Source organism: Mycobacterium sp. 852013-50091_SCH5140682, assembly GCF_001665685.1.
Taxonomy (GTDB): domain Bacteria; phylum Actinomycetota; class Actinomycetes; order Mycobacteriales; family Mycobacteriaceae; genus Mycobacterium.
Window position 1 is genome coordinate 1 of the sequence record NZ_LZTB01000046.1, and the last position, 57,243, is coordinate 57,243.

Below are 57,243 nucleotides of genomic sequence, written 5' to 3' on the forward strand. Positions count from 1 at the left end.
CTACCGGAGAGCCGTATCCGCATGACGACGACTTCCCCCACCCGCCCGGCCGGACCTGTCTCCGTGGTCGCGCCCGATCCCACCGTGCGCTGGCTCGCCGTCGTCGCGCTGGCGCTCGGCGGCTTCGGCATCGGTACCACCGAGTTCGTGGCCATGGGTCTGCTGCCCGACATCGCGTCGAGCTTCGGGATCAGCGAACCCACCGCAGGCCACGTCATCTCCGCCTACGCACTGGGCGTCGTCGTCGGCGCACCGGTCATCGCGGCCGTCACCGCACGGCTGCCGCGCAAGGCGCTGCTACTGGGCCTGATCGCCGTGTTCACCCTGGGCAACCTGGCCAGCATGGTGGCGCCCTCGTATCCGACCCTGGTCGCGGCCCGCTTCGTCGCAGGCCTGCCGCACGGCGCGTTCTTCGGGATCGCCGCGCTGGCCGCCGCACACCTGATGGGTCCGCAGAACCGGGCCAAGGCTGTCGCGCACGTGCTCTCCGGCCTGACCATCGCGACGGTGCTCGGCGTGCCGATCGCGTCGTGGCTCGGGCAGGCGCTGGGTTGGCGCAGCGCGTTCGGCCTGGTGGTCGTCATCGGCGTGATCACGTTGACCGCGCTGTGGTTCTGGCTGCCCGACCACCTGCGCAACATGCACGCCACCAGCCCGCTCACGGAACTCGGCGCGCTGCGCCGTCCCCAGGTCTGGCTGGCCGTGCTGGTCGGCATGATCGGCTTCGGCGGCATGTTCGCCGTCTACACCTACATCAGCACCACGATGACCGACGTCGCCGGCCTGTCCCGCGCACTGGTTCCGGTGGCGCTCATGGTGTTCGGCCTCGGCATGGTTCTCGGCAACCTGGTCGGCGGCCGGCTGGCCGACACGTCGGTGATCCGGGCGCTCTACCTGTCCCTCGGCGCACTCGGAGTGCTGCTCGCGGTGTTCGTCGCGGCCGCCCACAATCCGTGGACCGCGCTGCTGGTGCTGTTCGGCGTCGGTGCCGCCGGTTCCGCGGTGGGTCCCGCGCTGCAGACACGGCTGATGGACGTCGCGCGCGACGCGCAGACCCTGGCCGCCGCGCTCAACCACTCGGCACTCAACATCGGCAACGCGACGGGCGCCTGGGTGGGCGGCCTCGTCATCGCGGCAGGTTACGGCTACACGGCTCCCGCAGCTGCGGGTGCGCTTCTGGCGGTCGGCGGCTTGCTGGTGCTCACAGTGTCGGTGGCGTCAGAACGACGGGCCACCGTCCGGCGATGACTCGGGGATGATGTGGACCGCAGCCTCTTCAGCGGAGGCCGCGCCCCCATCGATGCCGACCTCATATCCGAGCATCTCGTCCTCGTCGTCTTCGCCGAATCCCGCATTGGGGGCGACCAGGCGCCCCGAACGCCGGTCTCCGACCTCGTCGTCGCCGGCCTGCTCATCGGGATAGTCGGGATCGTCGAGCTGCATCGCCGGGTCGGGTTCCTCCTCGGCCAGCAATTCGTCGAGAGTCTCGTGGTCGCGCGGTTCCCGCCAGCGATCCGGAGGCGTGTAGCCCTCGTCGAGCAGATCGTCGACGCCCCGGTCGATGAGGGCGTCCTCCTGAGTCAACTGGTCGTCGTCATCGACGCTGTACTCGTCAGCGGCGTTGTCACGGTTGCTCATGTTCAAACGATGTCACAATTCGCGCGCGCCTGCGGTCCGGCGCAGCACTACCGGAGCTGGTCCTCACAGTTTGAGCTCAGACCCGAGAAGTGCACGGCGGGCATGCCGTCGACGGTGACGAAGTCCGTGCCAGGTGACCACTCCGAGCCCGGATTGATCCACGGCGGCGTAGTCTGCGGGTAGGCGATCGTCATGTCGGAGTAGAAACGAAGCCCAGGCGGACACGTCGCGCTCTGCGACGCCACCGGGTTCCACAGGTGCACCACAACGGGATTCACCAATCGCGTGCCCTGCGCACAGTTGGGTTGGCACTCCACCGAGCTGTCGAGGCCCTGCCCCTTGGCTCCGGCTGCACCCCAGCTCGACCAGCTCATGTCCTGCAGCACACCGGTGTTGTCGCAGTTGTAGTCGATGATCGCCGGCCGCTGCGGTGGGGGCTGCGACGGGTCGAAGCAACCGCCGATCGTGAAGATTTCGGTGGTGGCGCCGTCGGGGGCCGCCGGGTCAGCGGTAGCGGCGCCGGCCGAGACGGACAGCGCGACGAGTATTGCCGCAGGTAGCGCGCAGTGGCGGATCACCCGCGGATGCTAACAACCTCACAGCAAGCCTGCAGCCGTTACAGCGCTCGGCTGATGATCTCCTTCATGATCTCGCTGGTGCCGCCGTAGATCTTGTTGACGCGCGCGGCCGCGTAGGCCCGGGCGATGGGGTACTCCATCATGTAGCCGTACCCGCCGAAGAACTGCACGCACCGATCGACGATGGCGACGCCCCTGTCGGCGGCCACGAGCTTGGCCATCGACGCCAGCGCGGGGTCGATGGTGCCGTCGATGAGTTGCTGTACGCAGTAGTCGACAGTGGTCTTGATGGACAGCACCTCGGCTTTCAGCTCGGCGAGCTCGAACCGGGTGTGCTGGAACTTGATCAGCTCGCGGCCGAAGGCTTCGCGCTGCTTGGTGTACTTGATCGCCTCCAGGACAGCAGCTTCAGCCATGCCCGCGCAGATCGACGCGATCACCAGCCGCTCGCGCGCGAGCTGCTCCATCAATTGATAGAACCCCAGCCCTTCCTGGGCGCCGAGCAGGTTGGCAGCGGGAACACGCATGTCGGTGAAGAACAGCTCACGGGTGTCCTGACCGTGCTGTCCGACTTTCTCCAGCACTCGCCCGCGTTCGAAACCCTGTAGTGCATCGGTGGTTTCGGCGACGATCAGCGACACGCCCGCCGCTCCCGCGCTCGGGTCGGTCTTGGCCACGATCACCAGAAGATCGCAGTGAGACCCGTTGGAGATGAACGTCTTCGACCCGTTGATCACGTAGTCGTCACCGTCGCGAACGGCGGTTGTACGCACCGCCTGCAGGTCGGACCCGGTGCCAGGCTCCGTCATGGCGATTGCGAGCACCAGCTCGCCGCTGATGACCTTGGGCAGCCAACGCCGCTTCTGCTCGTCGTTGCCGTAGGTGTTGAGGTAGTGCGCGACGATCGGCGAGTGCACCGACCAACCCGATGCCGAATCATGAGCCAGCGCAAGCTCTTCGGCCACGATCGCCGAGAACCCGAAGTCGCCGCCGGTGCCCCCGTATTCCTCGGGCAGGTCCAGGCCGAGCAACCCGGCGTCGCCGAGCTTGGTCCAGAACTCCCGGTCGACCTGATGGTTGCGGGCCCAGCGGTCCTGATTGGGCGTGGCCTCCTTGCGCAGAAACTCCGCGGCGTGCCTGCGCAGCTCACGGTGTTGGTCACTTTCCCAGGTGGCGCGGTAGCCAGGAAACAGTTCGGACATGCCGCAGACGATACACTTGTATCGTTTACTGGTCGAATGTATTGGGTGTGAGCAGATGAACGACGAGGACCTGACCGCCAAGGCCCGAATTCGCAACACCGCACTCGAGCTGTACGCACGGCACGGTGAAGACCGAATATCGTTGCGCGCCATCGCTGCCGAGGCCGGTGTCACCCTGGGCCTGGTGCAGCACCATTTCAAGACCAAGGCCGGATTGCGCGATGCCGTCGACCAGCTGGTGGCCGACCACTTCGCATCGACGCTGGCTCAGGTGCCGGCCAACGCGACCGTGGCGGTCCGCGACGAGGCCGTCCGCCACATGCTGCGTGACAACCCTCCGGTGGTGAACTACGTGCGCCGCGCCCTCCTCGATCCGTCGGCCGAACGGCTGCACCTGCTCGACGTGCTGGTCGAACTCACTCAGCGGGAGGTCGGCAAGCTGCGTACCTCCGGGCGGGCATCGGTCAAACGCCGAGAATCCGCCCAGGTGGTCACCGTGCTGGTACGGCAGATGGGCGAGCTGCTGCTGCAGCCGATGGTCGACGCGATCTGGGAGCGCGTCGAAGCACCGGGCAACGAGCCCAAACCGCGGCTGCGGGTGAGCGTCGACGACGCCTGAGCCGGCCACGCACGCGCGGGCCGCCGACGGGCCACCACATCCGCAACACCAGCCCCACAGCATGACGGCCGTTCCAAATGGGACCACTCCCGCATTTTTTCCGCCGTAGTGGGTACCCCGTCGCCGTGGCATTCGACCTCACCCCGACCGTGGCCCAGCATGACCTGGCGCGCCGGACGCACGAGTTCGCCGAGCGGGTCGTGCGCCCCGTCGCCGCCGAATACGACCAGCGGCAGGAGTTTCCCTGGCCGGTTCTGGAAGAAGCAGCGACGCAAGGCTTCTACAGCCCACTGTTCTACCGTGACCTGATCGGCGATCCGACCGGGTTGTCGCTGCCGATGTTCATGGAGGAGTTGTTCTGGGGTTGTGCGGGCATCGGCCTCGCCGTCGTCATGCCTGCACTGGCGTTATCAGCGATCGGTCAGGCCGCCTCGCCCGAACAGATGCTGACATGGGCACCCGAATGTTTCGGTAGCCCGGGCGATCTGAAGCTCGCGGCGCTGGCCATCTCCGAACCCGAAGGCGGCAGCGATGTGCGCAATCTACGCACCCATGCCGCCCGTAGCGGCCCAGGACCTGACGCCGACTGGATCATCAACGGTCACAAGATGTGGATCGGCAACGGTGGCATCGCCAACGTGCACGTGGTCAACGCCGTCGTCGACGAGGAACTCGGCCACAAGGGTCAGGCGCTGTTCATCGTGGAAGGCGGCACACCGGGACTGGAAATGGTCCGCAAACTCGACAAGCTCGGCTGCCGCGCCTCACACACCGCCGAACTGAAGTTCAACGACGTCCGGGTCCCGGCCGAGAATCTGCTCGGCGGCCAGGAGAAACTCGAGTACAAGCTGGCCCGAGCTCGCGAAGCCGTCGAGGGCGCCAGGCATTCAGGCTCGGCAACGCTGGGCACCTTCGAACAGACCCGGCCGATGGTGGCCGCACAGGCGCTCGGAATCGCCAGGGCCGCATTGGAATACGCCACGGAGTACGCGAACCGCCGGGAAGCGTTCGGCGCACCCATCATCGACAACCAGGGCATCGCGTTCCCGCTCGCCGACCTGGCCACGCAGATCGACGCCGCGAGGTTGCTCACCTGGCGTGCGTCCTGGATGGCGGCTACCGGGGTACCGTTCGATCGCGGTGAGGGTTCGATGTCGAAACTGGCCGCCAGCGAGGTGGCGGTGCGCACCACGGAGCGGGCCATCCAAACCATGGGCGGCTGGGGTTACATCAGTGATCATCCGGTCGAGAAGTGGTACCGGGATGCCAAGCTGTACACCATCTTTGAAGGCACCAGCGAAATCCAGCGCGTCGTCATCTCCCACGCCCTCGGCGCCGCCGACGGCAAACCGCCCCTGCATGTCGATCTGGAACCATCAGGCGGTCCGTTGAACCGGTGGTTCGGCCGCGGCACGCCGCTGCGGACCCGCGCGGCCAACGCCGCACTCTCGTCCAAAGACCGGGTGCCGGAACCGGTCATGCGTTTGGCGATGAAAGTCCTGCAGCCGCCGCGCAAGTGATCGGCGGCGCCGGGACATAAGCTGGGCCGGCCATGAGCATCACCGTCGACGAATTGCAGATCGCCGATCCCGCGGACGCGTGGGCGCGCGCAGGGTTCATTGTCGATCCCGACTCCGTCTGTCGCATCGGCAGTGTCCGTATCCGACTCGTAGGGCGCGACCGAGGCAAGGGCATCGTCGGGTGGTCGTTGCGCGGCCTGCCCCTGGCATTTCCCGATGATCTCGACGGGATCCCGACGAGGCCCTCGACCGCTGCCACCGCTGCCACCGCTGGGTCTGCCACGCACCCGAACGGAGTCACCGGCATCGACCACGTCGTGGTGCTCTCCCCTGACCTGGACCGCACGGTGGCCTCGCTCGCCGGCATAGGCGTGCACCCGCGCCGAGAACGCGACGGCGAACTCGGCGGACGAGCTATGCGGCAGATCTTCTTCCGGTTCGGAGAGGTGATCATCGAGGTGGTCGGATCGCCCGAGACGGCATCTGATGGGCCATCGACACTGTGGGGCATCACGTACGTCGTCGCAGACATCGATGCGACGGCCGCGTTTCTCGGCGACCTCACGGGTCCGGTGAAAGCCGCGGTCCAGCCCGGCCGCCGCATCACCACGCTGCGGCATCGAGATCTCGGGATATCGGTTCGGACGGCGGTGATCTCGGCGCGTCCATGATGCGGTTGTCGTCGGAATGCCTATCCTCAGGCCATGACCGCCGTACCTGCCGACCGTGGACCCGTCTTCGACGGCATCCGGATCGGCAGGCCCGCGACGGGCGCACTCATCGATGCCGGTTACCGCGGACTTTCCGATCTGCCCGCAGATCTCGACGGGTTGCTTGGTCTGCACGGCGTCGGTCCGAGAGCCGTGCGGCTGCTGCGCGAGGCCATGGAGAACCGATGAGCGACAACGTCGTGGTCATCCATACCGACGGCGGGTGCCGACCGAATCCAGGCCCCGGCGGCTGGGGTGCGGTGCTGCGTCACCGAGAACACGTCCGCGAAATGTTCGGTGGGGAGCCGGGAGTCACCAGCAACAATCGGATGGAACTGACGGCGCCGATCATGGCGCTCGAGGCACTCACCAGGCCAGTGGTGGTGCACCTCTACACGGACAGCACCTATGTTCGCAACGGCATCACCAAGTGGGTGCTCGGTTGGGAACGCAACGGCTGGCTGACCGCCGCGAAGCAACCCGTCAAGAACGTCGACCTCTGGCAGCGGCTGCAGGCCGCCTGTGCGCGCCATCAGGTCGAGTGGTTCTGGGTGAAAGGGCATGCGGGTATCGCCGACAACGAGTTGGCCGACGTGCTGGCGACCCGGGGTTTGGAGGAAGCTGTCGGCGCTGCCGTCAGCTGACGCAGGCCACCACGCCGAGACTCACACCAGGGACAAAATCGCCGCTTGGTTTGTCCCTGGTGTGAATGTCGGTGACTCGACACCGAGATAGGCATCTGACATCCCAAGAGGGCACAGTAGGCTTGCGCGCATGGCGATTACGGTGTTGTTGGAACTCAAGTTCAAGCCCGAATCGGTGGCCGCGGCGCGCGAGTTGTTCGGTAGGGCGCTCCAGGACACCCGCAACTTCGAAGGCAACCTGGTCACCGACGTGATCATCGACGAGGCCGACGAAGCACACTGGATCATCTACGAGCGCTGGGATTCAGTCGAGCACGACGAGGCGTACCGCGCCTTCCGCGCCGCCGAGGGAAAGCTCGTCGAGTTGCCCGGCCTGTTGCGCGAACCCGCCGTCAAGACCCGCTACCTCGACAGCGACGTCTGATCTCGGCGCCTGCCGCGGAGTACGCGGCGGTTACTCCCACACCACGTCGTCGGGCGTCTTGTCGGGCCGCAACCCGCGCCAGCTCGGCTGGCGCAGCCGGTTGTCGGACGTGCGTTCGCTGTAGCGCACCTCACCGACCAACTCTGGCCGCACGAATGTCACCCCCCGCGCGTCGAGCGTGGGAAGCGGTGCGTTGAACGGTGATTCGTCGGTGTGCAGCGGAGCCAGCAGCTTCTTGAGCTTGCCCAGCTCCTTCTCGGTGAAGCCCGTGCCGACCCGGCCGGCGAAGTGCAGCCCGCCCTCGGCCGGGATTCCCAGCATCAGCGCACCGATGCCGCTGCTGCGCCCGCCCTCACCCTGACGCCAGCCGCCGATCACCACTTCCTGGGTGTTCCAGAACTTGTCCTTGATCCACGACGCCGACCGCCGACCGGGTTGATAGGTGGCATCGCGCTTCTTGGCGACCACGCCTTCGAACCGCTGTTCGCGGGCATGGTTCACGGCCTCGGGCCCGTCACCGGGCAACGGCGGCGGCACGATCAGCCCACCACCGGCGGCCAGCGCCTCGAGCAGCCGACGGCGGTCGGCGTACTTCACCCGCAACAGCGACCGGCCGTCGAGCAGCAGAATGTCGAATGCCCAGAACTCGACCCGGGTGGATTTCGCGCGGTTCTGCATCTCACCGAAACTCGGTACGCCGGCCTCGTCGAGCGCGACGACTTCGCCGTCGAGAATCACGTGGTGGTCGGCGAGATCGGCGGCAAGCGCCTGCAGTTGCGGGTACTCGCCGGTGACATCACGCCCGCTGCGCGAGCGCAGCTGCAGCTTTCCGTGATCGGCGTCGACCAGCAGCCGGTAACCATCCCACTTGCCTTCGAACGCCCATTGGGATTCCTTGAGTTTGGCGACGGACCCTTCAGTGGCCAGCATCGGTGCGAAGTCCTGCAGTTCCACCTGCGGCTGATCCTTCATCCGGTGTGCGAGCCAGTTCTTGCCTTCGGTCTGGATGAGGGCGTACCGGCCGTCAATGCGGTTGCCGCGCAGGGTGAAGATGACTTCGCCGTTCTTGGCCTCGGGAGCTTCAGAGTCGACGGGCACGCGGAACTTCTCGGCCTCATACGTTCCGGTGTCCCAGATGATCATGTTGCCCGCGCCGTACTCCCCTTTCGGGATGGTGCCGTGGAAGTTCAGATACTCGATGGGATGGTCCTCGGTGTGCACCGCAAGGTGATTGACGGAGGTGGTCTCGGGCAGGTTCTTGGGGACGGCCCAGCTCACCAGCACGCCGTCGCGTTCCAGCCGTAGATCGTAGTGCAGGCGGCGGGCGTGGTGCTCCTGGATCACGAACCGATCGTTGTTACCCGTCGGGACAACGCTTTTGGGTACCGGCTCCGGCGTCTTCGTCGCATCGCGCATGCTGCGGTAGGTGGTGAGCTTGTCGGCCACCGGCGCGTCGTCGTCCAGCCCGGCGAGCAGGTCACCGTTCCGTGAAACCCGTTGCAGCACTTCATCGAACCGCAGATGCCGCAAATCCGGGTCGCCGATCTCGTCCCAGGTACGCGGCGCGGCTACCGTCGGAAACTCCCGGCCCCGCAACGAATACGGGGCGATGGTGGTCTTGGCCGCGTTGTTCTGGCTCCAATCCAGGAACACCTTGCCTGCCCGCAGGCTCTTGGTCATGGTGGCCGTCACCAGTTGCGGCATGGCGCGCTCCAGCTGCTGGGCCACCCGACGCGCGAGCACCGACGCCCCCTGTGAGCTGACCGGATCGGCAAGCGGCACATACAGATGCAGACCCTTGCTGCCGCTGCTCAACGGGTACGTCGTCAAGCCGATGTCACTCATCAGCTCACGCACCGCCTGGGCTACCTCGCACAGCTGCGGCATGGTGACACCCTCGCCGGGATCGAGGTCGAAGACGATCCGCGTCGCGGGCCCGACGTCACCGTTCTCGAATCGCCATTGCGGGACATGCACTTCCAGCGCGGCCTGCTGGGCGATCCAGGCGAGCCCCTCACGCGTGTCGATGACCGGGTAGGTCGTCGTTCCCGACTTGTGCACGATGGTGCCGCGCGCCAACCAGTCCGGGGCCGACGATGCGAGTTGCTTCTCGAAGAACGACGCCTCGTCGACCCCGTTGGGCCAGCGTTTGCGGGTCACCGGCCGGCCCGCCATATGCGGCAGCATGACCTCGGCGATGCTGAGGTAGTAGTCGAACACCTCGGCTTTGGTGGTTCCGGTGGCGGGATAGAGCACCTTGTCGGGGTTCGTCAGCCGAACCCGCTCGTAGCGCTCCATCACCCCAGGCTAGATGCGCGCGCCTGTCTCGGGGTGGAACAGGTGCACGACACCTTCGGGGTGCTTGCGCAGCCGCACCGTCTGGGCCAGCTTCGGCGCGGTGCGCGGGTTGCACCGGGCGACCAGCTCCACACCGGAGCCCGAGCCCGCGTGCGTGTAGAGGTAGGCCTCGCTGCCGAGATCCTCGACCAGGTCGACCACCACCTCGATGCCGCCCGAGTCCACGATCTCCAGCTGCTCAGGCCGGATGCCGATGGTGACCTCGGACAGGCCGTTCAACCGGGTCAGCTGTTCGCGCTCGAGCTCCAGCGTCGAGTTCTCGCCCACCTGCACACCGTCGGCGACGACGGGCAGCTTGACCAGGTTCATCGCAGGCGATCCGATGAATCCGGCGACGAACTCGTTGACCGGCTTGTCGTAGAGCTCCGACGGTGAGGCGAACTGCTGCAGTTTGCCGTTGCGCAGCACCGCAACCCGGTCCCCCATCGTCATCGCCTCCACCTGATCGTGGGTGACGTAGACGGTGGTGGTACCCAACCGGCGCTGTAGCGCGGCGATCTGGGTGCGGGTCTGTACCCGCAACTTGGCATCCAGGTTCGAGAGCGGCTCGTCCATGCAGAACACCTGCGGCTCACGCACGATGGCGCGCCCCATGGCGACGCGCTGACGCTGACCACCGGAGAGCTTGGCGGGCTTGCGATCCAGGAACGGCTCCAGGTCAAGGAGTTTGGCGGCTTCCTCGACCTTGCGGCGCCGCTCGTCGGCGGGTACGCCACGCAGTTTGAGGGCGAAGCCCATGTTCTCGGCGACGGTCTTGGTCGGGTACAGCGCGTAGTTCTGGAACACCATCGCGATGTCGCGGTCCTTGGACGGCACCCCGGTCATGTCCTTGCCGCCGATCTCGATGGCGCCCTCGTCGATGTCCTCCAGCCCGGCCAGCATCCGCAGCGCGGTGCTCTTCCCGGATCCGGACGGGCCGACCAGCACCACGAATTCACCATCGGCGATATCGAGGTTGAGCGAGTCGACCGCGAGCTTGTCCGAGCCCTCGTAGATGCACGAGGCGTTGCGGTAAGTGATTGCAGCCATTTGATTTACTCCCTACTTGATGGCGCCGAAGGACAGACCACGAACCAGCTTGTTCTGCGCGATCCAGCCCGCGAGAACCACCGGAAGCGCGGCCATCGTCGCCGCCGCGCACAGCTTGGCCCAGTACAGGCCTTCACCCGCGATGAAGCCGACCAGGAACACGGGCATGGTCTGGGCTTGCACCGCAGTGAGATTCACCGCGAAGAAGAATTCGTTCCAGGCGAAGATCACGCAGATCAGCGCCGTGGCCGCGATCCCTGGTGACACGAGCGGCAGGATCACCTCGCGCACCGAGCGCCAGGTGCTGGCGCCGTCGAGGCTCGCTGCCTCCAAGAGCTCACCGGGTACCTCGAGGAAGAACGACCGCATCATCCACACCGCGATCGGCAGGTTCATCGACGTGTACAGGATGATCAGCGCCCAGATGTTGTCCAGCAGGCCGATGTTCGACACGATCACGTACAGCGGGATGATCGCCGCGACGATCGGCAGCATCTTGGTGCTCATGAAGAAGAACAGCGCGTCCTGTGTCTTGCGCACCGGCTTCAGCGAGAGCGCGAAGGCGGCCGGGATACCCAGGGCCAGCACCAGAACCGTGGACACCGTGGTGGCGTAGAGCGAGTTCAGCAGGCTGGTCCCGACGCCGTTGGCGAACACCGCCTTGAACTCGTCGAGAGTCGGCACGAAGAAGATCTTGGGCGTCGTGGTGTAGGCGTCGACCTCCTGTTTGAAGGCGGTCAGCACCATCCAGAACACCGGGAAGAAAAACCCGAGGCCGACGATCCAGGCCACCACGCCCCACGGATCGAACTTGCGCCGCTTGACTTTTCCGTTGTCAGCCGCTGTTTCCGGCGTCGCGCTCGTCGTGACGGTACTCATCAGGCCGCCTCCTCCTTGCCCGTGAACGATTTGAAGATCAACCGCAGTGCGAAGCTCGCGATGATCATCGTGAAGATCACGACGATCACACCCATCGCGGCGGCCTGGCCGATGTCGAAGCCGAGGAAGGCGCGCTGGTAGATGTAGAACGGCAGGTTCGCGCTCGCGGTACCCGGCCCGCCCTGGGTCATCATGTAGATGGCGTCGAAGGTGTTGACCAGGTAGATCGCCCCGAGCACGGTGCCCAGCTCGATGAACCGCCGAAGGTGCGGCAAGGTGAGCTCACGGAACAACTGGAACGCACCGGCTCCGTCGACCCGGCCGGCTTCCAGGATGTCTCGCGGCATGGACTGCAGGCCCGCGAGGATCAGCAGCATCATGAACGGGGTCCACTGCCACACCAGGGCGATGATGATCGAGGTCAGCGGGAACTGGCTGACCCAGTCGACGTGCTTGAGCCCCAGCGGCGACAGCAGCCAGTTGATGATGCCGAACACCGGGTCGAGCATCGCGGTCTTCCACATCAGCGCTCCCGCAACGGGTGTCACGAGGAACGGGGTGATGAGCAGCGTGCGGACGATACCGCGGCCCAGGAACACCCGATCGAGCAGCAGTGCCAGGGCCAGCCCGATGATCACCGACAGCAGCACGGTCGCGACGATGATGACCACCGTGTTGATCGCGACCTGCCAGAAGGTTCCGTCCTTGATGACGTCGAGGTAGTTCTGCAGCCCGACGAAGTGCCGGGACCCGGGCCGCACCAGGTTCCACGACAGGGTCGAGTAGTACAGCGTGAACAGGAACGGGATCTGGGTGACGATGATCATGAAGATCAGCGCAGGCAGCAGAGGCCCGCGGCGGCGCCAGCCTTCGGCCCGCGACACACCGGGATCCTGCTTCTGTTTGATCCGTGCGACGTGCTCGGCCTCGGTCAGCGCATCGGCTTCGGCCGGTAACTGACTGGTTGTCATGGCTTCTCCTGGTAGGTCTTGCCGACGACTTCTGCGTACTTCTGCGACTGCTCCAGCGCGTCGCCGACGGACTTCTGCCCCGCGATCGCCGCGCTGATCTGCTGGCTTACCCGGGTTCCGAGGTCCTGGAATTCCGGGATGGCCAGGAACTGCACGCCCGTGTAGGGCACGGGTTGCACGGTCGGCTTGGCGGGGGTGGCACCCTCGATCGAGTCGAGCGTCACCTGACCGAACGCCTTTGCCGCTTCTTGATATTGGGGAATCTGGTAGGTCGACAGCCGACTGCCCGGTGGTACCCGCGCCCACCCCAGCTGCTCACCGACCAGCTTGATGTAGTTCTGGTCGGTCATCCAGGAGATGAACTTCCATGCGGCATCGGGCTTGTCGCTACTCTTGGGGATTCCCAACGCCCAGGTGTAGAGCCATCCGGAGTTGGGCTTCTCGACCGTCGGCGCCATCGCGTAACCGACCTTGCCGACCACCTTCGACGACGCCGGATCCTCCAGCACCGACACCGCCGATGTCGCGTCGTACCACATGGCGGCCCGGCCCTGCGCGAACTGTGTTGCGCATTCACCGAAACCGCTTGTCGCGGCGCCGGGTTCGCCGTGGTTACGGACCAGGTTGACGTAGAAGTTGACGGCCTTCTCCACCTCAGGGCTGGTGAGCTGGGCGTTCCATTTCTCGTCGTACCAGCGCCCGCCGAAGGTGTTGATCACGGTGTCCAGCGGGGCCAGCACCTCGCCCCAGCCGGGCTTGCCGCGCAGGCAGATGCCGACCATGTCCTGGCTGTCGAGTTTGGCCGCGGCGTCGGCGACCTGCTGCCAGGTCGGGTTGTGCGGCATCTCGATGCCGGCCTGCTCGAACAGGTCCTTGCGGTACATCAGGAACGAGGACTCGCCGTAGAACGGCACCGCGTACATGTTTCCCTTGTAGGACAGTGATTCCCGCAGTGACGGGATGAAGTCGTTCTCGTCATAGCCGGGCGTGTTGCGTGCGTAGTCGGAAAGGTTGACCAGCCAGCCGTTCTCGGCCCATTGCGGGGCCTCGTAATTGCTGATCATCACGACGTCGAATTCGCCGCCACCCATCGCCGTCGACGCGGTGATCTTGGCCCGGGCCTGGTTCTCCGACAGCGTGACGAACCTGAGTTTGATGTCGGGGTTGGCGGCCTCGAACCGGTTCGCCAGCGAGCGGGCGTCGGTCATCTGCGAGTTCGACACCATCGCGATCGTCACGGTCTGATCGGTGGCGCCGAGCGAGCCTGCCCCGGCACAGCCTGCCGTCAGGGCCAGGCCGGCCGCCGCGACGACCGCGGCCAACTTCCTTGCGAATCTCATGGCAACCTCATTTCTGCGCCAACAACCAACGGGCGCAATCGATATCGCATACCAATAGCCGGGCCAGCTTGCCGCGCAGGGCACCGAGGATGGCCTGGTACTTACCGGCGCCGCCGGAGACCAGGATGGTTTTCTCGCACGTGCGGATGTCTTCGAGCGGCACCGACATCGCCCGCTGCTGCAGTTCATGGTGAACGGGTTCACCATGGGCGTTGAAGAAGCGGCCGCCGATCTCGCCGACGGCGCCCTGGGAGACGAGTTCGTCGAGCATCCGGATATCGAGGAAGCTGCCCTCGAACAGCGTTGTGGACGTCGATACCGCGCCCACGCCGAACAGCATGGTGTCGGCGCGCCGTCCGGCGTCCAATGTGCGCGAGATGACCGAATCTCCGCGCATCGAAACCACGGTCGCCGGGTCGGCGTAGAGCGGGGCGGGCAGCCGGAAGGTCTCGGCACGCAGAGTGTCGGCGCACCGCGTGAGGATCTGCTCGGTGCCGGTCTGATACGCGGCGGTGGACATGGCGCCGTCGAGTTGGACCACCGCACGGCAACTCGCCACACCGGGCACCAGTGCGGTCGCGACACTGACCTGTTCTGGACCCCAGGTGAAACCGAGTACATCGTCGGCGGCGATCCGCCGCATCAGCAGTGCGGCGCCCGCTCGCCCGGCATTGGCGGCCACGACCGCCTCGGTGAGGCCGAAGCGCCGTTCGAGTTCGCGTTCCTCGTCGGCATGGAGGTCTTCGCTCATGCCGGGAGGTACCACGACCTCCACGCGCACAAGGCCGTTGGCCTTGGCCTTGGCGACCAGGCGCCCTGCGGTAGGCCGGGAGACCCCGAGCCGCGCCGCGATCTCGGCCTGGGTGAGGCCGTCGAGGTAATACAGCGAGGCCGCACGCAGAGCGAGTCGCAGATCCTCTGGTGTCGGTGCGGACACTGGACCTCACTTCCCGTTACAGTGAGCAGATGCTCATGGGTGCGAGTAGATGCTCATCACGCTAACATGACAGATGTGACGCACACAACATCCGCTACGCAAAAGCCCACCGCGGCGCGCCCGAATTACGACCGCGACCAGGTCCAGGTCGGCATCGTGCACTTCGGCGTCGGCGGGTTCCATCGCGCGCATCAGGCGATGTACATCGACCGGCTCCTGCAGAAGGGCCTGGCCACCGAATGGGGCATCTGCGGTGTCGGGGTGCTGCCGTCGGACCGGAAGATGGCCAACGTCATGGCCGCTCAGGACGGGCTGTACACCCTCATGCTGGTGCACCCCGACGGCACCCGCGAGGCGCGCGTGATCGGGTCCATCGTCGACTACCGGTATGCCCCCGACGATCCCGAGGGCGTCGTCGAACTCCTGGCCAGCCCCTCCACCCGGATCATCTCGTTGACCATCACCGAGGGTGGCTACAATCTCGACTCCGTGTCCCCCGATGAGGTCAACGTGTTCGGACTGGTGACCGACGCGTTGGCGCTGCGGCGCGACCGGGGCATCGCGGCACCGACCATCGTGTCCTGCGACAACATCGAGGGCAACGGCGACATGGCGCGACACACGTTCACCACCTACGCCGATCGGGCGCATCCGGGCCTCGGCGAATGGATCAGCACCCATACGCGATTCCCCAATTCGATGGTGGACCGCATCACGCCGGTCACCACGCCGGAGGTGATCGAGACCGTGCATTCGGAGTTCGGCATCACCGACCAGTGGCCGGTGGTGGCAGAACCGTTCACGTCCTGGGTCCTGGAGGATTCGTTCTCCGACGGCCGGCCTCCGCTGGAAGAGGCCGGTGTGCTGATGGTCGACGACGTGACGCCCTACGAGCTGATGAAGCTGCGGCTGCTCAATGCCGGCCATCAAGCGCTGTGCTACTTCGGCTACCTCGCCGGCTACCGCTTGGTGCACGACGCCGCAGCCGACCCGTTGTTCGCCGAATTCCTGCTGGATTACATGGATTCCGAAGGCACCCCGACACTTGAGCCCGTGCCGGGCATCGATCTCGACGACTACAAGCGCACGTTGATCGAGCGGTTCGCCAACCCGGGTGTACGCGACACCATCGTGCGGCTGTGCTTCGGCTCCTCGGACCGCATCCCGAAGTGGCTGCTGCCGGTCATCCGGCAGAACCTCAGGACCGGTGCGCCGATTCGCCTCTCGGCGGCCGTGGTGGCCAGCTGGGCCCGCTACGCCGAGGGCGTCGACGAGCAAGGCGAACCGATCAAGGTCGAGGACGCCCTGGCGGAGACGCTCGTACCGCTGGCCCAGTCGCAGCACGAGAACCCGACGGCTTTCATCGAGTACACCCCCCTGTTCGGAGACCTCGCGACCGAACCCCGTTTCGTCGAGGCCTATCTGTGGGCGCTGGATTCCCTGCATCGCGTCGGCGCCCGAGCCACTCTGGAGGCACTGAGATCATGAACCGAGCGCTGGTCATCGGTGAGGCACTGGTGGACATCGTCAAGCGAGGCGGCGCCATCACCAGCGAGCATGTGGGCGGCAGCCCACTCAACGTGGCCCTCGGGCTGGCCCGGCTGGGCCGCGACGTCGACTTCCTCACCCACATCGCCGACGACCCGCACGGCCGGCGCATCGTCGAGTACGCCAAAGCTGTTGGTGTTGACCTTGTTTCGGGCAGTATGACCGCCAAACGCACGCCCACCGCGCAGGTCACCCTCAAGAACGGCTCGCCGAGCTATACCTTCGATCTGGAGTGGCAGCTCTCCGGCACACCCGAGGTAGGCCCTCCGCTGGTGGCGCATACCGGCTCCATCGCCACAGTGCTGGAGCCCGGGTGCCGGGCGGTGGCCGCCCTGCTCGACGCGTACCACCTGTCGGCCACCATCACGTTCGACCCGAACGTGCGTCCCGTCTTGATCACCGACGACGACGCGGCCCGCCGCCGTATCGAACGCCTCGTGGAACACTCCGACATCGTCAAGGCCAGCGATGAGGATCTGCGGTGGATCGACAAGCGGAGCACCCCGGAGAAGATCGCGCGCACCTGGCTGGCAATGGGACCCTCGATCGTCGCAGTGACTGTCGGCTCGGAAGGCGCGTTCGCGTTGTGCGCTGCAGGAATGGTGCGGGTGCCCGCCCGACCGGTCGACGTGGTGGACACCGTGGGAGCCGGCGACGCGTTCATGGCCGGGTTGATCGACGCCCTGTGGGACCAGGGTCTGCTGGGGGCCGACAAACGCCGCAACCTGCGCGCCATCAGCTGCGATGCACTGGAAGATGCCGTCGTCCGGGCCTCGCGGGCGTCGGCCTGGACGGTCGCCCGAGCAGGGGCCGACCTGCCCGATCGCGACGCGTTGAGCCATCCCGGCTAGCAGTGTGGGCCATACTGGGCAAATGCGATCCATCTGGAAGGGTTCGATCGCCTTCGGCCTGGTGAACGTACCGGTCAAGGTCTACAGCGCGACCGAGGACCACGACATCAAGTTTCATCAGGTGCACGCCAAGGACAACGGGCGCATCCGATACAAACGGGTATGCGAGGTGTGCGGCGAGGTCGTCGAATTCCGGGACATCAACAAGGCCTATGAATCCGACGACGGGCAAATGGTGGTGATCACCGACGAGGACATCGCCACCCTGCCCGAGGAACGTAGCCGCGAGATCGAAGTGGTCGAGTTCATCCCGGCCGACCAGCTCGATCCCCTGATGTACGACAAGAGCTATTTCCTGGAGCCCGATTCCAAGTCGTCCAAGTCGTACGTGCTGCTGGCCAAGACCCTCGCCGAGACCGAGCGCGTGGCCATCGTGCACTTCTCGCTGCGTAACAAGACCCGGCTCGCGGCGTTGCGGGTCAAGGATTTCTCCAAGCGCAACGTGATGGTGATCCACACCCTGCTGTGGCCCGACGAGATCCGTGACCCCGATTTCCCGGTGCTGGACAAAGAAGTCGAGATCAAGCCTGCCGAACTGAAGATGGCAGGCCAGGTGGTGGAGTCGATGACCGACGACTTCCACCCCGATCAATTCCGCGACGACTACCAGGCCCAGCTCTACGAGCTGGTGCAGGCGAAACTCGAAGGCGGCGAAGCATTCTCGGTCGAGGAGCAACCCGCCGACCTCGACGAGACCGAGGACGTCTCCGACCTGCTCGCCAAGCTCGAAGCCTCGGTGAAGGCCCGCAAGGGAGGCGGCTCGACCAAGTCGGACAAGGATTCCGACTCCGACTCCGACTCTGACGACGGTGAGGCCAAACCCGCCAAGAAAGCACCGGCGAAAAAGGCCGCAGCCAAAAAGGCTCCAGCTAAAAAGGCGGCCGCGAAGAAGTAAGAAGAAGTAAGTAGAGTAGCCGCCTACCCTAGGCCCGCCCTTCGGCACGGCCCCACAATGCGAGCCATGGCAAACCTCGGCGAGCACGCATTGGTCCTCGGCGGCAGCATCGGCGGCCTGCTGGCCGCCAGGGTGCTGGCGGACTTCTACGACACGGTCACCGTCGTCGAACGCGATGAACTGCCGGAGACACCGACCAACCGTCGCGGTGTTCCGCAGGGCCGGCATGTCCACGCCCTGCTGGCCCGCGGGGCACAGACGGTCGGCGAGTTCTTTCCCGGCATCCTCGACGAACTCGCGGCCGCCGGCGCGCCGGTATGGGACGACGGCGATCTGTCGCGGTTCTACATTTCCTACGGCGGGCACCTCATGCGACGCACCGGCCAGGCCCCGGGCACACCGGCCGACTACAAGGCACTGGCGCTGTATCAACCGAGCAGGCCGCTGCTGGAATGCCATGTCCGTCGTCGGCTGCAGGCCTTGGGCAACGTGACGATCCGCGACGGCTACGACGTCTGCGAGCTGACCGCGACCACGGACCGCTCTCGCATCACCGGCGCTCGCATCGTCGCCCACGACGGTGGAGACGAACAGCAGCTGACCGCCGATCTCGTCATCGACGCCCGAGGCCGCGGCGCACACACCCCGGCCTGTCTCGAACGGCTCGGCTACGGGCGTCCTCCCGAGGACCGCATCGTCATGCACACCACCTACGTCAGCCAGGCGCTGCGGATCCCGCCGGACGCCTACGACGTGATGCTGACCATCATCGGGCCCGTCCCCGACCGGCCGAACGGGATGTTCCTGTTCGGCTACGAGGAGGACCTGTGGATCTTCACGGTCTTCGGAATGGTGGGCCACGAGCCGCCGCGGGACCTTGCCGGCATGCTGTCGCTCGCCGAGAAGTTCGCCCCGCCGCCGGTATTGGCGGCCATACGTGCCGGTGAACCCGTCGCTCCGGTTGTGCAGCACCGGCTGCCGTCCAGCCAGTGGCGGCGCTACGACAAGATGCAGCGATTCCCCGCGGGCCTGCTCGTGTGCGGCGACGCGATGTGTAGCTTCAACCCGATCTACGGACAGGGCATGTCAGTTGCCGCAATGGACGCGGTGGCACTAAGGGAGGCGTTGCGTGGCGGCACCGCCGACTTACCGCGGCGTTACTTCCGGGCGGCAGCCAAATCGGTCGGCGTGGCGTGGGACCTGGCCGTAGGTTCCGACCTGGCCTTCCCGGGGGTGGAAGGGCATCGCACCCCGATGATGCGCTTCACCAGCCGGTTCGTGGAACGGGTGCTGACTGCCTGCGAGACGGACGCCGACGTGCACGCGCAATTCTTCAAGGTCACCGGTTTGGTGGACCCGCCCACACGCTTCTTCCACCCGGCCTTCCTCTACCGGGTCGCCAGAGCCAACCTGCGCGGCCACCAACACAATTCGCGGCCGAAGCCGGCCGACCTGGCGCGCGTGGGCGAGTAAACCCTTTTAGGCGACGCGCACGTCCACGCGCAGGGTCTCGAACTCGTCGAGGATCCGGCGCAACGCGGCATCCATCGGATGGGCGGCCTCGAGATCGTGGCTGCACCGCCGATCCACTGCCACGATTTCACCGGACTGCAGCGGGGTCTCCTCGACCCGATCGATGAACGCGTCGAACAACCCCGCCGGGGTGGCCAGGTAGTGCAACCGATGCGTCGCGTCGTCGAAATTGGCGGCGTACATCAGGCCACGCTGGGTGATCACGAAGCACTCCGAGGTCATGCCGGCGCCTGCCGACTCAGCCCGACCCCACACCAACGCGGCGTGGCGCGCCTCGCCGACCCGGTCCTGAACGTCGTCACTCGAGGCCAGTAACTGGTGCACGAGCCGTCTCCCCACGTGCGGATACACGTCGACCGCGCGGGCGAAGTACCGCCGGAAGACATCGCCGAAAAGGTCATAGGGCTGATCGTTCATAGCGCCTCCCGTATCGGACGGACGCCTCAATTGTGCGCCCGAATCGTCAGCCGGGCGGCGGTTTGGCCCGCTCGGCGAGATGCGCTTCATTGCGCGCGCGTTCGGCCCGGATCTGGCGGGCCCATTGGGCGGCTCGCGTGCGTTTTCGGCGGGGCATCATGACCCCGCGATCGGTGGTGGCCGATGCGCCGGCGGCCGGCGGCAACGCCGCAGTCGTGGTATTCCAGTGCGGGAAGAACAACCGACTGCCCGGCCGCGTCACATAGGTCAGACCACTCGGTGTCGTCCACACGACGCTGCCGTCGGGCTGCTGACGGTCAGACCAGCCGATCCAGAAAGTTTTCAAGAGGTGATGAATTCTGCACAGACACTTGGTGTTTGACGCGTGGGTTGATCCGCTGGGATAAGGCTCGGTGTGGTCGATATCGCAGAACTCGGCAGGACGCCCACACCCCGGGAACATGCACGTCATATCCCTCATACGCACGAACGCCGCCAGCTTCACCGACGGCCGATACCGCGGCTCAGGCTCGTCACGCGGTGGAATGAGTTCGCGAACTTTCGCCCCGTTGGCGATCAGTTCTGCCAGCAATGGCGTTGGCACCACGCCACCGTCGAGTAGGACCGCTGTCGGTTTCTTCTTGGGCTTCTCGTCCTCCACCTGTTGTGGCGGGCTCGGCTCAATAGCGTCATGCTCGGATGCATCGAGAGAAGGCTCGGGCTCCACGGTCACCTGCTCGCGCGGGATCGGAATGGTGTCGTGATCCCCGGACAGGTAGGGATCAGGCTCAGTCTCTAACGCTGCCTTGTCGGCCAACACATAGACGACAGTGTTGGCGCCACGGGCGTCAGGTGCACTGGCCGGACAGTCCGTATTGCCGCACTGACAGCGCAGCCTGTCCCCGAGGACAGCGATCACGCCCATCGCGTCGGACCGGAGTTGGCCGGCGGTCCGCGGATCGTCCGCGCACACGCCACTGAGCACATACGCGATGCGCTTCTTCAGTGCCGCGCCGTCGGCGGCCAACAACCGACCCCACAGCGACACGGTGCCGCTGACATCATCAGGCTTGCCCAGGCACACATCGCGGGCACGGACGGCTTCGCGCAGTCGCCGGAGTGCGCCCGGGTCGTACCGTTCGATCAGGGTGTCGATGGCTTGTTCAAGTTTGTCGACCGACATCGGACCCCACTCGGTGACACGCTGCACCAACTCCTCGTCGATCAGCCGCAGGGCCTCATCGTCCAGTACCAACAGCGTGCGCCAGGTGATGGTCGCGATCAGCCGGGAGCTGACCCGGCCCTCGTCGAACAGGGCGGCCATCCGGGGAAACCGGTCGCCGAGCGCAACCGCTATGCGCATCTCCTTCGACGCGACGCGGTGGGCCACGCCCATCGCTGCTGCGATCTCGGCGGCCGCGGCATCCCAGTAGTCGCACGCCCAGTGCAACAGTTCGTCGTCCTGCTCGGCGACTCGGCGATTGACCAACTCGGCAATCAACCGCAGCCGGCGAGAATCCGACGCGGCCGCTGCCCGGGTTTCCCGCTCGATCTCCGCGACAAGTCCCGCGTCGCCGAGTTCCTCGAACATACGTTCGATTGTACACCCTGCTACCGACTCGAGCTCTCGGCAGATCGACGCTACCCGTCTGTCCGAATGCCGCTTCCCACAATCGATTCGGTGCCCTCGTCCCACCGCCAAGCCACGTCGCGGCCGGACAAATGCACACCGCCGATCCACCGGTCGACGCCGTTGAGGGCGACATGGTCGTCCTGGCCGGCCAGCACACGGCGCCCGGCATCGGTGATGTGCACTGCCGTATCACTTTTGACGGGAACGGAATGCGCGTCCAGCAGCGGCACCGGCGCGGTGGCCAGCCGCTGGATCGCAGCGTAAGCCCAGCAGTCGCCGAGGAACCTGCGCGCCTCCCGGGCATTCGCCCGCACAAACGCGGTTGCCGCGTCGGATGCACCCTCGGCGATCGCGGCCAGCAGGCGACGTTCGGTGAGCGACAGCCCGTCGCGTGTCGACGGGTACTCGCGGCTCAGCCTCTCGAACGCCTCGCCGAGGAAACGCAGTTCCCCCGAACGGGCTTCCCTGATCTCGCCGAGCCCGACGGGCGTCGGCGCACGAAACGCCGCCCATGCCCGAGTGGCGAGCTGCAGAGCCGAATTGGTCAACCGCGCACAGGCATTGGTGCCCGGCAGCGCGCGCAACTGCTCGGCGCCCAGCTCCCCGAGCCCGCCGAACCGCGCGATCCCGGCGTGTTCACCGATGCAGATCAGGGTGATCCGCTCGGCGTCCACCTGCAGTTCCGTCAACCGGTCCAAGATCTGGATGATCTGGAGCTGATCGACAAGATCGGCTTCGAACCACAGCACGTACTGTCCCGCGTGGTTGGCCGCCAGCATGTTGTCGCGATCGACGAATGTCGAACCTATGGCAGCGCGGTCTTCGTCGAGGGCGCCGGCCAGGAACCCGGTTCGGAGCCGGCTCAGCTCTTCCGCGTCGGCAGCCGGAACCGGTCCCTCGTGTAGGACATCGCGCCAGTAGAGGATGCGGCGGGCGATCCCGGTACCCGCCAGATCGGTGGCGTCCCCGTTGCTCACATGCAACGCGTCGGACATCCCCGCTGCGGTCGGTGGCGCTGCCGTGTCATCGGATGTCTTGGTGAGCAACGCATTACGTGCGGTTACGTAGGACTCGCCGGTCTTGCTCATCCGGGCGCGCACGCGTCGTTTGAAGTCAGCTTGCTTGGTCATGGCATCTCCCGCGGCCGCCGGTCGGGCCCCCAGCGACCGATGCGACGGCCGGACGGTAGATGTCGGTTGTCCCAGTCGAGAGGTGGGCCTCCCTTTGCCTCCTGAGGTAACCCTGCTGGGGCGGGTTGCCGGAGGTTGGGCGCGACCGGGCGCCGGCGTCAGCGTACAACAGCGCCGGCGCGGTACGTCAGCCGTTGCAGTCGCGCAGGTCGACCGTCGAGCCCGGTCCAGCCCCGTCCAGCGCTGCCGCGTCGGCGCCGTCCTGGAATAGGGCAACGCCGCCGGCGAATGTCTTCCCGTCGCCGCTCACCGCAATCGCGAGACAGCCCAGTCCCGATGTGAGTACCTGGCAGTCGTTGGTTTTGCCCAACACGTCACACCACAAGACGGCGGCGTCTTCCGCTTCTTGGCGGGTCTTGTAGTTGAGTCGCATCACTTCCTGTCCGGTCGACGACGACGCAGCGGCCGCACCCCAGCAACCGGGCTTGCATTCGAAGTCGAAGTCGGCCCGTGCCACCGGAGGTCCGACGGCCATGGCACCGAGCAACACCGCCGCGGCGGCCAGAGCCCACATGATCGGGCTCGCGGTGTGAATGGTCTTCATGTCGCTATCCCTGGTTCGCTACACCTATTGCGCCACAGTGGCGCGCCTGCAGGTAGTGAACAACAGTCGGATTGCTACCGATCCCAACAATCGTCGGCTCACCGAGCGGATGCGCGCGGGCCCGGTCGCGCCACTCAAGGACCAATTAGAACGTGTTACAGAAAGCCGCCCTTCGGGTCATTCGACACTGCTACGGTGACGCCGTAGACGAACAGGAGCGCAGCGTGATTCTGGACAGATTTCGACTCGACGACAAGGTTGCGATCGTCACGGGAGCGGGCCGCGGCCTGGGTGCGGCCATCGCCGTCGCCTTCGCCGAAGCCGGTGCCGACGTGGTCATCGCGTCCCGCACGCAGTCCCAACTCGACGACGTGGCCGAGCAGATTCGGAGCGTCGGCCGCAGGGCCCATGTGGTGGCCGCCGACCTCTCCCACCCGGAGGCCACCGCCGAACTCGCGGCCGCCGCGGAAAGTGCGTTCGGGAAACTAGACATCGTCGTCAACAACGTCGGCGGCACCATGCCGGCGCCGCTGATCAACACCTCCACCGAGGCCCTGCGCGACGCGTTCACATTCAACGTCTCGACCGCGCATGCGCTCACCGCGGCCGCGGTGCCGCTGATGCTCGAACACTCGGGCGGCGGCAGCATCATCAACATCACCTCGACCATGGGACGGCTGGCCGGCCGCGGGTTCGTCGCGTACGGCACCGCCAAGGCGGCACTGGCGCACTACACCCGACTGGCGGCGCTCGACCTGTGCCCGCGCATCCGGGTCAACGCCATCGCGCCCGGTTCGATCCTCACCTCGGCCCTGGACATCGTCGCGAGCAACGATGCGCTGCGCGAGCCGATGGAGAAGGTGACACCCATGCGCAGGCTCGGCGATCCCGAGGACATCGCCGCCGCCGCACTGTATTTGGCGTCGCCCGCGGGCAGCTACCTGACCGGCAAGGTCCTCGAGGTCGACGGCGGCATCACCTATCCGAACCTCGATCTGCCCATCCCCGACCTGTAAGGAGCATCCGTGAGCATTCGCGTCGCAGCAATCGGCACCGGCAACGTCGGCCGTCACGCCCTGACCCAGTTGATCACCAATCCGGCTTACGAACTCACCGCGGTCTGGGTGTCCTCGCCGAGCAAGGCCGGCAAAGACGCCGGAGAGCTTGCCGGGCTGGATGTTTCGACAGGCGTCGTCGCCACGACCGATCTCGACGAGGTACTGGCCACCAAGCCTGAATGTGCCGTGTACACCGCGATGGCCGACAACCGTCTGCCCGAGGCACTCGAGGATTACCGGCGCATCCTGGCTGCCGGGGTCAATGTCGTCGGGAGCTCGGCGGTGTTCCTGCAATACCCGTGGCAGGTGCTGCCCGCCGAGCTCGTCGAGCCCATCGAGCAAGCCGCCCAAGAGGGTCGTTCATCCCTCTTCATCAATGGCATCGACCCGGGCTTCGCCAATGATCTTCTGCCACTTGCCCTTGCCGGGACCTGCCAACGCATCGAGCAGATCCGCTGCATGGAAATCGTCGACTACGCCACGTACGACAGCGCGACCGTGATGTTCGACGTGATGGGCTTCGGCAAACCGCTGGACGAGACACCGATGCTGCTGCAGCCCGGTGTGCTCAGCCTCGCGTGGGGCTCGGTGGTGCGCCAGCTGGCCGCCGGGCTGGGAATCGAACTCGACGAGGTGACCGAGACCCATGTCCGCGAACCCGCACCCGAGGATTTCGACATCGCCTCGGGCCACATCCCGAAAGGCACGACGGCCGCGATGCGCTTCGAGGTGCGCGGCATGGTCGACGGCCGCGCCGCCGTGGTGCTCGAACACGTCACGCGGCTACGCGACGATCTGTGCCCGAGCTGGCCACAACCCGCCCAAGAGGGCGGGTCGTACCGCATCGAGCTGACCGGTGAGCCGTCGTACGCCCTCGACCTGTGTCTGAGTAGCCCCAACGGCGACCACAACCATGCCGGTCTGGTGGCCACGGCCGCCCGCGTCGTGAATGCGATCCCGGCGGTGGTCGCGGCGGCGCCGGGCATCCGCACGACGCTGGATCTGCCGCTGGTGACGGGCAGAGGGCTCTACGCCGTCGGGTGAACCGCCGCCGGGCATGTTTCCCTGGCACGACGTGTTTCACTTTCTGTGAGTCTCCCGAGGGGTCCCTCGGCGTACGCTTGACTCACCGATCGGAGCAGGTCATGAGTGGGTGTGCGCGGTATCTCGGAGCACTTCTGACAGCCGCAGGCGTTGGCGTGGCGATACTGACTGCGGCGCCGGCCGGAGCCGTTCCCAAATGCATCAACACCACTCCGACCACCACGCAGTGCCAGACCAACGGCAGCACCCAGATCGTCACGACGCCGCCTGCGACGAACTTCTCGCCGGGGTGGGGCTGGGGCCTCGGCCTGGGCGGCTTCTCCATCGTCTGGTGACGTGACAACAACCACAGCGATCCACTGGTTTAAACGCGAAAGTTTCGGTTAACCTAACTTTCCTATTCGAGATACCGGATTGGAAGCTGGGGTCAGTTGCTGCAGGACATCACGGCACGTAAGCGGTCGAGTTGGTTGCTGCTTGGACCTGCGTTCGTCGCTGCGATCGCCTACGTCGACCCGGGGAATGTCGCTGCCAACATCAGCGCGGGCTCGCAGTTCGGCTACCTGCTGGTGTGGGTGATCGTTCTGGCAAATGTCATGGCAGGCCTGGTGCAGTACCTGTCGGCCAAGCTCGGGCTGGTCACGGGCCGCTCGCTGCCCGAGACCGTCGCCGACCACACGCAGAACCGCGGGCGCATCGCGTACTGGCTCCAAGCCGAACTCGTCGCCGTCGCAACCGATATCGCCGAGGTGGTGGGTGGCGCGATCGCCCTGCAACTGTTGTTCAAGTTGCCGCTGCTGATCGGCGGGGCGGTCACCGGCGGCGTATCGCTGCTGCTGCTGGCGGTACAGGACCGGCGCGGTCAGGGCATGTTCGAGCGGGTCATCACCGGCATGCTGCTGGTGATCGCCATCGGATTCTTGACCAGCCTGTTCGTCGAGACACCGCCGCCGGGCGCGGTCGCAGACGGCCTGATCCCGCGCTTCCACGGTGTCGAGAGTCTTCTGCTGGCCACCGCCATGCTGGGCGCGACGGTCATGCCGCACGCCGTCTATCTGCACTCCGGATTGGCCCGCGACCGCCACGGCCACCCCGAGGCCGGTGAACGCCGACGTCTGCTGCTGCGCATGACCCGATTCGACGTCGGGCTCGCCATGATGGTGGCCGGCGCGGTGAACCTCGCCATGCTGCTGGTCGCCGCGACCAACCTGCAGGGACGCAACGACACCGATTCGATCGAGGGCGCCCACGCCGCCGTGCAGGACGCCCTGGGCCCGACGGTAGCGCTGCTGTTCGCGATCGGACTGCTCGCCTCCGGGCTCGCCTCCACCTCAGTCGGGGCGTATGCCGGCGCGATGATCATGCAGGGCCTGCTGCGACGCCACTATCCGTTACTGCTGCGACGGTTGATCACTCTCATCCCCGCGCTGGCCGTGCTGGCCATCGGCGTCGACCCCAGCCGTGCGCTGGTGCTCTCGCAGGTGGTCCTGTCGTTCGGCATACCGTTCGCACTGATCCCGCTGATCCGCTTCACCAGCGACAAAGCGCTGATGGGCGACGACACCAACCACCGAGTGACCACCATGCTGGGCTGGGCGGTCGCGGCAACCATTACCGTGCTGAACGTGGTTCTGATTTATCTGACCGTCACAGGCTGAATGCGGCACCTGTACTTCGCCTACGGCTCCAATCTGTGCGTGTCACAGATGGCCACCCGCTGCCCGGGCGCGATCGACCCGCGCCCGGCCCGCCTCGACGGGCACGACTGGCTGATCAACGAACGCGGGGTCGCCACAGTGGAACCGTTCGACGGGTCCGAGGTGCACGGCGTGCTGTGGCGGGTGACCGACCGCGATCTGGCCGTGTTGGACAGCGCCGAGGGAGTGCCGGTGCGCTACCGGCGAGACCGGCTCACGGTGCACACCGTCGACGGCCCCACGTCGGCGTGGGTGTACATCGACCACCGCGTCAATCCCGGACCGCCGCGTCCCGGATATCTCGAGCGCATCATCGCCGGCGCCATCCATCACGAACTTCCCAAGCACTGGGTCAAGTTCCTGCGGCGCTGGGATCCGGCGGGCTGGCCGCAGCCTGCCTCGTTGACGAATATCCCTGAACCGCAGTCGCTTTCGGCACTGCTGGAGACTCCCGGGGTCGACGAGCACAGTGAGCTGCGGTCCCGCTTCGGGTTTCTGGCCATCCACGGCGGCGGGCTGGAGCAGATGACCGACGTGATCGCCGAGCGGGCCGCAGCCGCGGCGGCAGCGTCGGTGTATGTGGTGCGCCACCCTGACGGCTATCCGCACCACCTGCCCTCGGTTCGCTATCTCCCGAACGAATCTGCTTGTCTCACATCCTTTCTCGAACATGTCGACGCAGTGGTCTCACTGCACGGCTACGGCCGGATCGGGCGCAGCACCCAGATGCTCGCCGGCGGCTCCGACCGCGTTCTCGCCCGGCACGTGGCAAGCCACATCGTCATCCCCGGCTACCAGGTGATCACCGACTTGGCGGCAATCCCTCGCGAACTGCGGGGCCTGCATCCCGACAATCCGGTGAATCGGGTGCGGGGCGTGCAACTTGAACTGCCGCCGCGGGTGCGTGGCCTGAGCCCGCGCAGTCCACTGCCGGCCCACGACGGGATCTCACCGGTGACGGCCGCACTCATCGACGGCCTTGCCGCCGCAGCGCGCAATTGGCGGTTACCCTCGGGCGAGTGACCCGCAACTTCCGCTTCGGCGTCAGCCTGCGTACCGCCAAGACTCACAGCCAGGTCGCCGATTCCGCCCGCCGCGCCGAGGATCAGGGCTTCGACATCCTTCACGTACCCGACCACCTCGGCGCACCAGCCCCGTTCCCCGCCCTGATGACCGCTGCCAACGCGACCAGCACTCTGCGGGTGGGGACCTTCGTGTTCAACGCGTGCTTCTACAAGCCGGCCCTGCTGGCCCGCGACATCGAGGCGCTGCGTGACCTGTCCGGAGGACGGTTCGACGCCGGACTCGGGGCCGGTTACGTGCGCGAGGAGTTCGAGGCCGCCGAGTTGCCGTTCCCCACTGCGCGAGAACGGGTCGACTACCTGCGGCACATGACGACCTATGTCACCGAGCATGTGCCCGACGTGCCGATCCTGATCGCAGGCAACGGTGACCGGCTGCTGACGGTGGCCGCCGAGACCGCCGACATCGTCGGCCTCACGGGCGGCTCACACGTCGACGGAGCGCTCAAGGAACGAATCGACTTCGTGCGCAACGCAGCTGGGCCCCGCTTCGACGACCTCGAACTCAACATCGCCATCACCGCGATGCCCGCGGCCGGATCCGAACTACCCGATCTGAGCATGCCCCGCCGCTTCCTTCCCGACCTCACCGACGAGCAGCTGCTACGCCATCCCGGCGTGCTGTCGGGGTCGATCACCGCGATCGCCGACCGGCTGCGGGACCTCCGCGAAACCTATGGAGTCAGCTACTTCATCGTGCAGGCAGCCCACGCCGAACAGTTCGCGAAGGTCATCGCTGAGCTGAGGTGAGTCGCAGGCGGACACCGTAGACCGATGCGCCGACGGCCAGCACCGCGAGCCCGGCCAGCACCGACACCAACGGTAAGGCGAACGCGACCACGACGCAGCCGATCAGGCCGACGACGGGTATGAGCCGCGGCGGCCGCCCCTCGGCCCGCGTAAGCGTCCACGCCGAGGCGTTGGCCACGGCGTAATAGACCAGCACCGCGAACGACGAAAATCCGATCGCACCGCGGATGTCGACCGTGGCGGCGAGGACGGCGACCACCACGCCGACGGCCAACTCAGCCCGGTGCGGTACCTCGAACCGCGGATGCACGGCGGCCAGCGCGGCGGGCAGATGACGGTCGCGGGCCATCGCCAACGTCGTGCGCGACACGCCCAGGATTAGCGCGAGCAGCGACCCCACCGCCGCCACCACCGCCCCGACCCGCACCACCGGCGTCAACCACCCGGCACCGGCGGTCTGCACGATCTCGGCCAGCGGCGCGGCGGACTGCGCCAGCCGATGCGGGCCGAGCACACCCAGCGCGGCAACCGCGACCAGTGCGTAGACCACCAGCGTGATCGCCAACGCGATCGGGATGGCCCGCGGGATGGTGCGGGCCGGGTCACGCACCTCCTCGCCCAATGTCGCGATGCGCGCGTAGCCGGCAAACGCGAAGAACAAGAGCCCCGCAGCCTGCAGGATGCCGGCGGGCGATCCGGCCGAGGGCACCCACCCCGACACCTCGAAGTCCTTGCTACCGAACGCGGTTACCACCACCGCGGCCAATACCGCCAAGACCACGGCGACGATCACCCGGGTCAGCCACGCCGACTTCTGCACACCCACGTAGTTCACCGCGGTCAACGCCACCACGGCGGCGACCGCCACCGCGTGCGCGTGTGCGGGCCAGGCATAGAACCCCACCGTCAACGCCATCGCAGCGCACGATGCGGTCTTGCCGACGACAAATCCCCAGCCGGCCAGGTAACCCCAGAACGGACCTAGCCGCCGCCGCCCGTAGACGTAGGTGCCTCCTGAGGCCGGATACAGCGCGGCCAAGCGTGCCGACGATGTGGCGTTGCAGTATGCGACCACTGCGGCCAGCGCGAGCCCGACCAACAATGCTGCCCCAGCCGCCCGTGCAGCGGGGGCCAAGGCAACGAAGATCCCCGCCCCGATCATCGAGCCCAGCCCGATGACCACCGCATCGAACACGCCCAACTGCCGGCGCAGTCCCGCGGTTGCGGGCTTCGACCTATCGGACATTCACGATCCAGACGCGTACGGAGCAGTCACGGACACGTCTATACACCCCTCAGGAGAACAGCGGGAGCCGCCAGAGCGGCTGCCCGTGGTCGAGCATCCACAACCGCCGGGCATTCACCCGCACCAAACTCACTGACCCGGCGATGAGCACGACGGCCAGCGCACCGCCGAGCACCGCTGTCAACACCGACGCGAACATGTCGCCGGGGCCCGCCGTCGTGACGTCGAACCATGCGTCGCACAACAGCAGGACGCCTGTCGTGAAGGCCGGAAACACCAGCACTTGACGGTGCATCCAGGTCAGGATCGCGGTCGCCGCCATGAAGAAAACCAGCACGCTGTCGAATCCCACCCACGTCAACGGCCAATCCCGCACGGTGTAGTTCTGGGGCAATGTCACCGACAGATAGACGATCCACGGGATCATGAAGATCGCGCCGCCGGTCATCAGGCCCAGATGCGCTTGCTTGAGCCTCGCAGGCAATCCGCGCGGTTTGAGCTCCTCGAGCGGACGTTCGAGGCGTTGAATCAGCTCACGCCGCTGCGCCGCCGTCAGCTCGGCGATCTGCGTATCGGTCAGGATCTCATCTGTCATCGCCGTTGCCCGTTTGCCACTCAACCCATCTGGCTGGGCATCCGAACCGACGCCCAGTGTCCCCACACTAACCACAGCCGTCGCGGCCCACGCCGAATTGCGCCCAACCAGGCATGTCACAGCTAACGAGATCGCCTGCCGCAGAATCGCTCTGGCACAGTGGGAACCAGGCGTCGCGATGGCCGCCGTCCCGGAAGCTGGGACTTTCGACTCTGTTGTCCGGGCCGGGATCGGCGCACTGTGGATTGTGTCGGGTGGCTGCCGACTGGGTATACGAGGAGGGATCATGGAGACCTTCACGCTCAACGCCGGAACCTGGATCCGCCGGCTCGCGACCCACGGCCCGCTGGTTCGCACGAGCGATCGAATCGAGGCCGCCGTCGGCTTTCTTGTACTGGTCTTGGTACTCCTCGCCATGCCCATCGCCGGGGCGCTCGGCACGACGGCCTATGACACTCGCGTGCATGAGTACGCCGCTCAACGGCTCGCCACCCACCGCGTCGACGCGGTGACCACGGACGCCAGTTCGCCGAGCAAGATGCGTTATCAAGAAGGCTTCGCGACGCCGGTCCAGTGGCAGTTCGCAGGCAAGCACCACACCGACACCGTCCGAACACCGGTGAGGTTGACACCCGGCGACCACAAGTCCGTTTGGGTCGACGGCGCAGGTAATCGGACCGTCGCTCCCCCGACCGACCGCGACGCGGCGATCGACGCGGCAAGTATCGCGGTCGTGTCATGGCTGGCAGTCGCCGGAGCCGGCGCCGCGGTGCTCGTCGTGGTGCACAGCCGGGTCAACCGGCGCCGCTACGCCGGCTGGGACCGCGAACTCGAGGACCTCGCCGACAACGGGCGGACGAATCGCAGCTGAGGGCTGATCCAGTCATGAGTCCGACTGCCGTTCTCATTTGCGAGCAACGATCACCGGAATACAAACCTCTTGTGCCACTGTGGCACTCACCGAGCCGAGGACCATGCCGACGAACCCTCCACGGCCGTGGCTACCTACGACGACCAACTGCGCCCGCTCGGCCAGCTCAACCAGATGAAGTGCGGGATTGTCGTACTCGACCAGACGGTCGACGTTGACGTCGGGATAGCGTTCCTGGTAGCCCGCCAAGCTCTCTGCCAAATTCTTCTCCGCAACTCGCCGCAGGGCCGACCATTCCAGACTTGGGATCGACGACATGTCGGCGTCGCTCCAGACGTGCAGGGCCACTAGATCCACACCTCGCAACGAGGCTTCCTCGAACGCGATGAGTAGCGCCGCCTGGGACGCCCAGGAGTCATCAACGCCCACCAGCACCGGCAACCGCTCAGAGCGTGCCGGTTGAAACTCATCGTGGATCAGGGCGACAGGGCAGTGCGCGTGATGGAGCACCCCCGCACTCACCGAACCGAGGAGGCGACGATGCCGTCCCGTGCGACCGCGGCATGCCACCACAATCATTTCGGAGTCCTTGGAGAGGTCGGTCAAGGCGGCGATCGGCGATCCGAAATAGTGCTCGCTGCTGACCTTGAGCCGCTCGCCGCCGGAGCAGGACTCCGCCGTCTTCACGGCGTCCACCACGATGGCGCGAGTCTCGTTCTCCTCGATTTCCAGCACCTCTTCCGGGATTCTCCCGGCAGGCCATGCCAACACCGATGCGGTAACCGGCAAAGCGGCCTCGACGTGGACCACGGTCAGCGGAACATTGCGCATCACGGCCTCATGCGCGGCCCAGCGCACTGCGGCCACCGCCGACGAGGACCCATCTACCCCGACGACCACTCCGCGATGTGGAATGCGTTTGGACATGGCAGGTCCTCCTCGCTCGGTCCCCTGCCTGACGTTAGGCAACCGGTACCCGCGACGGCTGGAGGATTTGGTCCCCGCCGGTGGTGGCCATTCGGCCTCACAACGGCCGCGACAGCCGGAGCGCGTTCCGCGAACACGAAGCGGCAAGCCGCTTTCGGCAATCGAAAATGTTGCGAGTCTGATCACATCGGCGCACGTCGAACAACTTCCTGTGCGTCCCTATGTGCGGGCTGTGGATCTATGAGAATGTTCCCCCGGAACTGGCGCAGGGAGCCGCTCGTCGTAGAATTTTAGTTGCGCTTAGTACTTGCAGCGGCCCCCATGTCCCCGCCGCAAATCAACAGCCATTTCAAAATAGGAAATCGCGCGGTCGGGAGCGACGCGATGCGGCCAGTTGGCCGTAGTTGAGGAGGTCGACATGTCGACTCTCAGTCCCCTGCCACTGCGGGAGGATGTCCTGCCACCGGCCGAGCCGACACCGCGGTGGCGCAGACTGGTCCCCCGCTCGCGGAGGGGCAAAACCGCCGTGGCCGGCGGGGTGTCCGTGCTGCTCGTCGCAGGCCTGCTGGGCGCGAGCTACGAGACGTCACCCGGTGGAACGTTGTGGGGTGTCGAGAAGACGATTTTTCCCGCGCACGCGCAAGACGTTGCTCTCACCGCCGTCGTGAACGATCTCAAGAACGCCCAGGACATTCTCGGCAGCGGACAGCAGCCCACACCCGATCAGCTGACCCAGGCCCGCACGTATCTCAATCAGGCCAAGCAGGACTTGGACTATCTGTCGCCATCACCGCAGCGGACCAACTTGCAAAACCTCTATTTGCAACTGACGCAACAACTTCTGCAGTACACGCCCGACTCGGCACAACAACTGCCCCCGCTCCCTGCACCACCTGGGGCACCTCAGGCCGCCGCCGATCCGGGCAGCCTGCCGCAGTCAGCCGATGTCGCGTTGACCGGCGCGTCCGCGCCCACCTGGGGCTATCCGATCACCGATCAGGCAGGCACCGTCGCGCCCGACGACTACGGCCCGCCGCCGCTCGGCGTCCCGGACGCCCCCGCGGCCGACTGGCCACAGCCTTACGCCCCTCCGCTCACCCCGAACCTTCAGGACCTGGGTTACTACGACCAGTCGTGGGGACCGCTCTACGGTTACGACCCCACTGATTGGTACAACTACAACCTCGGCGGTTACAACCAGTACGGCTACGACTTCCTCGGCTTCGACCGGTGGGGATACGACCGCTGGGGCTACGACCGCTGGGGGTATGACCGCTGGGGATACAACTGGGCCGGCTACAACTGGGGCGGGTACGACCGCGACGGCTGGGACCGCGACGGCTGCAACGAGTGGGGCCAACACCGCGGCCACCCCGGTGACCCGCGCGATGTGGACTGGTACAACCGTCACCACCCGTACGCGCAGTACTACCAATGGCGGTTCCGCCACGACGACCCCGTGTACCACCGCACTCAGTGGGACCAGGAACACGGATTCAACCCGTATCTGTACCAGAACTGGAACATGAACCGGGACTGGCACAATCCGCGTAACCGCGACTGGGCGCCGACCGCCCCCGTGATCAATGCCGTCAACTCCGTCACCAACGTCAACATCCACGCGTCCGCACCTGTCGTCAACCTGAATGCCTCACTGACACAGTTCATCTCCAATGACAAGGTGACGACCACGTCCGGGACGCTGATGAAGGACCTGGCGAACAAATCGGCCCGCGACTTCACCAAAGAACTAAGCCCGCGGATCAACACCTCGGTCACGTCGCTGCCCCCGTCGACGGCGGAGAAAATACTCGCCACGCCCGCTGCTGATCACCAATCATTCTTCGCGCCACCGGCATTGACTGCCCCGGCTCCGACAGCACCGCCGTCGAAGGTGGCGCCCGGGTTCACCGCACCCAAGCTTGCGCCGGTACCCGCCTTCACGCCGCCGACGGTCAAATCGCAAGGAAAGCCGACACCGGCCAACGTGGCACCAGGAGCCGACCCCGGTCTGGCGGCCATCCCACCGAAGGCCGGCTCGCCGAACCCTGACGCGCAGATCCCTGCTGTCATACCGCCGGCCGAGCCGAAACCTGCAAGCCCACCCGCAGGTCCGGTACCCGACAACCAAGCGATTCCCGTTCCGCAGGCCCCGCCGTCAGCGGCACCTGTACCGGAAGGTCCGGCACACCCGGTAGCGCCCGTCCCGCAGGAGCCACGACAGCAGCAGGCAGCACCGGAACCACCCGTGCAGCATGATGCGCCGGTTCCGCAGTGGCAGGCGCCGACTCCGGCTCCCGAGGCGCCGGCTCCCGAGGCGCCGGTCCGGCAGAAGCCCATTCGCCAGGCACCTGTTCCCGAAGTACCGGCCGAGCAGAAGCCGGTTCAGCAGGCGCCAGTGGAGGAAGCCCCCGCTCCACAGCGGCCTGTCTGGCAGGCGCCCCCGGTACACGAGGCCCCGCCCGTCCAACAGGCACCGCCGGTACACCAGGCACCGCCGGTATATGAGGCACCGCCTGTTCACGAGGCGCCGCCACCGCCGCCTCCGCGCCCCGCTCCGGAACCCCGGCAGGCGCCGGCCCAGCGGGCACCTGCGCCTGCGTGCACACCCCCGTTCTGCACGAGGTGACGACTGCTGGTCACGTGCCGGCCCTGGGTCAGAGTCCCCCGATTCCACTGATCCAGGGCCGGCCGACTAGCATGAGGCGTTCCTCTGGTTCGCGCCTGCCTCGGTAGGTCCCGGCCCCCGTAGCTCAGGGGATAGAGCACGGCTCTCCTAAAGCCGGTGTCGCAGGTTCGAATCCTGCCGGGGGCACTCTGCGCCGAGCGTGAGTAGCTTCAACCACAGCTGTCACACTGGCACCTGAAAACCTTTGGGTATGTGACCTAGAAACCCGCTATCGCCGGTGGTATCAGATTTTTTGATACCACCAGTGGTAGCGCATTTTCTGGTCGGTGTGTGCTTCGAGATTCGCGACACGCCCGGGGGCGGGTCAGCGACGTCTTGACGTCAGGATCCAGCCGCGCGTGGGTCTTTCGCCGGACATGAGGAGCGAATTTCAGTCGACAGGTACGGGACAATCGATGCCATGCACCAGATCGACGGCCTCAAGCTGCTCAACTTCGCCTCGCACATCGATGACAACACCATCGAGCAGGCGAAAGAGACTGCGGCGATGCCGTTTGTGCATCCACACGTCGCGCTGATGCCCGATGCTCACAGCGGCAAGGGTTCGGCCGTCGGCACCGTCATCCCGACAATCGACGCCGTCATCCCGGCCGCGGTCGGCGTCGACATCGGGTGCGGCATGATCGCGGCCCGCACCGTTTACGCCGAATCCGATTTGGCGGGACGCAACCTCGCTGAGCTCCGTGAGGCGATCGAGCAAGCCATTCCGTTGTCTCCGGGCAACTACAACGCCAACATCGACCGCTTCGAATTCACCCGCGATCGGCTGGCCGACCTCGAAGCGAGCGCCCATGCCGAGAACGTCGACCTGTCGCACTCGCCGAAGTGGCGTGAGCAGCTCGGATCACTCGGCGGCGGTAACCATTTCATCGAGCTCTGCCTGGACGAGCAGCAGCGCGTGTGGATGTTCCTGCATTCGGGTTCGCGCGGTGTCGGCAACAAGATCGCGCAGAAGCACATCAAGATTGCGCAGAGACTGTGCAAGAGCTGGTGGATCGAGCTACCGAACCCCGATCTTGCCTACCTGCCGCAGTCGACGCCCGAATTCTCCTGCTACATCAGGGAATTGCATTGGGCGCAGCGGTTCGCGCTGGAGAATCGCGCCGAGATGATGGACCGGTTCCGCACGGTGCTCGCGACGTGGATGGGCGCCGACGCCGAGGATGCCGCGGACATCGAGGTGGATCGAGTGAATTGCCACCACAACTACACGCAGAAGGAACAGCATGGCGGGCGCGATGTGTGGCTGACCCGCAAGGGTGCCGTCGACGCTCACGAAGGTGTGCGGGCGGTGATCCCGGGCTCGATGGGGACCCGCTCATACATCGTGCGCGGCAAGGGAAATGCCGCAGGACTGTGCTCGGCGCCGCACGGCGCCGGCCGCAGGTTCTCCCGCACCGAGGCACGTCGCCGCTTCACCGCGGACGATCTCGCCGCGCGGATGCAGGGCATCGAATACCGCCATGGCGCCGAATGGGTCGACGAGATCCCCGATGCCTACAAGGACATCGACCAGGTGATGGCCGACGCCGCCGACCTCGTGGAGGTGGAACACCAACTGCGCCAAGTCCTCAACGTGAAGGGCACGTGAACGGGTGCGTGACCGCCACGATCGATGGAATCACAACACGCAGTACTACGACGACGTGTTGTCAGCAGTCCCACCCGGAACCCAAACCGCGCTCGACGTAGGCACCGGGGACGGGCTGCTGGCCGCACGCCTGCGCACAGAGATTCCCGAAGTCACCGGGATCGATACCGACGCCGAGGTCATCGATCGCCCACCACCTTCCCGACCTCGCGAGCAGCCTGGCACGTCTGGCCGATCTGACCGCCCCGGGCGGAGCCCCGGTGGTGATGCGGTTCCCCCACACCTACGACGAGGTCAGGCAGATCGCCGCCGAGACCCTGCCCGGCATGCAGTGCCGGCGACTTCCACTCTGGCGCTACGCGATCACGTGGCGCAAGGCGCGCTAGCACCACCGCCGCATCCGAATCACACGCGTGTAATTCATCCCCAGTGTGGATAGCGCCTGTGGATAGCTTCATCCTGCCCGCGTGCACCGACACGCGGACCGCGGGAGAACGATTCCCGGTGCCGGGACACCCGCTTCACATCCGGGCTACCAGGCGTAACGCAGACCTCTTTGGATGACACGGCTACCAGAATTACCCGCCCCACCGATCAGCCATTTCCGGCAGTGGTAGCGTCCGCCTATCTGTTGTGTGTGGCGAGGGGCACTAAATGGCAGGTCTTATAGTCGACGGTGCGGGTTTGCATGCGAGTGCGGCAAGCAGTGCAGAAATTGCGGACAGACTTGCCGCGAGCGCGGAGGGCGGCCCACGTCTCGGCGGCCAGCCCAGCCATGCAGGGGTGTCCCAGTTCGGCGCGGCCGTCGCATCGGTCCGGATCCGCCAGTCGGCGCGCATGAGCACCCACCACACAGCAATGCGGACAGCAGCGATCCGCTACACCGACGCCGACGATGAAGGTGCCGGTTCGATTGCCAGGACGGTATGAGCCCGGCCGCTTCTCCGGAACCGGTTCTCCCGTCCCGTTCACAGATCGAGAACTGGGACACGTCTCATCTAGAGGCGGCAGCAAACCGGTGGCGCACGTCTGCCAGCGAGTCGGACACGCTGTTCGCCCAGCACCGCCTCAACGTCGCGACGCCGGCAGGTGACGAGTGGGAGGGCGCAGCCAAGGACGCCGCGCTGGACCGGGTCACCGCTGATGCGGCGGTGGTCCGCAACCATGCGGACGTCATCGTGGAGGCGGCCGACATCGCCGAGAACGGCATGGTCGACATCCACGCGGCTCAACAAAAAGTCCTCGAAGCAATCGCGGAGGCCGAAGCAGACGGATTCAAGGTCAACGACGACCTCTCCGTGCGCGACACCCGGCGTGCCGACCTCTCAAACATGGCCGCCCGCCACACGGCGGCCCGCGTGTACGCCGAAGATATCCGCTGGAACGCCGAACGGCTGGTCGCAGCCGACACCTTTGTCAGCGAGCGCCTTCAGGCCAAGGCCGGCGAGCTCGACGACATCAAGTTCGACGACGAGCAACACAACTGATCGCCTCTGTCACGCCACGCGCGTCGGGAATTCGTCAATGCAAACGTTGACAGCGCGATAACCAGTGAAGTTCCTGTGAGAGCAAAGTCATTGGCGCTCTTCATCAAACCCGCTGGTGAGGAATTTCTTGAGGTGTACTAAGGTTCTTCAAAGACGGGGGTCTTGAGCTCGTACAGGCAATACAAACCCGGAGGTGGGGAATGATTTCGAAACTGACGCGGGCCGCTGTGATCGGGCTGGGCGCACTGGTGGTGCCGGTTGGCATCTCCGTTGCAGGTGCGGCACCGGCTTCGGCCGGCCCGGACGTGTGTGTGAGCGGGCCGTTCGGCTACGCCTACGCGTGCGTCGACACTCCCGGCTGGGGTCGATGGGACGACGGGCCACGCTGGCGCGGCCACGGTCACGGTCACGGCTGGGACGACTGAGTCGATTTAACCGGAGGTTGGACAAACAACCTCCGGTCAAATCGGCCCAGTCACTCTCTTAGTTGTAGTAGCCTCGCGCCATGGAAAACGTCTGGATTCTGGGCGGATACCAGAGTGACTTTGCCCGCAATTTCTCGCGCGAGGAGCTCGACTTCGCAGATCTGACTTGCGAAGTCGTCGACAACACCCTGGCCGCGGCGAAAATCACGGCTGCTGACATCGGCGTCGTGCACGTCGCGAACGCGTTCGGCGAGCTGTTCGCTCGGCAAGCCCATCTCGGAGCGATGCCCGCCACCGTGCACGAAGGCTTGTGGGCCACCCCGGCATCACGCCATGAAGCGGCCTGCGCGTCGGGCAGCGTCGCCACCCTGGCCGCCATGGCCGATCTGCGTTCAGGGGCCTATGAGAGCGCGCTGGTGATCGGGGTGGAACTGGAAAAGACCGTGCCCGGCGAGGTGGCCGCGCGGCACCTGGGCACGGCCGCCTGGACCGACCACGAGGGCACCGAGGCGACATACCTGTGGCCATCGATGTTCTCCAGGGTGGCCGACGAGTACGACCGCCGCTACGGCCTGCTCACCGCCCATCTGGATGCCATCGCCGCCCTGAACTTCGGCAACGCCCGGGCCAATCCGAATGCCCAGACCCGCAATTGGACGGTCCCGGACCTGACTGCCGACGACGAACGCACCAATCCCCTTGTGGAAGGCCGGATTCGGCGCTTCGACTGCAGCCAGATGACCGACGGCGGAGCCGGTGTGGTGCTCGGCACCGACAGCTTCCTGCGTGAACATCCCCGTGCCCGCCCCCTTGCTCGCATCGCAGGCTGGGGCCATCGCACCGTGGGTCTGGGATTGCAGCAGAAATTCGACCGCGCAGGCGAATCCACCGACGGCAGCCCCTACCTGCTGCCCCACGTCCGCAACGCTGTGCAGGACGCATTCGACCGGGCGCACGTCACGCTCGACGACGTCGACGGATTCGAAGTGCACGACTGTTTCACCCCCAGTGAGTATCTGGCCATCGACCACATCGGGCTCACCGGGCCGGGCGAATCGTGGAAGGCCATCGAGAACGGGGAGATCGAAATCGGTGGGCGATTGCCGATCAACCCGAGCGGCGGTTTGATCGGAGGCGGTCACCCGGTCGGGGCTTCAGGGGTCCGCATGTTGCTGGACGCAGCCAAACAAGTCAGCGGAAGGGCAGGCGGTTATCAGGTGGAGGGCGCAAACACGTTCGGCACGTTGAACTTCGGCGGTAGCACCGCTACCACGGTCAGCTTCGTCGTGGCAGGGGGTACGGCCGCGTGACCGTGCATCCGGAAGTCGTCGCCAAGTATCTGTCCACCCTGCCCGAGGACGACGACCACCCGTACCGCACCGGGCCGTGGCGGCCGCAGACCACCGAGTGGAACGCCGACGATCTGCCGGTCGGCCAGGGTGAGATCCCTGCCGACCTCGACGGTGTCTATCTGCGCAACACCGAGAATCCACTACACCCCGCGTTCAAGGTGTATCACCCGTTCGACGGTGACGGCATGCTGCACATCGTCGGGTTCCGCGACGGAAAGGCGTTCTACCGCAACAGGTTCATCCGCACCGACGGCTTCCTTGCCGAGAACGATGCAGGCGGACCGCTGTGGCCGGGCATCGCCGAACCCGTCAACCTTGCGCAACGTGACCACGGCTGGGGCGCACGCACTTTGATGAAGGATGCGTCGAGCACCGATGTCACCGTGCACCGCGGCGTCGCCCTGAGCAGCTTCTACCAATGCGGGGACCTATACCGCATCGACCCGTGCACGGGCGACATGCTCGGGAAAGAGGACTGGGCGGGCAGGTTCCCGAGAGATCTCGGCGTGTCGGCGCATCCCAAGGTCGACGACCGCACCGGCGAACTGCTGTTCTTCAACTACGGCAAGCAGGCGCCGTACATGCACTACGGCGTGGTCGACGACACCAACCGCATGGTGCACTACGTCGACGTCGAACTGCCCGGCCCACGCCTGCCGCACGATATGGCATTCACCGAAAACTACGTGATCCTCAACGACTTTCCGCTGTTCTGGGACGCCGAACTGCTCAAGCTCAACGCTCACGTCCCGCGTCTGCACCGGGACCTACCGTCACGGTTCGCCATCCTCCCGCGCCGCGGTCAGCCCGGCCAGATCAGGTGGTTCGAGGCTGATCCCACCTACGTCCTGCACTTCACCAACGCCTTCGAGGACGGCGACGACATCGTGCTCGACGGGTTCTTCCAAGGCTCGCCCGAGCCCACCGACGACGGGATCGACCATGGGATGAGCCCGCGCTGGCAGCGGTTCTTCCGGTACCTGTCCCTCGACGGTATGCAGACCCGCTTGCACCGGTGGCGGTTCAACATGGTCACCGGCACCACCCGCGAAGAGCAATTGTCCGACAGCCTCACCGAATTCGGCATGATCAACCCCGAATACGCCGGACGCGACTACCGCTACACCTACGCGGCCACCGGCAAGCCGGGCTGGTTCCTGTTCGACGGGCTCGTCCGTCACGACCTGCACACCGGATCCGAGGAGCGGTTCGCCTTCGAGGACGGCGTGTACGGCAGCGAGACGGCGATGGCCCCACGCCCGGGCGGGGCCGGTGAAGATGACGGCTACCTGGTGACCATCACCACCGACATGAACGCCGACGCGTCCTACTGCCTGGTGTTCGACGCGGCCCGGGTGGCCGACGGGCCGCTGTGCAAACTTGCTCTCCCGGAACGGGTTTCCAGCGGCACCCACAGCACCTGGGCATCGGGTAGCGAGCTGCGCCGGTGGCGGATCTAGGTGCAGCCCAATGCCGTCGGCCGCATGCTCGGCCTCCTCGGTGACGAATGGACTCTGCTGGTCGCACAGCAGGCGCTGCTCGGAGCCACCCGCTACACCGAGTTCATGGCGCGGCTGCCGATCTCCAACTCGGTGCTCACGCGCCGACTGGCCACGATGACACGTGAGGGCCTGCTGGAACGCCACGAATACCAGCAGAACCCGTCACGGTTCGAGTACCGGCTGACCACGCGCGGCTGGTCGCTGTGGCCGGTGCTGGTGTCCATCTGGGAGTGGGAACGCCGATGGGTGCCCGAGCACACCGAAACGCTGCCTGCCATGTATCACCACGGCTGCGGCGCCGCGTGTTCTCCCGTGCTCACCTGCCGCGACTGCGGGGCGCCGGCGAACGAGAAAACCCTTACCGTGCAATGGGGTCCGAGCGGATCCTGGCGGCGGTCCATCCCCGTCGAAACCACCCGCAGGCGCACCCACACCGACCGGGCCCCGGGTCAGCCCGACCTGTTCCCGCAGACGATGAGCATCCTGGGCAACCGATGGTCGTTCGCCATCCTGGTCGCGAGCTTCGTCGGCACCAGCCGGTTCAGCACATACCAAGAGCTGCTCGGCCCGCCACCGGGATCACTGACCGATCGGCTGCAGATCCTCACCGCCTACGGCGTGCTGGAAACCGGCGACGGGCGCTACCGACTCACCGAGAAGGGCCGGGCGGTACTGCCGATCCTGCTCACCGCACTGGACTGGGCGCAGCGTTGGTACACCGTACCCGAAGGCCCCGCAGTGTTGTTGACCCACACCAGCTGCGGCGCCGGGTTCACCACCATGTTGACGTGCGACCACTGCGGAGAACCGTTGCGGGTGGGGGCTATCGGGGTCGGTCAGCCCGCGCGCTGAGCGAGCCGGAACTTCAGGTTGTTGCGCGCCGCGGGCCACTCGGTGTCGAGGATCGAATACACCACGGTGTCGCGCCGCGAGCCGTCGGCCGCGATCTGGTGGCTGCGCAGTACGCCGTCCAGCTTGGCGCCCAACCGCTCGATCGCGGCCCGGCTGGCGAAGTTGAAGAAGTGGGTGCGGAATTCCACTGCCACGCAGTTCAACTCGTCAAAGGCGTGGCCGAGCATCAGCAGTTTCGTCTCGGCATTGACGCCGGTGCGCCGGACATCCCGCACGTACCAGGTGTGGCCGATCTCGAGCCTACGGTTGGGCCCGTCTACATGCAGATAGCTCGAGGAACCCACGAGTTTGCCGTCGAGGGTGCGGATGACGAAGCTCACCCCGTGGTCGGCGGCGCGTAATTCGAGCATGCGCTCGACCCACTGCTCGGCCCCACCGGGGGCCGGGGTCATGGTGTACCAAAGGGAGCCCAGCTCACCGTCGGCCGCGGCGGCGTCGATCTCGGGGATGTGCGCGCGGGTGAGCGGTTCCAGCCGCACCCACTGCTGCCCGGCCAGTTCCACGGGTTTGACGAATTCGCTCATGACCGCCCCAACGTCGACAGCAACGCCCACACCGAACACACCGCGGCGCCCACAGCCAGTCCCCCTCCGACGTAGAGGCCATAACCCGCCGCGACCGGCGGCTTGACGTTGAGGGTGTAGTACCACACCGTCAGCCCGATCAGCAGCAACGAAACCAGCAGCGCCGCAGCCGATGCCATCCGCTCGGAGAGACCACGCCCGGCCATCGCGCCCGCCACGATCAGCATCGAGCCGAGCAACACGATCAGCTGTCCCGCGCCGAAGCCCCGGTGCAACACGATGCTGCCGACCGCTCCGCCGATCGCGTTGGCCCGTCCACCGCCGTTGGCGCTCGTGGTCAACCAGGGCAGCCACGCGACCACCACCAGGACGGCGGCGCACAGAGCCACCAGCCAACCTGGACGCAGACGCACCATAGCGACGAGACTATCGGGTGTGACGTCGCTACCGGACTGGGCCCGCACGCTCGATCTCTCGCCGCACCCAGAGGGCGGTTGGTACCGCGAAACCTGGCGCAGCGACCTGACCGTGAGTGAAGCCGCGCTGCCCCCGGGCTATACCGGCCCGCGCAGCGCGGGTACCGCGATCCTGTTCCTGCTCATGCCCGGGCAGCAATCGGCCTGGCATACGGTGCGCAGTGCCGAGCTGTGGTTCCATCACCGCGGCAGCCCGCTTGCGCTGGAAATCGGCGCCGAACAGGGCGACGCGGCCACCCACGTGCTCGGCCCCGACATCACGGCCCGGCAGCATCCCCAGTTGCTGGTGCCGCCGGGCCACTGGCAGCGGGCGCGGCCGCTCGATGACGAACCGGCCCTGGTCAGTTGCGTAGTGGTGCCGGGCTTCGACTTCGCCGACTTCGCGCTCAGCCCGGCAGAGACGTCAGATTGAACGCCGCACCGGTCGGGTCCGTCACCGCGGCGAGCCGGCCGTAGGGAGTGTCCTCGGCCGGCCGCACGACGGAACCGCCGTTCTCCACGATCAATTCAATCGTCTTGTCCACGTCGTCGGAACCGAAGAACACCGTCCACGTCGCCGGCACCCCCTCAGGCAGGAACGCGCTGCCATCCATCACCCCGAGTGCCGGAACACCGTTGAACGAGGCTGTGCTGTAGCGGAATTCGTCGGTGTCCGACACCGTGTCGATGTTCCAGCCGAACACCGTGCGGTAGAAGTCCAGCGAGCCGGCGTAGTCGCGGGTGGTCAACTGGAAGTAGGCGGGCGCGCCCGCTTCGTCGGCGGCCTCGTAGCCGTCGTGGCCCGCCGGTTGCCACAGCCCGAAGAACCCACAGCCTGGGTCGCTGAGCAACGCCATCCGTCCCTTGTCCGGGATATCCATCGTCGCGACACAACTCTGGCCGCCGGCCGCTACAGCCGCGGCGACAGTGGCATCGGCGTCGGCGGTGTGCAGGTAGGTGGTCCACGCGTCCGGCGCGTTCCACTGCGGGTCGTTGCGCATGAGGCCGGCGACCGGCCGGCCACCGACGGCCGCGTTCACATAGCCGCCGTACTCGGGACCTGCGGTTTCGAAGGTCCAGCCGAACACCGCCCCGTAGAACTGCTGCGCGCGCTCGACGTCGGAGGTGGTCAGGTCGATCCAGATGGGTGCGCCCAGCGGCGCACGCTCACGGGTAGCCACGATGGTGTCTCCTTCACGGTGATCAAACGGTCACCGGTACAGACTGCCCGAGGCGCAAGAACTCATCGGAGCTGCTCGCAGGTGGGCGTCAGGTCACGATGCGCAGCGGGTTCTCCAGGAGTGCCGTCAGGTCACGCAGGAAGATCGCCCCGGTGGCGCCGTCGATTGCGCGGTGATCAGCCGACAGCGTCAGCCGCAGAATCTTGCGAGCCGCCACCTCGCCGTCGATCAGGCGCAGTTCGTCGGCCGCTGCCCCCACCGCGAGGATCGCGGCCTCCGGCGGGTTGATCACCGCGGCGAACTGCTCGATGCCGTACATCCCGAGGTTCGAGATGGTGAAGGTGCCGCCGGACATCTCGTCAGCCCGCAGCTTCCCGATGCGGGCTCGCCCGGCCATCTCCTTGGTCTCGGTGGCGATCTGCGACACGGTCTTACGGTCGGCGTCGCGCACGACCGGAACCACCAGGCCCGCGTCGACGGCGACCGCGACTCCGATGTGTACCCCGCGATGCCGCAGCAGAGTGTCGCCGCCGAATGACACGTTGACGCCGGGATTGCCGCGAAGCGCTGACGCGCCGGCACGGACGATGAAGTCGTTGACACTGACCTTGGGGCCACCGCCGGCCTGCAGGCTGTCGTTGACGGTCTTACGGAAGCCCAGCAGGTCGGTGACGTCGACGGCTGCGGTCAGATAGAAGTGCGGGGCGTTCTGTTTGCTCTCGGTCAGGCGTTTGGCGGCGACGCGCTGCAGTGTGGTCAGCGGCACCTCATCTGCGTCAGGGTTCGCCGGAAGGCTTGGGGTAACGGGCGTTTCGTCGCGTCTGGCGGCGGCGTCGACGTCCTTGCGGATGATCCGGCCGCCGGGGCCGCTGCCGTTCACGGTGGCCAGGTCGACGCCGTTGGCGTCGGCCACCTTGCGGGCCAGCGGTGACGCCTTGGGCCGGTCGGACCGCACGGCCGGGGCGGAATGCTTTGGCGCGGCAACGGGTTCGGGTTCGGGTTGCGGCGCGGTCGGCGAGACCGCTTGCGGCGCCGCGGACGTGCCACTGCCGTCGCCGATGACCGCGATCGGCACACCGATCGGCACCCGGTCCCCCTCGCCGGCGAGCATGTGCTCGAGGATGCCCGCGTCGTAGGCCTCGAGCTCCATGATGGCCTTGTCGGTTTCGATCTCGGCGAGCACTTCGCCGCGCTCGACTCGGTCACCGATCTTCTTGTGCCACGCGATGATTACGCCGTCCTCCATGGTGTCGGAGAGGCGGGGCATGGTGATTTCAGGCACGTGTGGTCCTCAAGTTCTGATCAGAGCCGGCCGACGGCGGCCAGTGTTTCGCGGGCTGCGGCGTAGAGAGATTCGGCCGAGGGCAGGGCGGCCTGCTCGAGTGGTTTGGCATAGGGCAGCGGGACTTCGGCGGCGGCGACGCGACGCACGGGGGCGTCGAGGTAGTCGAAGGCACCATCTGAGATAGTGGCTGCGACCTCGGCGCCGATGCCGTAGGTGAGCCAGTCGTCTTCGGCGATGACAGCGCATCCGGTCTTGCGGACCGACTCCACCACGGTGTCCCGGTCGAGCGGACGCAAGCTGCGCAGGTCGATGACCTCGGCGTCGATACCGTCGTCGTCGTGCAGCCGCCGCGCGACCTGCGTTGCCACAGCGGCCATTCGGGAGTAGCCGATGAGGGTGATATCGGTGCCGTCCCGGCGCACCGCGGCCTTGCCGATCTCGGCGGGCTCCAGGTCCGCGGGCACTTCACCCTTGGTGTTGTAGAGCGCGAGGTTCTCCAGGAACAGCACCGGATCGTCATCGCGGATCGCGGCACGCATGAGCGCTCGGGCATCGGCCGGGGTGCTCGGCGCGACGACCTTGAGTCCCGGCACGAACGCGTAGTAGAGCTCGATGTTCTGCGAATGCGTTGCGCCGAGCTGTTGCCCACCGCCGCCGGGCGTGCGGATCACCATGGGCACACTGGTCTGGCCGCCGAACATGCCGTAGATCTTGGCGGCGTGGTTGACGATCTGATCGAGCGCGAGCAGCGAGAAGTTGATCGTCATGATCTCGACGACGGGCCGCAGCCCGAGCATGGCCGCGCCCACTGCGGCGCCGACGAAACCCTCTTCGGCGATCGGAGTATCGCGCACCCGCTTCTCACCGAACTCGGCGAGCAACCCGGCGGTGATCTTGTAGGAGCCCTCGAAAACCCCGATCTCCTCACCGATCAGGAACACCGAGTCGTCGCGGTGCATCTCCTCACGCAGAGTTTCGCGCAGCGCTTCACGATAACTGATGACAGGCACCAGGATTTCCCTTCTTGCGGAGAATGCGACTCAGAACACCGGGTCTGCAGGCAGTCGGCGCGACTCCCCCGGTACCGGGGTGGCATAGGTGTAGTCGAAGAGCGTGGCGGGATCGGGATGCGGGCTGGCATCGGCGTAAGCCACTGCGGCATCGGCCTCTTCCTGTGCCGAGTGCTCCAGCGCCGCTGCGCCGTCCTCATCGAACGCGCCCACCCGCAGCAGGGTGGCCTTGAACAGGGTCAACGGATCCGCGTCTTGCGCTGCGGAGACATCGGTTTCGCTGCGGTACTTCGCCGGGTCGACGACGGAGTGTCCACGCAACCGATGGCTGACCGCCTCCAGCAGCGCCGGTTTGCCTTCGGTGCGAGCGGCTTCGACCAACCGGCGCGCGGTATCGCGCACCGCGAGCACATCGGTGCCGTCGACGCGCTCCCCGACCATGCGGTACGCGGCGGCACGCTTGTACAGCTCGGGTTCGGCGGACGCCTTCTCGACGGTGGTGCCCATGCCGAGGTTGTTGTTGATCACCACGAACACCACGGGCAGCCGCCACAGCGCGGCGATGTTGAGCGACTCGTGGAAAGCGCCGATATTCGTGGTGCCGTCACCCATCTGGCACATCACCACGTCGTCGCCGCCACGGTAGTCGATCGCCAGCGCGGCCCCGACAGCCAGCGGAAGTTGGCCTCCCACAATGCCGTAGCCACCGAGCATCCGAGTCTCGGTGTCATACATGTGCATCGACCCGCCCCAGCCCTTGGAGACACCGGTGCTGCGGCCGTACAGTTCGGCCATGACCCGCTTGGGGTCGATGCCCTTGGCGATCGCGTAACCGTGTTCGCGGTAGTTGGTGAACAGGTAGTCGGTGGGCCGCAGGGCGGCCATGAGGCCCACCACCGTCGCTTCCTCACCGAGATTGAGGTGGCAGTACCCACCCACCTTGGCCTGCGTGTAGCCCTGCGCGGCCCGCTCCTCGAAGCGCCGGATCAACACCATCTGGCGGTAGTAGGCACACAGGGTGTTGAGGTCTTCTCCGGCGAGGGCGGGCCGGTCGATCGTGTCCGTCATGCAGAACTCCTCAGCGCTTCGGTGGCGTGATGTGTACGGGCAGACCCAGCGCAGCGAGCGCGGCTTCCATACCGATCTCGCCGAGGGTCGGATGCGCGTGGATGGTGTCGGCGAGTTCGTCGAGCGTCGCCTCAAGCGCCATCGCCAGTGCGCCTTCGGTGATCAGATCGCTGGCCGCGGGCCCGATGATGTGCATGCCGAGCACTTCGCCGTACGTGCGGCCGGCCACGATCTTCACGAATCCTTCGGTGTCGCCGAAGGTTCGGGCCCGGCCGAGGGCGGCGAACGGGAACTTGGCGGTCACGGGATCATGCCCGGCCGCCTTCGCCTGCGCCTCGGTGAGGCCGACACTGGCGATCTCGGGATGGGTGAAGGTGGCCGCGGGCACGATGTCGTAGTCGATTTTCTTGTCGTGGCCGGCCAGCACGTCAGCTGCGGTCAGACCTTGATGCGACGCCACGTGAGCCAGCAGCGCCTTGCCGGTGACATCGCCGATCGCGTAGACGTGGTCGACGTTGGTGCGCAGTTGCTCGTCGACCGCGATGAAGCCGCGCGCGTCAGCGTGCACGCCGGTGGCTGCGAGGCCGAGTTCGGCGGTGTTGGGTTTGCGTCCGACGCCGAAGAGCACGACGTCGGCATCGATCTCCTGCGGCTTCGGACCGTCGACCGTCACTCGTAGCGCAGCTGTCTGGGCGATCGAGCTGACCGTCGAGCCGGTGAGCACGGTGATGCCCCGCTGTTTGAACGAACGAACAAGCGCCGCACCGATATCGGCGTCCTCGGCCGGCACGAGCGTATCGCGCATCTCGACGACGGTCACCGTGGAACCGAATGCGGCGAACAGGCTCGCCCATTCAGCGCCGACTGCGCTACCGCCCACGATGACGATCCGCTCAGGCACCGCGGTGAGGCCGAACGCGCCGTCGGACGTGATCACGCCCGGCAGGTCGGCGCCCGGGATGGGCAGCGGGATGGGGGTGGATCCGGTCGCGATGATGACGTCGCGCGCGGTGGCGCCGTCGACGACGTCCTCTGGCGTCGCGGCATACCGCGGACCGTCCGCTGAGGCGACCTCGCAGATCTCGACGGTGGTAGGCCCGGTGAATCGAGCGTGACCCTCAATCACGGTGACGCCGTTGGCTTTCAGCAGGCCGGCCACGCCGTCGGTCAGGCCGGTGACGACGTCTGCCATGCGCCTGCGCACGGCGGCATAGTCGAAACCCACGTTCTCGGCGCGTATTCCGTACTCGGCGGCGTCGCGCACGGTCTGCAGCACCTCGGCCGACCGCAGCATGGCCTTGGTGGGGATGCAGCCCCAGTTGAGGCACACACCGCCGGGGCGCTCTTTTTCCACCAGGCCCACCGAGAGGCCGTGTTGGGCCGCGCGGATCGCCGCGACATAGCCACCGGGGCCGCCACCGATCACCAGAAGATCGAACTCACGCACGCAGTTGAGTCTGCTGCCGTGTGAGCGCCGCCACCATACGCGTCGGCCCAGCGTTGGATCACCCAGATTGGGCAGAGTGCCCAATCTGGGGCAGGTCGAGCGCGGACAGCGCGAGGGAGAGCTCGACGTATGCGGCCCGGCCGTGCAGCGGCCTGCCGATCAGTTCGGTGATCCGGTTCAGCCGGTTGAGCACGGTGTTGCGGTGGCAGTGCAACCGGACGGCCGCGTTGGCCGTCGACCGGTCCTCTTCCAGCCAAACGATGAGCGTCTCGAGCAGGACGTCGCGTTCGCGGGCCGGGCGGTCCAGGACACCGCCGAGATTGCGAGTGACGAGTCGCTGGGCGAGGTCGGGCGAGCGCACGAGCAGGGCCTCGGGATAGTGGTCACCGAACGACACCAACTCTGTCGCGTTCGGCGGCACCATGCTCAACGCGATCTGCGCGAGGGTGTAGGCGGAGCCGGCCTCAGCGAGCCCCGATACCGCGGGCGAGACCGCGGCACGTCCCCGGGCCAGCGGCCGCAGACGGGCGATCACGCCGTCGGCGTCGCGCTGCTCCAGCGCCACCACGCCGATGCGCGTGTCGACCTTGGTCTGCCACACCGATCGGAAGCCGAGCCCGTCGAGCGTGGTCCGTGGGCTGGCGAGCGCCGGGCTGCCATCGGTCCTGACATCGGCCACTATCACCAGGTAGCCGCCCTTGGCGGGCAGTTCCAGCTCGCGCGCCACCCGCGCGGCGAAGCCGACGTCGCCTGCGCGCCGACCGAGCAGATCCTCGATCAGGGCGTTGCGGCGCTGCTCATCGTGACGCACCCGCTCCTGCTCGCTGTCCCGGTAGGACGTCGACAGTGCCGAAGACAGCTCGTCGATCACCGTCCACGTCGCGGTGCCCGCATCGAGCACGTCGTTGGGTGCGACACCGGTGTCCTCGGCGCGCTCCAGAAGCGCCTGCCAGACGATGCGGCCGCCGAGCCGGAACGTCCGGAGCATGACCTCCAGCGGGACGCCCTGTTCGGCGCGGTGCCGAGCGATCGCGCCAACCACCTCGTCGGCATGGTCGAGCTCGCCGAGCCTGCCGCTGAGCAGCTCCAGGACGCGGGTGAGGTAGTCCCGGCAGCCGTCTCGCAGGTCGTCGCGGGGGACGCTGGCGTAATCGGTCCATTCGGGGTTGTCGGTGAAGATCGCCGACAGCAGCCGATCGATCAGCGTCTCGACGTCGGGCAGGGTGGCTTCGGCCAACTCGCGGGTGACCTTGGTCGCGAACCCCGGGTGTCGCTTCTGCACAGCCGCACCCTACTGGTAGCGCTCCGCGAGCCGGGCCCGATGCGCTGCCGAGGAGCCGAACAGCGAGCGGTTGAGTGCGGCACGTTTGAGGTAGACGTGCACGCCACTCTCCCACGTGTAGCCGATGCCGCCGTGCAGTTGCATGGCCTTACCCGCGACCTCGACCGCGGTATCGCAGGCGTAGGCCTTGGCCATGGCCGCTGTGATCTCGTTGGGATCGTTGACCGCGGATGCCACCAGTCGCCGCGCCACCGAAATTCGCACCAGCATGTCGGCACAGGCGTGCTTGACGGCCTGGAACGCGCCGACCGGTTGGCCGAATTGGTGACGCACCCTGACGTAGGACACCGTCGCGTCGAGCATGGCCTGCGCTATGCCGAGGCTGTCGCATGCCACGGCCACGGCTGCGCGGTCTCTCAAGGCCTGTAGCCGCGCGTGCGGATCCCCGTCGAACCGCCACACCGCGGCAGCGTCCGCCTCGACGCCGCCGGCCGTCACGGCGCACATCTGGCGGGTCGCGTCGAGCACCGGCTGATGCTCGATGTGCAGACCGGCGGCATCCGACGCGACGTCGATGAGCACCGGCTCACCGGCCGGGTCTCTCGCGGGCAGCAGAACACGGTGTGCCACAGTCACATCCGGTACGAACGTGGCGTGCCCGTGAATGCGGCCGGCAAGTTCGAATTCCTGCGGTGATTGCTCGGCGGACAACGCGAGCGCGACTCTGACGGTGCCCGCGGTCACGTCGCGCAGCAGTCGGTCGCGGGACTCGCCTGCCCGCACAGCAAGCAAGGCGCCGATACCCAGCACCGCACCGCCCAGATAGGAGGTGCTCGCGGCGGCCCGGCCGATTTCCTCGGCGATCACCGCGACCTCGGCGAGGGTAGCCCCGGCACCGCCGAACTCTTCGGGTACGTCCAACCCGACCCAGCCGGCCTGCGCGAGCAGTGGCCAGTCGGTGTCTTTGGCGAGGAGATCTTGTGCCACCGAACGCAATTGGTCGTGCAGCTCCGGGAAACTCATCGGGGCAGCCCCAATCCCCGCTCGCCGATGATCGTGCGCTGGATCTCGCTGGCGCCACCCGGGATGGTCCATTCCCACGATCCGATGAAGTCGAGCATCCAGTTGCCGGACTCCCAGCCGCTGGATGCCGGTTTGGTCAGCACGGTCTGGCCCGGTAGCCCGGCGACCTCAGCGCCGAAGCCGGTCATGCGTTGCAGCAGTTCGCTGTAGTAGAGCTTGACGATCGACGCGTCGGCCGGGCCGGTGTGCCCCGTCTCGCTGCGTTGCACCAGATCCCGGCACAGCGCACGCAGGCCCGCGAGTTCGATCTCGAACTGCGCCAAGCGATCCGCGACCACACTGTCGTCGACCGGTGCGCACGCCTGCACGAGCCACCGGAAGCCCGCATTGCTCAGCCGCTCGGCCAGCTCAAGCATCGTCATGCCACGCTCGGCCCCCAGGGTGGCCTGGGCGACTTGCCAGCCGTGGTTGACCGCACCGACCATATTGGCGGCGGGGATTTCGACGTCATTGAGGAAGATCTCGCAGAAGTGCGACTCGCCGACCGCATTACGGATCGGCCTGACGTCGATGCCCGGCGTGGTCATATCCATCAAGAAATACGAGATGCCCTGCCGTTTAGTCACATTCGGTTCGGTGCGGGCCAGCAGCAGGCACCAGTCCGCATGCATCGCGCCGCTGGCCCAGAGCTTCTGCCCGTTGACGACGAACGTGTCGCCCGCCTGCCGCGCGCTCGTCCGCAACGCCGCCAGGTCAGATCCGGCCTCGGGCTCGGAGAAGCCCTGCACCCAGATCTCCCCGTCGAGGATCGCCGGCAGGTGGCGGCGGCGTTGTGCGTCGGTTCCCGCGGCAAGCAGCGTCGACGCGGCGTGGTGGATACCGACGAATGCGAGCACCAGCCGTGGTGCGTCGTGCGCGGCGAGCTCCTGGTACAGCACGATCTGCTGAGGCACCGAGGCACCGCCGCCCCACTGCGCCGGCCAATGGGGAACCGCATAACCGGCGCTGTGAAGTTCGGCGAACCACGACTTCTGGAATGAGACGAATTCGTCGTCGCTGACGCCGGTTTGGGCCGCACGCCACTCTGCGGGAATGTGCTGTGCGCACCAGTCGCGCACGGTTGCGCGGTATTCGTCGAGTTCGGTCACGAGAACAGCCCGATGAGCCCGCGCCTGCCGAGACGGTGCGTCAGGATGTCGCGGGTCTGGGACAGCCCGAACGGCATGCGGCGCAACGGCTGGCTGTACCGCGACAGCCATGACAGCGTGGTCTCATCACAGAAACCGACCGCGCCGTGCAGTTGATGGCATACGCGCAACACCACCTCAGCCGCCTCGATGGCGGCGAGCCGCAGCGCCAACGCGTCGTTGATCGCGGTTTCGGTGCCGGACGTGGCCACGCTCCACAGCGCGTATTTGGCCAGAATGTCGACGCCACTGCGCTCGACCTCGGCGTCGGTCAACTGGAACTGCACGCCCTGGAACGATGAGAGCGTCTGCCCGAACTGCTTGCGCAGGCGCACATGTGCGATCGTCAGATCGATCGCGCGGTCGAGCATGCCGAGCAGCGTCCAGCACGGCAGCACCAGACCAAGAGCGACATCGGCGGTGCCGTCGTCATCGGTGAGCTCCAACGCCGTCGTGAAGGCCGGACCGATCGCACCCCGTCGGGTAACTCGGCTGCGCCGGCCATCCACTGTTGCTGCGACCCAATCATGGTCGAGCCCGGCGAGCGGCCCTTGAGGCGCAGTATGCGAGACGACGAGCACGCCGGCCAGCCGTTCGGCCACCGGGTACGGCAACGCCCAATATCCGGCGCTGCGGCACAGTGCCGCGGCCGCCTCCAGCGCATCGGTATCGCTGCGGGGTTCGAGGTCCCACGCCCCGAGACCGTCGAGCACAGGCGCCACCAACGCTTCGCGGGTGTCGGGCTTGGCTTCCGCTTGTTGCAGCAACTGATCCCCACCGGCCGCCTCGAACGCTCGAAGGGCTTGCCGGCCAAACTCTTTGGCGTCGTCGCTGAGATCGAGAATCACGGTCTGGCCTCCGCCAGCACGGCCCGGGACAACAGGATGCGCTGCATCTCGATGCTGCCGGAGGACACCGTGGACGCCTGCGCGTAGCGCCAGTGGTCTTCGACTTCTTGTCGGAAGTGCTCGCCGTTGCCACCCCGCGGTAGCGTCGCGACGATCTCCATGAGCACCTCCGCGCTGTCCTGATCCAGCTTGGTCACGGCGATCCGATAGGCCGCCGTGTCAGCGGGTTTGACGCGTCCGGTGCTCTGCAGCGACACCACGCGGTAAGCCATCAACCGGGCTCTTCTGCAGTGCGTGAGCATGCGGGTCCATCGCCCCCGCAGTTCGGCGGGCAGATCATCCCAGGCATCGCCCAGCACTGTGGGCGCGGCCTGCAGGAGTTTCTCACAGCGGGCATAGCGCGCGATACCGACGCGTTCGAACGACATCACGTCCTGCACGATCGACCAGCCCTCGTCCACGGTGCCGAGAATGTCGGCGTCGGTGACCTTGAGCTCGTCGAAGAACACCTCGTTGAGATGGTGTGGGCCCATCATGGTGCGGATGGGCCGCACAGTGATGGCCGGATCCGCCATGGGCACCAGGAAGATGGTCAAGCCGTGCTGTCTCTTCTCGCCCTTCGAGGTGCGGGCCAGCAGGAAGCACCATTGCGCCATGGTGGCGTACGACGTCCAGATCTTCTGCCCGTTGATGCGCCAGCCGTCGTCGTCGCGGCGCGCCGAGGTCCGTAGCGACGCCAGGTCGGAGCCGGCCTCCGGTTCGGAAAAGCCTTGGCACCAGATCACTTCGCCGTTCGCGATGGGCGGAAGATGTTTGCGTTGCTGCTCGGGCGTGCCGTGCCGCATGATGATGGGCCCCACCCAGTTGACACCCATGTACTGCGCGCCGCGGGGTTCATGATGGGCCCACATCTCCTCGCGCACCACGGTCTGCTCCCACACCGAGGAGTCACCGCCACCGAATTCCTCGGGCCACGACATGCACAGCAGATGCCGCTGCGCCAGGGTTCGGCAGAACCGCTGGGCCGCGTCGAGGTCGGCGGGATCGTCGGTGAACGCGCCGAGGAAGTCGGCGGGCATCTGGTCGGCGATGAGCCCGCGTAGCTCGCAGCGCAGTGTGGTGGCCGCCGCGCCAAAATCGAAATCCATTGGTCGTCTTTCTAAGCGGTCTTCTCGTCGACACCGAGCTCGGCGAGGACCGCGGCGGTGTCGGCACCGAGTTCTGGTGCGAATCCCTTGATGCGGCCGGGCGTGCGGGAAAACCACGTCGGCACGCCGGGAAACCGCACGGGCCCGTGCGCAGTGGCGACGGTCTCGAACAGGCCGACCGCATTGAGGTGCGGGTTGTCGAACAACGCGTCCGGCGTGTGCACCGCCGCAGCAGGTATCTCCAGCTCCCGAAACAGCTGCAGCCATTCGTCGGTGGTGCGTTCCTTCAGGGTCTGCGCCAACAGGCCGTACACGGTGTCGATCTGGTGTGCCCGTTGCTCGAGCGTCGCGAATTGTGGTCCGTTCCAGGCAGGCTGCACGCGCTCGATGAACGCGGTCCAGTGCTTGTCGTTGTAGATCAGCGCCGCGATCTGACCGTCCTTGGTCTCGTAGGGTTTGCGATTGGGCGCGACCGCGCGCGGGTAGACGGCGGGGCTCAGCGGCGGATCGAACATCGCGCCGTTGGCGTGCTCGACGAGCATGAACGAGGCCATGGTCTCGAACATGCTGACCTCGACCTCCTGCCCCTCGCCGGTGCGCTCGCGGTGGAACAGCGCCATCATCGTGGCGTACAGCGCGGTCAGGCCCGCGACCTTGTCGGCCATGATGGTGCCGACATAGCTGGCCTCGCCGGTCAATTGCTCTTGCACTGCGGGCAATCCGCATTCGGCCTGGATGGTGTCGTCGTACGCGGGGCGATCGGCATCCGGCCCACGCCGGCCGTAACCGTAGCAGTTGGTGTAGACGATCGCCGGGTTGATCGCCGCGACGTCGTCGTACCCGAAGCCGAGCTTGGCGATCGCCTTGGCCCGCATCGAATGAATGAACACGTCGGCGGTTGCGATCAACGCGCGCAACGCTTCCCGATCCGCACCGGCCTGCAGATCCAGCACGATACCCCGCTTGCCGCGGTTGACGTTCGCGAACACGCCGCTCATGCCCGGCGCCGGTCCCACCGAGATATAACGCGTGTTGTCGCCTTGTGGCGGTTCGACTTTGATCACGTCAGCGCCCATATCGGCCATGATCTGCGTGCAGTACGGGCCCATGACCATCGCCGTGAGGTCCACGACCCGTACGCCATGCAAAGGTCCGTCAGGCATGTGCTACCCCAGCCTGAGTGCTCCTCGCGGCCGCGGAAAAGCTGTAACGGATATGGTCGGCATGGCCATCGGGGACCACAGGGAACGTCACCGGACGGCTCACGTCGCGGATGGCCTCCAGATGCTCGCCGACCTCCTCGATGGTCCACTCCGGACGATAGACCCCCGGCGTCTCCGACACGATCGCACGGGCCACGCGTCCGGCGATCGCGACGAACACTTCTCCGGTGACAGTGCAGGTTTCGTGCGCCAGCCAGCCGACCACGGGTGCCACCAGCTCCGCCCCCATGGGTGGGTAGGCCGACGTGTCGAGGCCTTCGGCCATGCGCGTCACAGCACCGGGCACGATGGCGTTGCACGTGACGCCCTCCGCTGCTCCTTCCAGCGCGACGACGTTGCACAGCCCGAGGATGCCCGCCTTGGCCGCCGCGTAGTTGGCCACGCCGTGGTTGCCGTACAGGCCGCCGATCGAACTGGTCAAGACGACCCGGCCGTATCCGGCGTCGCACATCAGCGGAAACGCCGGCCGCACCACATGAAAGGCGCCCCGCAGGTGAACGTCGAGCACGGCGTCGAAATCCTCGTACGTCATGTCCTTGAGCGAGCCGCGTCGCACGATGCCTGCGTTGTGGATGAGGATGTCGATGCGGCCGTAGGTTTCCCGCGCGGCGTCGATGACGGCCCGGCCGCCAACCGGCGTCGCGACCGTGTCGACATTGGCGACGGCTTGTCCACCCGCCGCGCGGATTTCGTCGACCACCGCGTGTGCGGGGCCGGGATCGTCGCCGTCCCCGGTGAGGCTGCCGCCGGGATCGTTGACCACCACCTTCGCTCCCCGCGCCGCCAACAGCAGCGCGTACGCGCGGCCAAGGCC

At 66.5% G+C, this 57,243-nt stretch carries 56 protein-coding genes, 1 tRNA gene and 1 pseudogene (1 of these 58 only partly in view); 28 read left to right on the plus strand and 30 right to left on the minus strand.

Going from position 1 to position 57,243, the window contains the following annotated elements; all coding sequences use genetic code 11:
• The first annotated feature begins 21 nt into the window (after window positions 1-21).
• Window positions 22-1,248, plus strand: a complete 1,227-nt coding sequence (locus A5784_RS14640; RefSeq protein WP_064945639.1) for an MFS transporter — start codon at window positions 22-24, stop codon at window positions 1,246-1,248.
• Here A5784_RS14640 and A5784_RS14645 read toward each other — a convergent pair.
• The 3 genes from A5784_RS14645 to A5784_RS14655 are packed head-to-tail and all read right to left on the minus strand — an operon-like array spanning window position 1,219 to window position 3,418.
• Window positions 1,219-1,638, minus strand: coding sequence for a DUF5709 domain-containing protein (locus tag A5784_RS14645; RefSeq protein WP_062827516.1), 420 nt, complete (start codon window positions 1,636-1,638; stop codon window positions 1,219-1,221). The two genes, A5784_RS14640 and A5784_RS14645, sit on opposite strands and share 30 nt — an antisense overlap.
• Before the next feature lie 47 nt (window positions 1,639-1,685).
• On the minus strand, window positions 1,686-2,216 hold the full coding sequence (locus A5784_RS14650) for a hypothetical protein (RefSeq protein ID WP_064945640.1): 531 nt from the start codon (window positions 2,214-2,216) through the stop codon (window positions 1,686-1,688).
• Window positions 2,217-2,254: 38 nt separating this feature from the next.
• Complete coding sequence (locus tag A5784_RS14655) at window positions 2,255-3,418, minus strand: acyl-CoA dehydrogenase family protein (protein WP_064945641.1); 1,164 nt, start codon at window positions 3,416-3,418, stop codon at window positions 2,255-2,257.
• Between the two features lie 55 nt (window positions 3,419-3,473).
• On the opposite strand from A5784_RS14655, the gene A5784_RS14660 reads away from it, so the two are divergent.
• The 6 genes from A5784_RS14660 to A5784_RS14685 all read left to right on the plus strand — a co-directional run bounded on the left by A5784_RS14660 (window position 3,474) and on the right by A5784_RS14685 (window position 7,335).
• Window positions 3,474-4,037, plus strand: coding sequence for a TetR/AcrR family transcriptional regulator (locus tag A5784_RS14660; RefSeq protein ID WP_064945642.1), 564 nt, complete (start codon window positions 3,474-3,476; stop codon window positions 4,035-4,037).
• A gap of 125 nt (window positions 4,038-4,162) precedes the next feature.
• Complete coding sequence (locus tag A5784_RS14665) at window positions 4,163-5,557, plus strand: acyl-CoA dehydrogenase family protein (protein ID WP_064945643.1); 1,395 nt, start codon at window positions 4,163-4,165, stop codon at window positions 5,555-5,557.
• A gap of 32 nt (window positions 5,558-5,589) precedes the next feature.
• Window positions 5,590-6,228 carry a VOC family protein gene (locus A5784_RS14670; protein WP_064945644.1) on the plus strand — a complete coding sequence of 213 codons (639 nt, stop codon included), beginning with the start codon at window positions 5,590-5,592 and terminating at the stop codon, window positions 6,226-6,228.
• Between the two features lie 33 nt (window positions 6,229-6,261).
• Window positions 6,262-6,456, plus strand: coding sequence for a hypothetical protein (locus A5784_RS14675; RefSeq protein ID WP_064945645.1), 195 nt, complete (start codon window positions 6,262-6,264; stop codon window positions 6,454-6,456).
• Window positions 6,453-6,911, plus strand: a complete 459-nt coding sequence (gene rnhA / locus A5784_RS14680) for a ribonuclease HI (protein ID WP_064945646.1) — start codon at window positions 6,453-6,455, stop codon at window positions 6,909-6,911. Before A5784_RS14675 ends, rnhA begins: the two co-directional genes overlap by 4 nt.
• 130 nt (window positions 6,912-7,041) lie before the next feature.
• The gene (locus A5784_RS14685; RefSeq protein WP_064945647.1) at window positions 7,042-7,335 is read left to right on the plus strand and encodes a putative quinol monooxygenase; all 294 of its coding nucleotides are present in this window, start codon (window positions 7,042-7,044) and stop codon (window positions 7,333-7,335) included.
• A gap of 30 nt (window positions 7,336-7,365) precedes the next feature.
• Here A5784_RS14685 and A5784_RS14690 read toward each other — a convergent pair whose 3' ends face one another.
• Genes A5784_RS14690 through A5784_RS14715 form a run of 6 tightly spaced genes read right to left on the minus strand, consistent with a single transcriptional unit; the run spans window position 7,366 to window position 14,849 of the window.
• On the minus strand, window positions 7,366-9,633 hold the full coding sequence (locus A5784_RS14690; protein ID WP_156750573.1) for an ATP-dependent DNA ligase: 2,268 nt from the start codon (window positions 9,631-9,633) through the stop codon (window positions 7,366-7,368).
• A gap of 9 nt (window positions 9,634-9,642) precedes the next feature.
• Window positions 9,643-10,722, minus strand: coding sequence for an ABC transporter ATP-binding protein (locus A5784_RS14695; protein WP_064945649.1), 1,080 nt, complete (start codon window positions 10,720-10,722; stop codon window positions 9,643-9,645).
• A 12-nt stretch (window positions 10,723-10,734) separates the two neighbouring features.
• The gene (locus A5784_RS14700; protein WP_064945650.1) at window positions 10,735-11,601 is read right to left on the minus strand and encodes a carbohydrate ABC transporter permease; all 867 of its coding nucleotides are present in this window, start codon (window positions 11,599-11,601) and stop codon (window positions 10,735-10,737) included.
• Entirely contained in the window at window positions 11,601-12,572 is a 972-nt protein-coding gene (locus A5784_RS14705; RefSeq protein WP_064945651.1) for a carbohydrate ABC transporter permease, read from the minus strand. Before A5784_RS14705 ends, A5784_RS14700 begins: the two co-directional genes overlap by 1 nt.
• A complete protein-coding gene (locus tag A5784_RS14710; RefSeq protein WP_064945652.1) occupies window positions 12,569-13,912 on the minus strand; it encodes an ABC transporter substrate-binding protein in 1,344 nt (447 codons plus the stop codon). Before A5784_RS14710 ends, A5784_RS14705 begins: the two co-directional genes overlap by 4 nt.
• A gap of 7 nt (window positions 13,913-13,919) precedes the next feature.
• On the minus strand, window positions 13,920-14,849 hold the full coding sequence (locus tag A5784_RS14715) for a sugar-binding transcriptional regulator (RefSeq protein WP_064945653.1): 930 nt from the start codon (window positions 14,847-14,849) through the stop codon (window positions 13,920-13,922).
• Window positions 14,850-14,915: 66 nt separating this feature from the next.
• On the opposite strand from A5784_RS14715, the gene A5784_RS14720 reads away from it, so the two are divergent.
• The 4 genes from A5784_RS14720 to A5784_RS14735 all read left to right on the plus strand — a co-directional run bounded on the left by A5784_RS14720 (window position 14,916) and on the right by A5784_RS14735 (window position 19,676).
• Window positions 14,916-16,337: a mannitol dehydrogenase family protein gene (locus A5784_RS14720; protein WP_064945654.1), complete on the plus strand. Its 1,422-nt coding sequence runs from the start codon at window positions 14,916-14,918 to the stop codon at window positions 16,335-16,337.
• The gene (locus A5784_RS14725) at window positions 16,334-17,248 is read left to right on the plus strand and encodes a carbohydrate kinase family protein (protein ID WP_064945655.1); all 915 of its coding nucleotides are present in this window, start codon (window positions 16,334-16,336) and stop codon (window positions 17,246-17,248) included. The genes A5784_RS14720 and A5784_RS14725 overlap by 4 nt, the downstream gene beginning before the upstream one ends.
• A gap of 22 nt (window positions 17,249-17,270) precedes the next feature.
• Complete coding sequence (gene ku / locus A5784_RS14730) at window positions 17,271-18,203, plus strand: non-homologous end joining protein Ku (protein WP_064945656.1); 933 nt, start codon at window positions 17,271-17,273, stop codon at window positions 18,201-18,203.
• A 66-nt stretch (window positions 18,204-18,269) separates the two neighbouring features.
• Window positions 18,270-19,676, plus strand: a complete 1,407-nt coding sequence (locus A5784_RS14735; protein ID WP_064945657.1) for an FAD-dependent oxidoreductase — start codon at window positions 18,270-18,272, stop codon at window positions 19,674-19,676.
• 6 nt (window positions 19,677-19,682) lie between these two features.
• On the opposite strand, the gene A5784_RS14740 is transcribed toward A5784_RS14735, so the two are convergent.
• The 4 genes from A5784_RS14740 to A5784_RS14755 form a co-directional block, all read right to left on the minus strand.
• Entirely contained in the window at window positions 19,683-20,153 is a 471-nt protein-coding gene (locus tag A5784_RS14740; RefSeq protein ID WP_064945658.1) for a hypothetical protein, read from the minus strand.
• A 46-nt stretch (window positions 20,154-20,199) separates the two neighbouring features.
• Complete coding sequence (locus tag A5784_RS14745; protein ID WP_064945659.1) at window positions 20,200-21,744, minus strand: HNH endonuclease signature motif containing protein; 1,545 nt, start codon at window positions 21,742-21,744, stop codon at window positions 20,200-20,202.
• A gap of 50 nt (window positions 21,745-21,794) precedes the next feature.
• A complete protein-coding gene (locus tag A5784_RS14750; RefSeq protein ID WP_197514752.1) occupies window positions 21,795-22,916 on the minus strand; it encodes a hypothetical protein in 1,122 nt (373 codons plus the stop codon).
• A 187-nt stretch (window positions 22,917-23,103) separates the two neighbouring features.
• Entirely contained in the window at window positions 23,104-23,520 is a 417-nt protein-coding gene (locus tag A5784_RS14755; protein ID WP_064945660.1) for a DUF4189 domain-containing protein, read from the minus strand.
• 224 nt (window positions 23,521-23,744) lie between these two features.
• Between A5784_RS14755 and A5784_RS14760 the strand changes: the two genes are divergently transcribed.
• The 6 genes from A5784_RS14760 (at window position 23,745) to A5784_RS14785 (ending at window position 29,151) form a co-directional block, all read left to right on the plus strand.
• Complete coding sequence (locus A5784_RS14760; protein ID WP_064945661.1) at window positions 23,745-24,536, plus strand: SDR family oxidoreductase; 792 nt, start codon at window positions 23,745-23,747, stop codon at window positions 24,534-24,536.
• Between the two features lie 9 nt (window positions 24,537-24,545).
• The gene (locus A5784_RS14765; RefSeq protein WP_064945662.1) at window positions 24,546-25,622 is read left to right on the plus strand and encodes an NAD(P)H-dependent amine dehydrogenase family protein; all 1,077 of its coding nucleotides are present in this window, start codon (window positions 24,546-24,548) and stop codon (window positions 25,620-25,622) included.
• 155 nt (window positions 25,623-25,777) lie between these two features.
• Window positions 25,778-25,957, plus strand: a complete 180-nt coding sequence (locus tag A5784_RS14770) for a hypothetical protein (protein ID WP_353651910.1) — start codon at window positions 25,778-25,780, stop codon at window positions 25,955-25,957.
• A gap of 96 nt (window positions 25,958-26,053) precedes the next feature.
• Window positions 26,054-27,280: an Nramp family divalent metal transporter gene (locus A5784_RS14775; RefSeq protein WP_064945664.1), complete on the plus strand. Its 1,227-nt coding sequence runs from the start codon at window positions 26,054-26,056 to the stop codon at window positions 27,278-27,280.
• Window positions 27,281-28,342, plus strand: coding sequence for a poly-gamma-glutamate hydrolase family protein (locus A5784_RS14780; RefSeq protein WP_064945665.1), 1,062 nt, complete (start codon window positions 27,281-27,283; stop codon window positions 28,340-28,342).
• On the plus strand, window positions 28,339-29,151 hold the full coding sequence (locus tag A5784_RS14785; protein WP_064945666.1) for an LLM class F420-dependent oxidoreductase: 813 nt from the start codon (window positions 28,339-28,341) through the stop codon (window positions 29,149-29,151). The genes A5784_RS14780 and A5784_RS14785 overlap by 4 nt, the downstream gene beginning before the upstream one ends.
• On the opposite strand, the gene A5784_RS14790 is transcribed toward A5784_RS14785, so the two are convergent.
• Together A5784_RS14790 and A5784_RS14795 are read right to left on the minus strand one after the other, a co-directional pair.
• Complete coding sequence (locus A5784_RS14790) at window positions 29,132-30,397, minus strand: APC family permease (RefSeq protein WP_064945667.1); 1,266 nt, start codon at window positions 30,395-30,397, stop codon at window positions 29,132-29,134. The genes A5784_RS14785 and A5784_RS14790 overlap by 20 nt on opposite strands.
• A 49-nt stretch (window positions 30,398-30,446) precedes the next feature.
• The gene (locus A5784_RS14795; protein ID WP_064945668.1) at window positions 30,447-30,992 is read right to left on the minus strand and encodes a hypothetical protein; all 546 of its coding nucleotides are present in this window, start codon (window positions 30,990-30,992) and stop codon (window positions 30,447-30,449) included.
• 286 nt (window positions 30,993-31,278) lie between these two features.
• On the opposite strand from A5784_RS14795, the gene A5784_RS14800 reads away from it, so the two are divergent.
• The gene (locus A5784_RS14800; RefSeq protein WP_064945669.1) at window positions 31,279-31,863 is read left to right on the plus strand and encodes an Rv1733c family protein; all 585 of its coding nucleotides are present in this window, start codon (window positions 31,279-31,281) and stop codon (window positions 31,861-31,863) included.
• Window positions 31,864-31,896: 33 nt separating this feature from the next.
• Here the strand turns inward: A5784_RS14800 and A5784_RS14805 are convergent, their stop codons facing one another.
• Window positions 31,897-32,790 (minus strand): universal stress protein, encoded by an 894-nt coding sequence (locus A5784_RS14805; protein WP_082944856.1) that lies wholly within the window; start codon window positions 32,788-32,790, stop codon window positions 31,897-31,899.
• A 418-nt stretch (window positions 32,791-33,208) separates the two neighbouring features.
• Between A5784_RS14805 and A5784_RS14810 the strand changes: the two genes are divergently transcribed.
• The 9 genes and pseudogenes from A5784_RS14810 to A5784_RS14845 all read left to right on the plus strand — a co-directional run bounded on the left by A5784_RS14810 (window position 33,209) and on the right by A5784_RS14845 (window position 42,688).
• Entirely contained in the window at window positions 33,209-35,419 is a 2,211-nt protein-coding gene (locus A5784_RS14810) for a hypothetical protein (protein WP_156750574.1), read from the plus strand.
• A 113-nt stretch (window positions 35,420-35,532) separates the two neighbouring features.
• Window positions 35,533-35,605, plus strand: a tRNA-Arg gene (locus tag A5784_RS14815).
• Window positions 35,606-35,879: 274 nt separating this feature from the next.
• On the plus strand, window positions 35,880-37,070 hold the full coding sequence (locus A5784_RS14820) for an RtcB family protein (RefSeq protein WP_064945670.1): 1,191 nt from the start codon (window positions 35,880-35,882) through the stop codon (window positions 37,068-37,070).
• A 4-nt stretch (window positions 37,071-37,074) separates the two neighbouring features.
• Window positions 37,075-37,456: pseudogene (locus A5784_RS39950) on the plus strand (class I SAM-dependent methyltransferase).
• 540 nt (window positions 37,457-37,996) lie between these two features.
• A complete protein-coding gene (locus A5784_RS14825) occupies window positions 37,997-38,557 on the plus strand; it encodes a hypothetical protein (RefSeq protein ID WP_064945671.1) in 561 nt (186 codons plus the stop codon).
• A 200-nt stretch (window positions 38,558-38,757) separates the two neighbouring features.
• Window positions 38,758-38,982 carry a hypothetical protein gene (locus A5784_RS14830; RefSeq protein ID WP_064945672.1) on the plus strand — a complete coding sequence of 75 codons (225 nt, stop codon included), beginning with the start codon at window positions 38,758-38,760 and terminating at the stop codon, window positions 38,980-38,982.
• Between the two features lie 80 nt (window positions 38,983-39,062).
• Entirely contained in the window at window positions 39,063-40,292 is a 1,230-nt protein-coding gene (locus A5784_RS14835) for an acetyl-CoA acetyltransferase (protein WP_064945673.1), read from the plus strand.
• Window positions 40,293-40,294: 2 nt separating this feature from the next.
• Window positions 40,295-41,794 carry a carotenoid oxygenase family protein gene (locus A5784_RS14840; protein WP_064945698.1) on the plus strand — a complete coding sequence of 500 codons (1,500 nt, stop codon included), beginning with the start codon at window positions 40,295-40,297 and terminating at the stop codon, window positions 41,792-41,794.
• A gap of 24 nt (window positions 41,795-41,818) precedes the next feature.
• Window positions 41,819-42,688, plus strand: a complete 870-nt coding sequence (locus tag A5784_RS14845) for a winged helix-turn-helix transcriptional regulator (protein ID WP_082944859.1) — start codon at window positions 41,819-41,821, stop codon at window positions 42,686-42,688.
• Here A5784_RS14845 and A5784_RS14850 read toward each other — a convergent pair.
• A complete protein-coding gene (locus A5784_RS14850) occupies window positions 42,673-43,272 on the minus strand; it encodes a GNAT family N-acetyltransferase (RefSeq protein WP_064945675.1) in 600 nt (199 codons plus the stop codon). The two genes, A5784_RS14845 and A5784_RS14850, sit on opposite strands and share 16 nt — an antisense overlap.
• Window positions 43,269-43,688: a hypothetical protein gene (locus A5784_RS14855; RefSeq protein ID WP_064945676.1), complete on the minus strand. Its 420-nt coding sequence runs from the start codon at window positions 43,686-43,688 to the stop codon at window positions 43,269-43,271. The genes A5784_RS14850 and A5784_RS14855 overlap by 4 nt, the downstream gene beginning before the upstream one ends.
• A 19-nt stretch (window positions 43,689-43,707) precedes the next feature.
• Here A5784_RS14855 and A5784_RS14860 point away from each other — a divergent pair, with 19 nt between their 5' ends.
• Window positions 43,708-44,160, plus strand: a complete 453-nt coding sequence (locus A5784_RS14860; protein ID WP_064945677.1) for a cupin domain-containing protein — start codon at window positions 43,708-43,710, stop codon at window positions 44,158-44,160.
• On the opposite strand, the gene A5784_RS14865 is transcribed toward A5784_RS14860, so the two are convergent.
• The 12 genes from A5784_RS14865 to A5784_RS14920 all read right to left on the minus strand — a co-directional run.
• Window positions 44,135-44,908 (minus strand): VOC family protein, encoded by a 774-nt coding sequence (locus A5784_RS14865; RefSeq protein WP_064945678.1) that lies wholly within the window; start codon window positions 44,906-44,908, stop codon window positions 44,135-44,137. The genes A5784_RS14860 and A5784_RS14865 overlap by 26 nt on opposite strands.
• A gap of 88 nt (window positions 44,909-44,996) precedes the next feature.
• Complete coding sequence (locus A5784_RS14870; RefSeq protein WP_197514753.1) at window positions 44,997-46,190, minus strand: dihydrolipoamide acetyltransferase family protein; 1,194 nt, start codon at window positions 46,188-46,190, stop codon at window positions 44,997-44,999.
• A 20-nt stretch (window positions 46,191-46,210) separates the two neighbouring features.
• Window positions 46,211-47,194 carry an alpha-ketoacid dehydrogenase subunit beta gene (locus A5784_RS14875; RefSeq protein WP_197514754.1) on the minus strand — a complete coding sequence of 328 codons (984 nt, stop codon included), beginning with the start codon at window positions 47,192-47,194 and terminating at the stop codon, window positions 46,211-46,213.
• 39 nt (window positions 47,195-47,233) lie between these two features.
• Entirely contained in the window at window positions 47,234-48,271 is a 1,038-nt protein-coding gene (pdhA, locus tag A5784_RS14880) for a pyruvate dehydrogenase (acetyl-transferring) E1 component subunit alpha (protein ID WP_064945680.1), read from the minus strand.
• Between the two features lie 10 nt (window positions 48,272-48,281).
• Window positions 48,282-49,718: a dihydrolipoyl dehydrogenase gene (gene lpdA / locus A5784_RS14885; RefSeq protein WP_064945681.1), complete on the minus strand. Its 1,437-nt coding sequence runs from the start codon at window positions 49,716-49,718 to the stop codon at window positions 48,282-48,284.
• Window positions 49,719-49,776: 58 nt separating this feature from the next.
• A complete protein-coding gene (locus A5784_RS14890) occupies window positions 49,777-51,000 on the minus strand; it encodes a PucR family transcriptional regulator (protein WP_064945682.1) in 1,224 nt (407 codons plus the stop codon).
• Between the two features lie 9 nt (window positions 51,001-51,009).
• Complete coding sequence (locus A5784_RS14895) at window positions 51,010-52,023, minus strand: acyl-CoA dehydrogenase family protein (RefSeq protein ID WP_064945683.1); 1,014 nt, start codon at window positions 52,021-52,023, stop codon at window positions 51,010-51,012.
• The gene (locus tag A5784_RS14900; protein ID WP_064945684.1) at window positions 52,020-53,171 is read right to left on the minus strand and encodes an acyl-CoA dehydrogenase family protein; all 1,152 of its coding nucleotides are present in this window, start codon (window positions 53,169-53,171) and stop codon (window positions 52,020-52,022) included. The genes A5784_RS14895 and A5784_RS14900 overlap by 4 nt, the downstream gene beginning before the upstream one ends.
• Complete coding sequence (locus A5784_RS14905; protein ID WP_064945685.1) at window positions 53,168-54,058, minus strand: acyl-CoA dehydrogenase family protein; 891 nt, start codon at window positions 54,056-54,058, stop codon at window positions 53,168-53,170. The genes A5784_RS14900 and A5784_RS14905 overlap by 4 nt, the downstream gene beginning before the upstream one ends.
• Complete coding sequence (locus A5784_RS14910) at window positions 54,055-55,206, minus strand: acyl-CoA dehydrogenase family protein (protein ID WP_064945686.1); 1,152 nt, start codon at window positions 55,204-55,206, stop codon at window positions 54,055-54,057. The genes A5784_RS14905 and A5784_RS14910 overlap by 4 nt, the downstream gene beginning before the upstream one ends.
• Window positions 55,207-55,217: 11 nt before the next feature.
• Window positions 55,218-56,369, minus strand: coding sequence for a CaiB/BaiF CoA transferase family protein (locus tag A5784_RS14915; protein ID WP_064945687.1), 1,152 nt, complete (start codon window positions 56,367-56,369; stop codon window positions 55,218-55,220).
• On the minus strand, window positions 56,362-57,243 hold the 3' portion of the coding sequence (locus tag A5784_RS14920; protein WP_232006046.1) for an SDR family NAD(P)-dependent oxidoreductase. 51 nt of this gene lie beyond the right edge of the window; only the last 882 of its 933 coding nucleotides appear in the window; its start codon lies beyond the right edge, outside the window; it ends in the stop codon at window positions 56,362-56,364. The genes A5784_RS14915 and A5784_RS14920 overlap by 8 nt, the downstream gene beginning before the upstream one ends.

Coding starts and splice junctions, on each gene's coding strand:
- A5784_RS14640 (WP_064945639.1), top strand. CDS start 22: ATGACGACGACTTCCCCCACCCGCCCGGCCGGACCTGTCTCCGTGGTC.
- A5784_RS14645 (WP_062827516.1), bottom strand. CDS start 1,638: ATGAGCAACCGTGACAACGCCGCTGACGAGTACAGCGTCGATGACGAC.
- A5784_RS14655 (WP_064945641.1), bottom strand. CDS start 3,418: ATGTCCGAACTGTTTCCTGGCTACCGCGCCACCTGGGAAAGTGACCAA.
- A5784_RS14660 (WP_064945642.1), top strand. CDS start 3,474: ATGAACGACGAGGACCTGACCGCCAAGGCCCGAATTCGCAACACCGCA.
- A5784_RS14670 (WP_064945644.1), top strand. CDS start 5,590: ATGAGCATCACCGTCGACGAATTGCAGATCGCCGATCCCGCGGACGCG.
- A5784_RS14675 (WP_064945645.1), top strand. CDS start 6,262: ATGACCGCCGTACCTGCCGACCGTGGACCCGTCTTCGACGGCATCCGG.
- rnhA (WP_064945646.1), top strand. CDS start 6,453: ATGAGCGACAACGTCGTGGTCATCCATACCGACGGCGGGTGCCGACCG.
- A5784_RS14685 (WP_064945647.1), top strand. CDS start 7,042: ATGGCGATTACGGTGTTGTTGGAACTCAAGTTCAAGCCCGAATCGGTG.
- A5784_RS14690 (WP_156750573.1), bottom strand. CDS start 9,633: ATGGAGCGCTACGAGCGGGTTCGGCTGACGAACCCCGACAAGGTGCTC.
- A5784_RS14695 (WP_064945649.1), bottom strand. CDS start 10,722: ATGGCTGCAATCACTTACCGCAACGCCTCGTGCATCTACGAGGGCTCG.
- A5784_RS14700 (WP_064945650.1), bottom strand. CDS start 11,601: ATGAGTACCGTCACGACGAGCGCGACGCCGGAAACAGCGGCTGACAAC.
- A5784_RS14705 (WP_064945651.1), bottom strand. CDS start 12,572: ATGACAACCAGTCAGTTACCGGCCGAAGCCGATGCGCTGACCGAGGCC.
- A5784_RS14710 (WP_064945652.1), bottom strand. CDS start 13,912: ATGAGATTCGCAAGGAAGTTGGCCGCGGTCGTCGCGGCGGCCGGCCTG.
- A5784_RS14720 (WP_064945654.1), top strand. CDS start 14,916: ATGACAGATGTGACGCACACAACATCCGCTACGCAAAAGCCCACCGCG.
- A5784_RS14725 (WP_064945655.1), top strand. CDS start 16,334: ATGAACCGAGCGCTGGTCATCGGTGAGGCACTGGTGGACATCGTCAAG.
- ku (WP_064945656.1), top strand. CDS start 17,271: ATGCGATCCATCTGGAAGGGTTCGATCGCCTTCGGCCTGGTGAACGTA.
- A5784_RS14735 (WP_064945657.1), top strand. CDS start 18,270: ATGGCAAACCTCGGCGAGCACGCATTGGTCCTCGGCGGCAGCATCGGC.
- A5784_RS14740 (WP_064945658.1), bottom strand. CDS start 20,153: ATGAACGATCAGCCCTATGACCTTTTCGGCGATGTCTTCCGGCGGTAC.
- A5784_RS14745 (WP_064945659.1), bottom strand. CDS start 21,744: ATGTTCGAGGAACTCGGCGACGCGGGACTTGTCGCGGAGATCGAGCGG.
- A5784_RS14750 (WP_197514752.1), bottom strand. CDS start 22,916: ATGACCAAGCAAGCTGACTTCAAACGACGCGTGCGCGCCCGGATGAGC.
- A5784_RS14755 (WP_064945660.1), bottom strand. CDS start 23,520: ATGAAGACCATTCACACCGCGAGCCCGATCATGTGGGCTCTGGCCGCC.
- A5784_RS14780 (WP_064945665.1), top strand. CDS start 27,281: ATGCGGCACCTGTACTTCGCCTACGGCTCCAATCTGTGCGTGTCACAG.
- A5784_RS14790 (WP_064945667.1), bottom strand. CDS start 30,397: ATGTCCGATAGGTCGAAGCCCGCAACCGCGGGACTGCGCCGGCAGTTG.
- A5784_RS14795 (WP_064945668.1), bottom strand. CDS start 30,992: ATGACAGATGAGATCCTGACCGATACGCAGATCGCCGAGCTGACGGCG.
- A5784_RS14800 (WP_064945669.1), top strand. CDS start 31,279: ATGGAGACCTTCACGCTCAACGCCGGAACCTGGATCCGCCGGCTCGCG.
- A5784_RS14805 (WP_082944856.1), bottom strand. CDS start 32,790: ATGTCCAAACGCATTCCACATCGCGGAGTGGTCGTCGGGGTAGATGGG.
- A5784_RS14810 (WP_156750574.1), top strand. CDS start 33,209: ATGTCGACTCTCAGTCCCCTGCCACTGCGGGAGGATGTCCTGCCACCG.
- A5784_RS14820 (WP_064945670.1), top strand. CDS start 35,880: ATGCACCAGATCGACGGCCTCAAGCTGCTCAACTTCGCCTCGCACATC.
- A5784_RS14825 (WP_064945671.1), top strand. CDS start 37,997: ATGAGCCCGGCCGCTTCTCCGGAACCGGTTCTCCCGTCCCGTTCACAG.
- A5784_RS14830 (WP_064945672.1), top strand. CDS start 38,758: ATGATTTCGAAACTGACGCGGGCCGCTGTGATCGGGCTGGGCGCACTG.
- A5784_RS14835 (WP_064945673.1), top strand. CDS start 39,063: ATGGAAAACGTCTGGATTCTGGGCGGATACCAGAGTGACTTTGCCCGC.
- A5784_RS14845 (WP_082944859.1), top strand. CDS start 41,819: ATGCTCGGCCTCCTCGGTGACGAATGGACTCTGCTGGTCGCACAGCAG.
- A5784_RS14850 (WP_064945675.1), bottom strand. CDS start 43,272: ATGAGCGAATTCGTCAAACCCGTGGAACTGGCCGGGCAGCAGTGGGTG.
- A5784_RS14855 (WP_064945676.1), bottom strand. CDS start 43,688: ATGGTGCGTCTGCGTCCAGGTTGGCTGGTGGCTCTGTGCGCCGCCGTC.
- pdhA (WP_064945680.1), bottom strand. CDS start 48,271: ATGACGGACACGATCGACCGGCCCGCCCTCGCCGGAGAAGACCTCAAC.
- A5784_RS14895 (WP_064945683.1), bottom strand. CDS start 52,023: ATGAGTTTCCCGGAGCTGCACGACCAATTGCGTTCGGTGGCACAAGAT.
- A5784_RS14910 (WP_064945686.1), bottom strand. CDS start 55,206: ATGGATTTCGATTTTGGCGCGGCGGCCACCACACTGCGCTGCGAGCTA.
- A5784_RS14915 (WP_064945687.1), bottom strand. CDS start 56,369: ATGCCTGACGGACCTTTGCATGGCGTACGGGTCGTGGACCTCACGGCG.